Here is a 55,799-nt window from a genome sequence, read left to right on the forward strand (position 1 = left end):
TCACCCGGTTGACCTCGGCAAAAAAATCCAGCGGAAAGTGGGCGGACAACGAGGATCCGACCTTTTCTCCTGATGGCCGACACGTCATGTATGTTTCCAACCGAACCGGAAAAAATCAGCTCTATATGGTCAGCCCCGATGGCTCTAATGAACGGCGGGTCACGGTCGATAGCAAGGCCTATTTCAAGCCCAAATGGTCGGGCTATTTAGATGAATGATAAACAAATCCCTGCCTGATCTTAGCTCCTATTCCCCAGAAGAGTGGGCGGAAGCCTGCCGTTTGCTCCCGGCCGTAAAACGCTACAAGGAATGGTCAGATCGCGAATCAAACTCTGCTGAGTATTCATTTGTACTGCGGCAAATGCGCCATCAGGCATGGCTGCGCGCTGCCATGGCCACCTTTTTTGATCGCTCGACAACATCTGACATTTGCTATGAGTGGAGCCGAGAGGCGGAAGAGCTTCTCCGGCTCGGTTGGGAGCACTGTGGTCTAAGTGCGCTACCCGTTTGCCTATTATCCGTGGGAAAGCTTGGCTCCCAAGAGTTGAACCTGAGTTCAGATGTTGATTTGATCGTCGTATCCGAAGTGGGTATCAATACCGAGATTGATCGTGCAATAAAGAGATTTCGTGCTCTTTTAGCCGATGCGACGGACCTCGGCATCGTGTTACGTTTGGATTTTGATTTACGTCCCGGTGGCCGCTTTGGCCCTCTCATCTCCACTCTTCCCCAGCTGGAGGATTACTACTGGTCACAAGGAGAGACTTGGGAGCGCCTTGCTCTTGTACGCGGCCGCTGCCTATTTGGACCCGGACCTTTGCAAACAGCTGTAAGTGAGGTTTTGACAAAATTCACCTACCGTCGATTTCTCGACTACACCTTGTTGGATGATCTCAAGCAGCTACGCTCAAGAATCCATCAACACTATCAACTCGATACTCAGCACGAGTTTCACCTCAAAGCTGGGGTTGGTGGGATTCGCGATGTGGAACTTTTCGTCCATGCCCTGCAGGTTCTCCATGGTGGGAAGGATCGACAATTGCGAACCCATTCGACGCAAAAAGCACTGCTCTTACTTCAAGATCGGGGGATATTGCCGGATGAGGAGGTCAGCCTCCTAGAGACAACCTACTGGTTGTTTCGTCACCTGGAGCACCTGGTTCAACTTGCTGAAGATCGGCAGACTCACGTTTTGAGCTTCGACTCCCTGCCTCGGGGCCACCGCATTTGCGACAAGTTGACCGTTGAGCACTTAAGTCAACGCGTGGATCACATTGTTAGCTCTCTTCTTGGCCCGGCCACATCGCATGAAGACACTCTGCCAAGTACCCTAGAGGGCCAACAGGCCTGGCTCAGCGACTTGGGGTTTTCCGAGGAAACGACTTCCCAGATTTGGCCGGAGCTCATGTCTCAAACAGCCAAGTCCGCCCGCCGAGAGAAAGACGAGAAGGCCCGCCGGCAGTTTCTATTTGATTTCATCACCGAAACAAGCAAGTCCGGACTGGATAAGAGCCTGGGCATTTCCCTTCTGGCCAAATTCACTCAATCGATTCGCGCCAAGGCTACCTTTTTCAGCCTTTTCGCCCGAGAACCACGCATTGTTCGGGATCTGGCTCGGCTTTTTTCCTCTTCTCCTTATTTGGGGTCGATCCTCGCCTCTCGTCCTGAGCTTATTGATAGCTTTGTTTTTAAATTTCACGAAAGCTTTTCGTCAGACCTGGAGACTTGTCTTGAGCAAATGGCTGAGTACCGTCTATTGACCGAGATCATCTCGGCCAATCAATTTCTCTATGACAAAAATGCCACAAAACTCAGTCAAAATTTGAGCAACTGTGCCGACCACCTAACTTCCGAACTCTTGAATATTTTAGATGGTCGCCCCCTTGATCAGTCACTACAAATTATCGCTATGGGAAAATGGGGTGGTCATGAGTTGGGCTTCCGCAGTGATTTGGATTTGGTTTTCGTCTCTCATGGCCCTCCCACTGCAGATGACCATCGCCTGGCGAAAAGATTTATCCATCGCCTGACTGATGTTCACAAGGGGGGGCGCATTTATAATATCGACCTGAGATTGCGCCCCTCCGGAGCCGCCGGCCCCCTGATTGTCAGCCTTGATGGCCTTCGGGAATTTCTCACCCAACGAGCTCTGGGATGGGAAAGACAAGCTTATTTGCGTGCGAGACCACTATCTCAGCTGCCATTCAATATAGGCGATGTCGTGGTGAATCGAGGGCTTTCGGAAGAGGACTTGGCGGAACTCGCAGATATTCGCCGCAAACTGATTCGCCCTCTGCCGTCCAATCTGGAAGAGCATGTGGACCTAAAATATCAACTCGGTGGCCTGGTTGATATCGAACTCGGCCTGCAGACCATTATTCTCTACCATAAAATCCTGGGCGGTGGTCCTTCGCTTGAGCAAATGATCAAGTCCGTCTCAGCAACTCAGCCAGAAAACGCCCAGTCCTATGACCTGCTTTACCACAACTACATGGACCTTCGTGGAGCCGAGCAGATGTTACAACTCGCCTCCAATCATTCCGGAAGCGAAATCCTCTACTCAAGTCAAGAAGGCGAGAGGCTGGCCCAGCTCCTCTCCGCTAAACCCATACAGTTGGCGAAGCGTCTGGCCCAGCTAATGAGGCAAAGTGCTGAAATCCTTAAAGATCTTGACCCTGTGAGAGCCTCAAGCTAGCCTGAGTCGTGGACGCAAGGAAGGTTTCCATGAAGTCATTCACTTTAAGATCTCTGTCCGGCATCTGTTTTTTACTTCTTTTTTTCTCAGCTTCCGTATTTGCGGAAGATAAGGGTGGCGATAACCCAGCAGCAGCTGGCAAAAAAACACTCCGTCCGACGACAACTGAGGAAAAGACCCCTGTTGTCCCTCATGGGTCCTCTGATGATGGGCTAGATGGTGATGAGGAAGAGGCCGATGGCAAGGGTGATTCCCAGCAGATACGGCGCCCCCGCAGATGGAGACGCATTGTTGCCGTGCTTGAAACCAGCATGGGAAATATTAAAATCCGCCTTTACCACAAAAAGACTCCGAAGACGGTTCGAAATTTCATTGGTCTGGCAGAAGGCACAAGACAGTTTCGCGATTTAAAGACCAAGAAAATGGTGACCCGTCCTTTTTATGATGACCTAACCTTTCATCGTGTCATCCCGAACTATATTGTTCAGACCGGAGATCCTTTGGGTAACGGTCGTGGTGGCCCCGGCTACAGCACTGAAGATGAATTCAATCCCTTTCTTAAGCATGATCGGCCAGGAATTGTTTCGATGGCGAACTCGGGTCCCAATACCAATGGCAGCCAGTTTTTTATCACCCTAAGGGCAATCCCCGATCTCGATTTCAATAGCCCCCGCAATATTATGGCAAGAAGGGGCAATACTGTGTTTGGCGAGGTCATTGAAGGCATGGATGTCGTTAAGGCAATTTCGGGAGTCCGGCGAGATCCATTTGACAAACCAATTGACCCCGTCGTCCTCAAGAGAGTGGTCATCGTTCGCGATTAAAAAAGCCACTCTGACAGGAGTGGCTTTTTGAGGCTCTCTAAATTTTCAAGACGACAGACGGATTAGCGACAGAATTCGCCCTGGTTTTTGACCATGCGATTTGCTTCCTTAAGCATCTCGTTGCGGTCAGCGAATTCCAACCCCTGCTGGCGCAGGATGTTGATAAATGCCTCTTGCATCGGATTGTCTACAGAAGAGCGGCTTGCAGCCTCACCAAATTCGCGGGCCCGCACAGTGAATCCACTGAGAGCGGCCACATCACCTTCGCGCAAAGACTCCTCAAGAACTTCGCGCAAACGAGCACTACCAAAGCTCATCATGCGAGCCAGCTGACTCAAAAGAGGGGCCACAGAAGGATCCTTCAGCGGGTCGCGAGTCTTTGCATCAGAAGCGACCTCATTGTATCGGCTCATGGCGATGTTAAAGAGCTTTGCTCCTTCTCGGTACATTTCCTCAGCCTTAGTCAATAACTCTCCGTCCACGCCATCTTTTGCACCCAACTGGCGGGCCAATTCTAGAGACTCACGAGCTTGTTTGACTTCACGAAACATGGCGGTAACGGTTCGGCCCGAATAGGTCTCTCGCGTTTGCGCAATTTCTGACTGGGGCTTTTTTGCCTTCGTCGCCTCAGCCACCGCATCTTCAACGATGGCGCGGTTAACGGACAGGCGGAGGCCCTGGTTTGTCTGCATATTTAGAGGAATCTCAAGATCCATTCCCTCAGCCTTATAGATACCTTTTACTTCGGCTGCCAGGGGCTCAAATTTAACGCCATTCCCTTTTAGGACTTTGCCTGCCTTGCTACCAGGAGCCGTTTCTGGAGCCTTTTCCCGAAAACGCTCGGCAAGGGGCTTTTCCGTACGGGCACGGTCCTTCGCTGCTTCCTCTTTCCCTTTAAATTTAGCTTGCGCCGGTACAGCCATAAAGGCGGCGACGACTGCCAACAAGAGCTTGCTTTTCATATTAGAGAATCCTCACTGCTACATGTTTAAAAAATCTTCAATCTGCCAATTAAGGTCCCTCAATCTTAAGAAAGGGACGGTCTACCTCGATCTCAATGTTCGGTCGCTAACCTTTGCAACCCGAGTGCCATTAATGATTGTTAAACCTCACGTCTGAGATAATCCGCCGGTAGTTAGCTAACTCCTTAGTAATTCCAGTCATTTTTCGGAATACGGCCAATGCAACCTGGCGCTGATCTTCTGTAAGATTCTCCCAGGCCGGGACGCCAAGGGCCTTCACTTCATCCTCATAGGCCAACCACTGTGTAGAGCCTACACTCATTTCTGGATAGCGACTGGCGATTTCCTGGAGTCTGTCCTTTCGTTTTTCCCACTCATGAAAGGGGAAGGCCTGAAAGTCCGGGTCAGGGAAATCAATTTGGGCATCCATCCTCTGCAGAGCCTTTTGCATATCCGGATCGGCAGGAAGGCCCATCTTCAGCTTTAAGGCCTCCATATTGAGGTGTAGCCAGCTTTCAGCGACGGGGACGTGTTTGTCTATGATTTTTCCATCTTCATCTACCCGATAGCGAAGAAGCATATCCAGGCTGGAGAGAATCCAATTGCGGTTTTTGTTAAAAACATTTTCGGCTTTTTTTAGCTTTTCCTCGGAGTTGTATCTTTCGTCACGAGCAAACATCTCCAGGAAAATGGGTTTTAGGAGGTCATTGAGATAGGTTTCAAACTCAAGTCTGACCGCACTAATCACCGGCAAGTATTTGTGGCGACTTCCTGAGCACTCTTTGATTTCCTCTTTTTTGAAATACCTCGGCGGGTACATGTGGCCCTCCCCCCTAGGGAGTTGATCGCTGTAGGTGAGATCCATTCCCTCACTCAAATAGTCCTGAACATAGGCATGAGCATAGGAACAGTCTTTCAAGCCGAGCTTAGTATTGAGGTTCTTTTTGTATCCGTAAATGGCCGGCAGAAACTCCTCACGGAGCATTTTGCGATAAGACGTATCTGCCGAATCCAGCACGTAGTTAAAATCCCGGCCGACGTAGTTGGACCACCAATACTCAAAGCCTGACCCCTCGCCACTCCAATCGTCAAAAAGCTCCGGATAGAGATTCTCGATCACCATATCGATCATCCGGCTGTACTCCTTGCCATTGTATTTCACCCAATGGGCATATGGATCAACTGGCATTGGGATATACACCTCAGGCGCAGAGTGATAGCTTTGGTCCCAACACAATCTATTGTCATCCTCATCCGGTGGTATCAATCGCGGCGGGGTGAAATCCATTTCAAAGCCAAAGGCATCCTTCACACTTGATTTTGGGCGCTCGCCCCAAACGACTTTCCAGCCGCGATCTGACTTGTCTGCCTTTACTCCCGGGAGAATCCGCTTGTACCATGGCTGGCGACTGTTGAGGTCGAGTCCACAGGCCATAGAGGCCAGTAGACTCGTCGCAATGTTCGGTGTTTCCACGTGCTCAACTCGTTTGGGGAAAAGCTCAGGGTCAATCTTTTGTCCGACAATAAGAGCCGAAACCTCTTCAAGGTATGTCTTTGAGTAGACCTGACTCCCCGGTTTTTGACTGCCAAATCGGCGGCGAATTTCAGAAAAGTAACAGAATGGTGGCGTTCTGAGATTCTCCGATCTCTCTTGAAGCTTGTAGATATATTCTTGCAGGAGGCTTTTCGCGGCATCCTGCTCCGCCGCAGTCCCTTCAGCGATGGTCTTTTTAACTGCATCTTCATCCAAAGACAGCTCTTGCTTCAATTGATCTGAGACACTGCGAATTCCTCCCTCGTGTTGCTTGATACAGTAGTCCCGATAATGTTTGTCCAAATCCCAGGCATGGTTGATGGCCTTCTTGATATCCTTAATATCCTTCGACAAAAGGCCCTTATGAATGAAATCCAGGTGCCCGATGATTGAGTTTCTTTCGGCCTCCATCCTTTGGCCCCACTGAGCCCCATCTTCGTTGTCCTTGGGTCTGGAAAACTGCCGAATGGCCGCTGGTCCGTGCTCTCCCTGAAGGTATTTGAGCCACACTCCCACAGAAGTGGCCTGCATTCTCACATTTAACTCCTGAGCAGAGCGCATCTCCTCCATTGTACGGGAGCCATCATCCGCTATGTATTGGTCATCATGGTGATTGGATACTATTCCATTGAGTCCCGCATAGGGATTCTTATCACTAAACAAGACACTCGACTTTTTGCGAACGCGCTCAACAAAATCCTGATAAAACAAATAGGTCCCCGTGTACTTGTCGACTAACTTCATCGTGTGTTTGGTCCAATTGGCATAAGCCGCATTGACCTCTTCGATCATCATATCCCGCCAGTCCTTTTGATCGTCTGCGTATTCGTCCAAGGTCTCAAGGATGGTGCCGTCATAACACTTGAGGCCTTGGCCAGTTTCGATAAGCCTTTTCATGGCTTTTTGATTTGCAGCTGCTCGCTGCAAAAGGTTGCCACACTTGTCAATCGGCTTATCACTTTCAATCTTCCAGCCATTGTTGCGAAAAGCGTCGAAATCCTTTAACAGCCGCTCTTCGGAATCGTCCGCCTCTCCAGACAAATCCCAACTCTTGTATGGCTTGACCACCAGAGCATTCACTATCTTGTGCCAATACAAAAACATGACAAAAGATCCAATGCGTAAACCCCAGCCCACTATTTGAGTGGGAACGCTGGGAATCGCGGCCGAACCAACACCAATCACTCTACTTACTTTAAGGCCGGTGATGACCACTCGACCAGCAATAGTGCCACCTCTTGAAGCTACATATTTTAGAGCCGCATGTTTGGTCTTGTTGGCCAGAGCAGCTGTTGCAATCTTGGCACCCCGCCAGCCTTGACTAATGGCCTTGCCGGCAATCGCCGAAGCTCCGGCCGCCATCATCAATGTCATTGCATCGCCCATATACTTGTAGGCCATCTTGCCCCTGATCCATCTCTCGTAGGCGATATCACAACTCTGCCTGGCGAACTCCGCTTCCGCTTGGTCCTTAAAATTATCCGGGTTATCAAAATAGCCGAGATAACAATTTTTTGCCGACGTCCAACCGTCCGCAATAAAGGAGGACATGAGGGAACCGGCTGCCAATCCCATGTAATTCATGAACGGCCGAGCAAGCATTTGACCGGCGTAGTTTACTCCAACACGCTTTAGGCCAATCTCCATTGCTCTGGTGGAAATCCGTGAACCGAGAATAAACGTATAGAAGTGAAAAAGTTCCTCGAAGTTAAGGACCGTCTTTTTGTCAAAATACATGCCCAGCATATTTTGGATCCCCTGGGGATTGGACATAGGATCGATAAACTGAGTACCCAATGCCATAATGTTGTTTGCGATGTAGAACATCGCTGCCTCAGCTGGAAGCGACTTCGCCGATTCCTTGGCCGCATTGGCGAGTTCACTTGGCCGGAATTGCATCAGCTTGTCATCGTTGGGCATATGCAGATCAGCCTTGAGGGGGTTCTCAGGATCTGCGGGGTTTTTAAACTCCCAGCGCAGAAATCGATCGACCTTACCCGTCTCTGGGTTTAGCTCCATCACTTCATAAGGTTTGGATTTCAACATTTCGACGGGCTGAATGCCTTCGGCCATGGCTTCGCGAAACATATTGTGAACTGAGTTTTGGTAAAAATCTCCATAATAGCCACGCCAATTAGGGTTGCGCGAATACTTGGCGACCCTATTAAACTCTTTCCACATTTCCTTGGAAGCGAGATCCTTTGTCTCCAACTGATAATAATCGTGCAATGTTCTCAATGCCTGATTGATGGCTTCTTTGGGTACCGATCCGGATTCAAACTGAGTACGATCGACTCCGGCAACTCGCAGAGCTTCGATCATTCGCTCGACGGAGAGCACAGAAACCCCGTCAAGATTTGCGGGCTGAAACTGAAACTCCTGCATAAAAGTGGCATGACTTTCGGCAATAAAGCGGGGCTCTTGGTAAGTTGGTTTCTGTTCACCACCTGGACGGTCCGGACGCAACTTATTCAGGGTCGGGGGCACCAACTCCTCAGCTTCCGGGCCAGCCGCCCAGGACGCAGACATGCCTGGGCCAGATATGGCTAAGACCAAGGTCAACAGCAAAGGTATCGCGCGACGAAGTTTCATCATCAGCTAATGATTGCAAGGACATAGCCTAGGACTCGGCCTCTTGGAAGCGAAAAGTTTCCTGTTTTTAAGGTGTTACAAAGTGGTCAGGGGCCTTTTTTTGTCTCTCAGGCCAGGCGCTCCCAAGATTGTCACCGACTTGTCAAATCTCTTGCCGATTCTATTCGGTCAGGATGAGAAGATCCAAACGCTGATTCTTGGACCGATTTTTGGTGTCCGATGATGCAAACAATGGTCGCGAAGCCCCGTAACTCACAGCCGATAGGCTGCTCTCCTTGAATTCGTGCCTTCGAACCAGGTAGCGGACAAATGTTGAGGCGCGGGCGGCGGCAAACTCCCAGTGGCTTGGGTAGCTTGTATTTGCCAGTCGTCCGCTGTCCATGTGGCTTTCCACCACCACCTGTTTTCCCAAAGACTTAAGGAAATCACAGATGGTATCAATAGCTTCAAGATAGTCCGGACGGAACTTTACCGAGTCCTCGGCGTAGACAAGTGGCGCCGCTAAAGTGATCCGCACACCATTTTCGATGGCCACCACATCCTGGATAAGTTTTTGTCCCTTGCCCCCCATGAGCTTTTCTTCGACGAAAATCTCAGCCTTTTCCAGCGTGGCCCGCGTCTCCTCTTCACCAATCTGGTAGGTGCGAATGGGAGGCTGAATCGGACTGTTTTCACGAACCCCCTGGTTCACTTCATCCCCAGATCCGCCAGCGGCCCCAAAACGTATCAGGTACTTTTGGATGGACTCTTGAAAGCCCTTGCTCTTTTCTATATTGATATCGCTCGTCGCATAAAGAACCGTAAAAAACGCAAACATCAACGTAATAAAATCCGCATAGGAAACAAGCCATCGCTCCGTGCTATCCTCATGTTCTGCTGGCTTGGGTTTTCGCCTCATGGATGTGTGACCTTTTCCCCTGGCTTAAGCGCATAGGCGCGGATCTTTTCTTCGATAATATACGGATTGAGACCGGTCAAAATGGCCACGGCTCCATCCACAATCATTTGTTTGGTCTCCGTCTGAATGTGGATCTTGCGCTTGATCTTGTTGGCAATAGGCAGGAATACCAGGTTAGCTGATCCTACACCATAGATGGTCGCCACGAATGCAACCGCTATGCCCTGCCCCAGGGCTGAGGTGTCGGTGAGATTTGCCATAACGTGAATCAGTCCAAGGACCGCACCAATAATGCCAATCGTGGGGGCAAAACCTCCCGCGTCTGTCCAAATCTTGGCACCAGCCAGCCGACGAGATTCATCCAAGTCCATTTCTTTTTCAAAAATATCCTTTAGGACAGACGGGTCTGTGCCGTCGATCATAAAACGAAAAACGTTTTTCATATAATCGCTGGTGAAATTGCTTAGCCGAGCCTCAACTGCTAGAATCGACTCCCGACGGGCCAACTGGGCGGAAAGAATGATTTCATCTGCGATGGTCTTCATTCGTGCTTCATCGTCAGCCTTGAAGGCGTCCGCCAACAGACGAATTCCCATTCTGAAGTCTTCCATCGTGTTCGCAACCATGGTGGCACCAAAGGTTCCACCAAACACGATAAAGGCTGCTGCCAGTTGAATCAGGGCTATAACATGCCCGCCCTCAATGGCATTTCCAAACAAAATTCCGCCAATGCCGACGAGAAGACCAAGAATCGTAAGTAAATCCATGATGTCAGTCCTGTGGTGGTGGATGTGCCCCAAACTCAGTTGCTGCACTAAACGATCGCCTATAATCCAGTATTCGAATTTGCAGTTCGTTGATAGTCTCTTTTACAGGAAGCTTTTCCCCTCCGCGAAATGTGATGACCGTGTCAGGAGAGGACTCAAGATACATGATCAAATCGGGATTCACGAATAGGGGAATTCCACTGAGCCTGTGAACAATAATCATATTTACATTTTGTCACAGGCTCATTGAAATGGCATCAACAGGATTGGGCAAGACCAGGCTGGAGTCCTGGTCAAAAGTGACTGAGGTTTCTTTCTCTCGCAAAGTTCAAGTCGTTAGTCGTGATTCTTAAACGACCGGCAAGAAAGTGAGCCAGCTCCCTGAAGAAGTGAACAGCAATGGGAGGATTTGTAGCCAACAACTGTTGAAGCTTATCGTATGGAATCTCCACCAGGTCTGTCTTTTCAATGGCAACGGCAGAGGCTGAGCGAACTTCTGAATCCAAAAATGGCATCTCGCCAAAATGGCTACCCGTACCCAATGTGGCTACCTCAACGGTGTCTCCTGACTGGGTTTTTTGGGTAATGCGAACAGAGCCGAACTTAATGAAATACGCGGCCCTTGCCTGATCACCCTGGCCGAAGATTTCATCCGTTGGATTGTAGGTATTGACCGTCGCAATCTCGCTGATCGCCGCAATTTGCTCTGCATTGAGACCCTTAAAGAGATAAACGTTTTGTAAAACATTCTTGTCGGCCATGATGACTTCCTCTCTGATGGAAAACGATAAGGGGAGGATATCATTAATCAAATTTCAGGTCCAAAGATGGAAAAGTGTCCTTTAAAATCTAGGACTTTAGGTATATAAGGCTGGCTTTGAGACCTCGCGGCAACAGGGGGAAACTAGACCATGAAAGCACTGGTAACCGGAGCAACGGGCTTTGTTGGCTCCTGGCTCACGCGTGAACTTTGCCAACGAGGCTTCGATGTCCGCATCATCTGTAGAAATCCACATTCTGTAGCCGACTGGGCAGATTTTCCGGTCGAGATTGTCGCCGGAGATGTTACTCAACCCGACAGCCTGGCTTCGGCCTGTCAAGGTGTTCACAGCGTCTTCCACTTAGCCGGAGTCGTGGGCTACTCTCGGGCCATGCGCGCGGTCATGGAGAAGGTCAATGTCGAGGGCACCAGGAACATGGTGCAGGCAGCACTGGACCAAAATGTACAGAGATTTATCCACATGAGCTCAGTTGTCGCGGTTGGTGCCAGTTTTGATGGAAAACCTCTTAATGAAGACTCTCCTTTTAACGTTGGCCACTTGAATCTTGGCTACTTTGAAACCAAACGTAAGGCTGAGGAATTGGTACGTTTGGCCGTCAACGAAAATGGCTTGAATGCTGTGATGTTAAATCCATCAACAATTTATGGGCCCGGTGATGCAAAAAAAGGCAGTCGTAACACCCAAGTGAAGGTGGCAAAAGGTAAGTTTCCCTTCTACACTTCCGGAGGCGTTAGCATCATATCGGTCGAAGAGATTGTGAGCGGTGTTTTGGCCGCTTGGGAAAAGGGCCGCACCGGTGAGCGATATATCCTTTCAGGAGAGAACATCACCATCAAGGAGCTCTTTCAGATTATTGCCTCTGAGGCCGGCGTGAAACCTCCGGGCGTGTATCTACCCAATCCGGTTGTACACGCTCTTGGAAAGCTCGGCGATGCCCTCGAAGCCATAGGAAAAAAGGGGCCTATCAACACCGAAAACGCCTGGACAAGCACACTCTTCCACTGGTTCGATTCAAGCAAAGCAAAGAGGGAACTTGGGCTTAATCCTAAGCCGGCACGGGAGGCAGTTGCAGCCAGTGTTCGCTGGATGAAAGAAAATCATGTCATTTGATCGCACAAAAACAATCATTGCCTTTACCGCCTTTCCCGCTCTCAGCCTCTTGCTCCTCGGAATTGGGTTCTCACTGGTCGTATTAACATTGCCTGATGTCAAGCAGCTCAAGTCTTGCATGACGACGACAATGAACAGGGTCGAGCTCTGCACCAAAAAGGAAACCTATGTTCCTCTTAACAAGATTTCCCCGTATTTGATTGATGCGGTCATCGTCTCAGAAGATGCTTCCTTTCGGCAACACGATGGATTTGATTGGTTTGAGATTAGGCAGAGCTTTTCCACTAATCTCAAGCGCGGAAAGTTGGCTCGTGGAGGGTCCACCATCACCCAGCAACTGGCAAAAAACGCTTTTCTGGACGGCTCGAAGAGTTTGCTACGTAAGGTGCGGGAGGCTCTGCTAACCCGGGAGATCGAGTCTCTGCTGACTAAAGATGAAATCCTTGAACGCTACCTCAATGTTGTGGAGCTGGGACCTAATATTTTTGGCGTCAAAAAGGCTGCCTCGTACTACTTCAACAAGAGTCCGGCCGATCTAAATATTTTGGAGTCGGCCTATATTGCCTTTTTGCTGCCCAACCCCTCTGTTCATCACACCTATTTTGAAAAGAAGGCCCTGACCGAATACGCGCGACAACGGGTTTTAGGAATCTGCCTGAGACTGTTTCGCTTCGGGAAAATTGAAAAAGACGACCTGGAGATAGCAAATTTTCGCGTGTTGGAGTTCCCGTGGGAGGGCTTATCCTGGACAAGAACTGAGTTAATGGATGCCGTTGATGAGCTGTTAATCGATGAGGCTGGCTCCTCGGACTCCAGCTTTCCCGCTTTCGAACAGGATCTTCCTGAATCCGATCCCGACCTCCCAACCCTCGGCCAACCCGGCAGGGATGACGACGGCCCCTGGGATAGTATCCCTGACCAGGAACAAATCGATGATGCTGGTGGCGAGCCTTCAGACGAAGATGCGGACACTTTGCCTCAAGAAGAGTCCGCGCCCAATCAAAGTGATGACGGGCTAGAGCCCGAGGCCCATATTGACCCAGAACCAACAGAAGAGTAGCTCCCCCTTAGTAGTAAATTCGCCTTTCCATTCGGCTCGTCGCCCAATTGGCCAGGAGAAATCCAAGGGCAAATAAAACTCCGACGTTTAAAAACAAGGTCGAACCCACATCACCCTGAAGAAGAGATCTCGCCGCCATTACGGCGTGAGTCAGAGGCAGTAGGTAGGCGGCCTGCTGAATGAGGTCTGGTAAATGGTGAAGGGGAAAATAGGTGCCACTAAACAGAGACATTGGAATAATGAATCCAGACTGGGCATAGACAAACCAATCGTAGTTTTTAGCGTAAGAAGCCATGAGGAGCCCAAAGGCAGATGATACCCAACACAACATGCCCAGAACCAACAGCGTGGGAAAAATGAGCCAGGTGTCCACCAATCCCTGTGTCAAACCAACAACAGCAACAGCGACGACACTAAAGAAGCCCTTTGACGCCGCCCAAAGTATTTCCCCGAGAACAATTTCCGACGCCTCCACGGGGCTTAAGAGAATCGTGTTGTACGTTTTTTGTCGAGCCAACTTGGTAAATCCACCATACGAACCCTCAAAGAAGGCCACGAACATCCCAGAAGTCGCCATCAGTGCGGGAAAGAAGAATTGGGAGTATGGAACACCTTCTATTTCGCCGACAAAATACCCGACGCCATAACCAATGGCCAAAAGATAGAGAAGAGGTTCAAACACCACCCAAAAAACAGAAATAACAAGGGTGTGGCGAAAATAGAGAAAGTTTCTCAGCCAAACTGCCCAGACCCCACGTCCCCAACTAGGGAAACTAAAGATGTCTCCAAAAAAACGCTGAACCGCTGTCATCGCTCTCCTTTAGGGGCGAAGCTCATACCCTGCCAAGCGAAGAAATACGTCATCCAGGGATGCTTTGCGCACTAGAATGCTATCACTATCAATGTCATCAAGGGCCCGACGACCATCCTGGCCAGACTTGACGAAAATCCGCACCCGATTGTTCATAATTTGGTATTCGAATTTCTCTTTGATTCGTCGAATGTAATACTCCATCTCGTCGAGTTTCAGACGAAACTCAACGACCTCGTCACCAATGTGCTGATTGATGAGTTCACGAGGGCTGCCTTCGCATAAGATCTTACCCTTATCAATGAGCACAATACGATCGCAGATGCGTTCGGCCTCTTCCATATAATGAGTCGTTAGGACCAAAGATTTGCCCTGCTTTTTTAGGTCGGCCATCGCCTCCCAGATCCAAAACCGCGCCTGTGGGTCAAGGCCCGTCGTGGGCTCATCCAAAAATAAAACCTGAGGGTCACTGAGAAGTGCCCTCGCAATAGTGAGGCGTCGTTTCATTCCACCACTGAGAGTGTCCACCTGACGACCGTCATATTCCTCCAGATGCATAAATCTCAAAAGCTCACGGGCCTGGGTTCGGGCCTTCTTTTGAGGAATGTTAAAGTACCTGGAATAAATCAGCAGATTGTCCAAAACACTAAAATCTGGATCTAATCCGTCTTCCTGGGGAACAACGCCAATCTTGGCCTTAATCTTTCGCGCATTGGTTTTAACGTTGAGGCCAAGGACAAAAAGCTCTCCACTTGTAACGGGTGAGCTACAGTACATCATCCTCATCGCACTGGTTTTTCCGGCCCCATTTGGGCCTAGAATGCCAAAGCACTCGCCCTCATTGATTTGCAAATTTAGTCCATCTACCACTGGCTTATGGTTGTACTCTTTGACCAAATTGCGGGCTTCAATCACAACAGACATTGATCTATGCTACCCCAAGCCATGTGATTCACCAACTGCCGGCTTTCTCCCCCGACCAACAGTCCAGCACCACTTTCCGTGACCAATTGTTTTGACCTAAGACCGGTTTTATTAGCCGTGACCGCCCATCAAAAAGGGCTCGTGGGAGGTGTCCGCCTGCATTAGATGCTGAATGCTGACAAAATAGGTTTGAGCGCGACCGTAGATTTCATCAACGCTGGTGGAGGAAAACAAATCTCGACGAAATTGGGCTGAGTTTGGATACCCGGCAGAAAACCATGCAGAAAATTTTTTCAGCTGAATAAGTACGATTCGGTCGGATGAATACTTTTGCAGGTAGAACTTTAGACGATCCAAGACCCACAAGAAGTCTTTTATCACTTCGATTTGTTCTCCCCTAAAAAGAGCCAAGGACTGACGAAAAATCCAAGGATTTTTTAGACATCCCCGGCCAATCATGACTGCTCGACATCCGGAACTTTGCAGGCGTTGAACTGCCTGTTGACTTGAGCGGATATCCCCGTTGCCAATGATGGGCATTTTGGTTTTGGCCTGCACTTCAGATATATAATCCCAATCTGCAAGTCCCGAGTATCCGGCCGCCCGCGTTCGACCGTGCACAGCCACCCAGGTTACACCTTCTTCCTGAGCAATTCGCACAACATCATGGGTATTTTTTGAAGACTCATCCCAGCCGGTGCGAATCTTGATTGTCAGAGGTATTGAGATCGCCCTCTTTACTGTCCTCAACACTATTGCCAGTTGGGTCAGGTCCTTTAGCACCGCCGATCCAGCCCCCTTCTTTACCACTTTGGGGACCGGGCACCCGAAATTGAGGTCCACAAAGTCAGCACCCGTGCCCTCGACTTCTTTTGCTGCCGCAGCCAGGCTGTCCAAGTTGTCGCCAAAGAGTTGGATGCCTACCGGGCGCTGATCCTCGGCAAAGGCCATTAAATTTCGCGTTTTCTGAGAGTCGTAGAACAGGCCGTTGGCAGAGACCAACTCGCTGACAACCACCCCACAATTGAGTTCGCGCATAAATGAACGAAAGGCACAATCCGAAATTCCCGCCATGGGGGCAAGAACAAATGGGTTTTGATCCAGATACTGTAGAAGGGCTTTTTCGGTCATCCTTAGGCCTCTTGAAAGATGGTGGCTCGGGACGGAATTGAACCGCCGACACAAGGATTTTCAGTCCTCTGCTCTACCGACTGAGCTACCGAGCCATGGCCTTTAAGTAGCAGAAAATAAAAGGAAAGGTATTCTTAAGCCCACGCGCCGGGGGCTGTCAAACGGAACTCCCATTTCTTTGATGTTGCGGCGCGCCTCACGCTCGCTCAAGCGCCTGTTCCAAGTCCCCAGTCAGGTCCTGAAGCGTCTCAATTCCAACACTTAGGCGAACAAGTCCGTCATCAATCCCGAGGCTTTTACGGATCTCCGGCGGTACACTTGCATGGGTCATAATTGCAGGGTGCTCAATGAGGCTCTCCACTCCCCCCAAGCTCTCGGCAAGAGCAAAAATGCGAACCGATTCTAAAAACCGGCGGGCAGACTCCAGTCCTCCCTTAAGGTAGACCGTCACCATGCCACCAAACCCGGACATTTGAGACTTTGCCAGGTCGTGCTGGGGATGGCTCTCGAGACCTGGATACAAGACTTTTTCCACCTTTGGGTGAGCCTCCAACATTTTGGCAACTGCCATGGCATTTTCTTGATGGGCCCGCATACGGACGGCTAATGTTTTAAGACTCCGCATCGACAAAAAAGAATCAAAGGCCGATGCCACAGGCCCCATGGAATTACTGAGAAAGGCAATCTTCTCTGCCAACTCATCAGAGGAGGTCACAACCACCCCACCCACCACATCGCTGTGGCCATTGATGTATTTGGTGGTTGAATGAACAACTATATCAGCTCCCAATGCCAACGGGTTCTGAAAATAGGGACTCATAAAAGTGTTGTCGACGGCGGTGATAATTCCCTTGTTGCGACAGAAATCTGCAATCGTCTTAATGTCGACAAGTTTGAGCATGGGGTTGGTTGGTGTTTCGAGCCAAACCATCTTGGTGTTGGGCCGAATGGCTGTTTCCAGGGTCTCCGGACGGGTTAGGTCCACATAGCTGAATTCAATCCCAAACTGACTGATCACTTTGTCGAAGAGACGAAAGCTTCCTCCGTACATATCGTCACCTGCAACCACATGATCACCCGCCTTTAGCAGATGCATAACAACGGTTGAAGCCGCGCACCCGGAAGCAAAAGCGAAGCCATGTTTGCCACCTTCAAGTGAAGCAATACAATGCTCGTAGGCTTTGCGCGTGGGATTCGATGTTCGACTGTACTCATAGCCTTTATGCTTGCCTGGGGACTCCTGCACATAAGTCGATGTCAGGTACACGGGAGTCATGATAGCGCCCGTTGTTGGGTCCGGATCCTGTCCGGCGTGAATGGCTTTGGTTTCAAATCCCTGCTTCATGGTTCAAAGTCCTTTCTCTGGTGCCGTTTCAGAAGGTCCTTCCTCAAAGTGAAGGGCTTTGAGAACCAAGTTGATTCGCTCAATTGGATCTGATGAGTATTCAATGCCGCTTTCCTGCATCATGGCCTTGACAGTTTTTTCGCAAGGCACACTTTTCAGCATCTCCTCTACCAGGGATTCCAAACGGCCGATTCGCAGCTCTTCAGCATTCATAAAAGTCCCCCTATTCACTTTTCTGTTTTAACCATGGTTGCTGGCATTTTGCCAGCGGACATCCGCGTCTGACTCGTTGCCCGAAATCAAGTCAATGACCAGAGAAGGGTGCCTCCGCCCACCAGAAACAGGTAGTAGCTAAAGATCTCCAGTCGCCCTTTGCTGATAAAGCGTAGAACCAGATGCAACCCCAAAAGACCGGACACAAAGGCCATCCCAAAACCTATTGCCAATGGACCCCAAACGTCGCTCGCCACAGGCCCCAGGTCTTTAAGCTCGAGAATCGCCGCACCCAGAATAGCCGGGACAGCCAACATAAAGCTAAATCCCGCTGCCACGTTCCCCTTAAGCCCAGCCAAAATTCCAGAGGCAATTGTAGACCCTGACCGACTAATTCCGGGGGCAATGGCCATCCCTTGGAAAACTCCGACCGTAATCGCCTGAGCCCACGTCATAGTTGAAACTTCGTCCATGTGTGTGAGGCTATCGGCCTGAACACGATATTGTTTGCGTCGAGTCAAAAGGAGAAGGCCTGCGGTACACAACAGAAAAAACCCCACCGCTGGGAGGTTGGAAAACAGAGCCTCAAACTGGCTTTTCAGGCTTAAGCCGATCAGTGCCGTGGGGATAGTGCCGACCACCACCAACAGGCACACGCGAAGTGAAGTGTTCATCTTTCTTTCTGCAACTCCCTTGAGAGCATTGGTGCCGATATCCCAAAATAGTTTTCGATAAATTATTAGTACCGAAAACAGGGTTCCCAAATGGGCTGCAACATCAAAGGCCAAATCGTGCTCTTGAATGCCCAGGAGTTTTTGCAATAAAACCAAGTGGCCAGAACTGGAGACCGGCAGAAACTCAGTAAGTCCTTGAAGAATTCCCAATATGATGGCGTCCAACCAGCTCACCCTTGCCCTCCGATGTAAAAAACGCGTCGCCTAAAACAATATTTTGACCGGCCTGAAGAGTCAAAGTTCTCATTCCCCCCGAAAGCGGACCTTGCCATTTGATTTCCACCCTCCCCACTGGCAAGGCCCCCGTACGCAAAGGGGTGAACCCGTGGGAGCGACCGTTGATCTCCACCTCAATCCACTTACTCGTTTGAATAAATAATTCTCCCCACCTCTGTTCTCTCGCTTCCACCGCTGGTATTTGGCTAAGAGTCAAAGCTAGTAGAGCGACCCATAAACTGGCCAACCTGGAATACCCGAACCCGGAAAGGCTGTCAGAGGATGGATATTGACTCAGTGATTGGGTCTGCACTCGCCGCTGCCCTAGTAGACGTCCAACTCTTGAGCCAAGAGAATTCTGTGCCCATGTTCGTTCTCGAAACGAGAACCAACTTCTTCTCGCTGGATCAGGCCGGCACCACTGCTGGACAGCTCGGCGCAGATCGACTGCCCACCATCGAGAGCCAATCATTTCTCGCAACAGAACGCCGAGGGAATATAGGTCACTACTCGCCGTTGCCCACCCCCCGGCAACGACCTCTGGCGCAACGTAAGGGTAAGTCCCCACGCGCTCGATGACATTGGCCAATCCATAGTCAATCAGCCTTATTCGGCCGTTAACATCGATGAGGATGTTGCCAGGACTCAGGTCCCCATGGCACAGGCCAGAGGCAGAGAGGCTTTGCAGCCCAATTTGGATCTGCCGGACGATTTCTCCCGCCTCGCCGAGCTCAATGGGCCCAGAGCTCAGCAAATCTCGCAGCGAAACTGAATCTGTGAACTCAAATGTAAGAAGCGGGGTCTGTTGCCAAAAGTCCCAGGCAAGAAGGGGCGCCACGTGTACGCATTGCACCGCGCGTAAACTCCCCAATTGTTGTCTCGTATTCTGGTCCGAATTCCGAGACTTGAGAATTTTGAGTACCACCAGATCCTGAAAGAAGCCGTCTTTGTCGGTTCTTAAGGCTTTGAAAACCCTCGAATTTGTGCCCTCGCCAATGAGATCCAGCAACTCATAGTTAAATGCTTGTCCAATTAATTCCCTCTCCATAAATGTCGATGGTTCAATAAGCCTGCCAACTCGAAGGGATTGGATTGATAAAATCATCTGACAGGGATCGTGGCGAATATCGTGGAGACTCCTCGATCGGAATGACATAGTTACGACGGTCAATTTCACGGGCAACCGCCGCTGAACAATCTGCAGGGAGGCTTTTTAGGTCGCGGGCACGCATCAGTCTCTTAAGCGGTGTCAACCGCAGAGACTGCTGACTGCAATCATAGCCCTTGCCGCGCCCGATTTCATAACAGGCCACCGCCAGGCGGTTAAGTCTCATTTCCCTCTGACAAACCAGACTCAAAACCTCTGAGTCATCAGCTACGCTGAATGCACCGGAGATACTCAGAAAAAGAAGAGTAAAAACAACGCCCATCCCTCACTCCAACCGTGAAAACAAATCTTCAAGGAAGGGACCCAGAAGAAGCATTAGGTAGGCCGGAAATTGAAACAGCAGAACCGGGATGAGAGCTACAAAAGGCAAGGTTTGCAGCTGCAGTTCAACTTGATCCTGAGAAACCTGAATGAGTTCCTCCTCAAGACATTTGACATCTTCCAGGATGGCCTCGCCATTGAGGCCACGATGAACCACCTCAATCACCATTTGTCGCCAGACTGTCCAAAATTCGTGGTTCTTAAGCTGCTTCACCCCCCTCGCCGCTCTACCGGCAAGCCAAAATTCAACCAAAAGTGACATCTCGTCCGTGGGATTTTCATCCAAAAAGGAGGTCAAAATTGACCGAACGGACTTTCCGTTCTCCAATCCCAATCGCAAATCCAATAGCAATTTCAAAGGGGGGGCTAAACCTTCCACCTAATCCCTCTTCCTAGCCGCATCAACAAACCAAGGCCCAACAAAAAGAGTACTGCGGAACCCGCCAACCAAAACAACCCTGGCTTTGAACCGTCTCGAACTAAAACAAAAACCAGCATCGCAAGATACAGGCCTGTCAAAATCCAGGCCTGTATCCTCATTTGAAACAAAACTTGTCCGGACCTACGTCGGAATCCGACCTCAACGGACAACTTACGTCGCAGGTTTTTTAATCTGCGGATCGAGTGATGTGATTCGTGTATGGCTATTTGCAATTCGCGTATCACTTCCGACATTTTTCCCCCATTCTGATTGCTATTGGTGTGTTGCAAAAAAACAACAGACGCGCGAATCTGGGCGATCTTTGCGCGCGCGAACCCCTCTTCTTCCTGCTCCAAAACCTCCAGTGCAGATCGCAATGATGAACCCGCTCTCATGCGCGCGAGCAGGCGATCCAAATATGTCACCCACTGCTCCCGAAAGCCGCTCTCTCTCTGTAAAACAAGCGATTCGCAACAAACATGAAAACCACCAATCAAAAGCCAAACACATATCCATCTCCACATCTCCGACGTCATTGGCGCGATCGTAATTGCGAAAATAACGGCAAAAAGTGCGGTGCCAATTTTTGTCAGTTTTGATTGTTGGACGATTTGAACTTGATCCCAATATTCCAATATCCGAAATGCGATCAACATTACGGACAATGCTTGTATGAAGTGAAAAACAAGGTTTATGAAATTCATCGCAAAAGATATTTGCAAAAAAAAAGCTCAAGCTCTTTTTTTTTATTGACGATAGATGTCACGTATGTAGACTTTTAAGTGTTACCAACAAAGGTATACAACAAAGTAAACTCATCCTAGGAGGAGACGAATGGCAAAGAAGAGAAAAAAGGCAGCTAAGAAGACTGCTAAGAAAGCGACTAAGAAACGTCGTAAAGCTACTCGTAAAAAAGCAGCTAAGAAAACAACTAAGAAGAAGAGAAAAGCCACTCGCAAGAAGGCAGCTGCTAAGCCTGCTAAGAAGCGTCGTAGAAAGGCCGCTAAGAAAGCTACTGCTAAAAAAGCGACCAAGAAGCGTCGTAAGAAGTAATAGATCCGATTGTGATATCGAAGCCCTTGGGTGCACCCAGGGGCTTTTTTTTGCCCAAAATGTCTGACTGAAGTCCTGCTAAATCTGATTTTCCGCAAAAATTGAGGACAATAAATTAGAAAAAGTAGGTGTATCCCAGTGAGCCAGTCGGCCCGAGAACAAAGTCCTCTACATCCACCAAAAGGTTAAATTCGGCATACAGAGTGGATCCAGCCCACTCCCCGCTCAACTGCAAGTACTGCATGCCAAGCGATGGAAACACCAACAACTCAGAAAATCTCCCTTCACGCTTTTCCTTTCCACTTAGGAAGCGCTTCGCCAAAAAGCCTGGAGTTGTTCCGTCAATGGCGCCATCTCCTTCGCCTGTGGTGTACCAGCGGGCCACTCCAGCTGATATGTATGGAAGAAACCACTTTCCTGGAATAAATTTGCGCAGCTGCAAGGCAAACGTCTGGAAGCCTGAGCCCAGTCCGACACCTGCCTGTAAACTGATATCGGAGGCGAAATTAAGCTCCAGGTGAGTTCCCATCACCCCCCAAGGACCAGCACCGGCGAGACCCAGGCCCACCTTGCGCTTACGGCGAAACTCCAAACCATCAGAGGCAGCAGCGGCTGAATATGTCGACTGATTTACAGCCACACCATTATCCTCCACCAAAACGGCGGCACCAACAGAACCCCCAGAAACAACCCCGCTAAGCAGTAGTGATAAGCATAGAATTCGCTTCACCCTGTCCCCCGTTTAAAACAGTTTCGCCTTGATTCCTTCTTCCTGAAGGAACTTCTTGATCGCCTTTTTGTCCAAATCATCCAGTCGCCATATAAGATCTTTCATCAGCTTCAGGGTTTTTTCCCCGTCACTTGTACGCAGCTGCTGGGTGAAATAAGCCATGTCGTCCGACAAGGTCACCAGATTCTTGACCAACTTTTCCGCATCCTTGTTGCGCGTTGCCTTATCGAGCATTTTCAGCGTGGCATTGAGGTTGGTGACCAATCGATTCATCATTTCAATTGTCTCAATAACCGACCCTTCATTTTTTTCGACAAATTCGATGACCTTTCCCGCCAGTCCGTAACTCTGGGAAATAAGCTGGTCAATTCTCGGTGGGTCCTCGCCGCGCACCAGATCCCCCGGCTGCAGTTCTGATTTGTCGCTAGACCCCGGAGTGATTTCAATAAATTTTTCGCCAATCACTCCCGCCAGATTGATAAAGAATTTGGAGTCCTCACGAACGGTTTTCCATGCGCCCGGATCTACGGTGATTTTAACCTTTAGTTTTACTTCCTCGCCATCTGGCATTTTAAGGTCTGGATCAAAATCAATAGACTTCACCTTTCCAACTTTGATGCCCATGACACGCACCGGAGATCCAACTTCAATCCCGCCCGCAAAATTATAGGCAATGGTCAACTGATTCGATGAGGCAAAGGGGTTAAAGGCACCGAGAAAATAAGCGAAGGCAACGACCATCGCTATGGCAACCAAAAAAAGAATTCCTACTTTGGTTTCAGCTTTCATTCCCACCTTCCCTAATAAAAATGAGTGAACAACCAAGAGAGCACAAAATCAATGATAATAATGGACACTGAGGTCGACACCACACTATTGGTGGTCGCCAACCCCACACCCTCAGCGCCCGCCCGACAACGAAAACCGTAAAAGCAGCTAAATAGTGGGATTACAGCACCAAAGCAGGCGCCCTTGATCGATGAAAACACCAAATCTTGGAATTCAACAAATGTGCGCATGGAGACCAAAAAACTCCCAGTCGAGTAACCCAGCGATATCTGACTGACCATCATGGCACAGTAAAGACAGACCAGGTTGGCAACAATGCTGAGAAGAAACCCACCCAGCACACAGGCCACAAAGCGCGGCACAACCAGAAATCTCACCGGGTCCATCCCCAGCATGCGAAGGGCATCGATTTGTTCCGTCACCTGCATACTGCCCACTTCAGCGGCCAGACCGGCACCCACACGGGAAGTGACTAATAATGCCGATACCACGGCACCTAGCTCACGAAGAATCAGTAAGGATGCAAATCCCGGCACAAGAGCATCGTTTTTGATCACCATCTTCATGTGAAATGACGCCTCAATGATGGTCACTACCGCCGCAAAACTCACACAAAAGACCACAATGGGCGCACTCTCATAGGCAACAAAGACGAATTGACGCAGGATATCTTTTGGCCGGTACGGCGGCGAGATCGTGCGCACCAGAGTGTGAGCCAACAGAGTTAAAAACTCCATTGTTCCCATAAATCCCCTGTTCACTAATACCGCCATTTAGCTTCCCACCATAAGTTCTAGGGCCACTTCTCCCAAATAGCTGGTAAGCCAATCCATCATGACAATTCCAACCATGGTTGCCACCGCAGTATTGACCACGGAGCGGCCCACGCCTTTCGCCCCGCCCGTCGTGGTGTATCCCTTGTAGGTGCAGATCGAAGCCAGCACGAGTGCAAAGGCAAAGCACTTCACCAGGCCACTAAGAATGGACGGCAAAGAGACGATGGTGGGAATATGGCGCAAATACTCTTCCGGATTAATTCCAGAAAACATCATTCCCATTAGGAGGCCTCCGGCCACTGACATCACCAAACCCACGGCGAGAAGAAAAAAACTGGAAACGACGATGCCAATGTAGCGTGGGAAAATAATTTCGCGCAGCGGGTTGGCCCCTAGACAGCGAATAGCATCAATTTGCTCGGTGACCCGCATGGTGCCAAGCTCTGCCGAAGTGAAGGCTCCAACTTTTCCACTCAGCATGAAGGCAATGAGAAGAGGTCCCACCTCACGGATGGTTCCACTTGTGGCCAACCCACCCAAAAATCCCAGGGCACCAAATTCCTTCACCTGCAAAGTAAATTGAACAGTCATGATGGCGCCGACAAAAAAACCCGCCAAGGCCGTAGTGCTAAAGCTTTGCTGAGTCACCTTCCAAATCTGTTCCGCAATGATATCATAGCGCCATGAGCTACCAATGCCCGCCCGAAAAACGTCGCGAAGAAACAAGATTCCTCCGCCGATATCGTCAATGACCCGCATCAGCTTGTGCAAGCTCTAGCGCCTCCTGTAGGAAGTCCCTTACCAATGGATGATCTGACTTCTTGAGCTCATCCGGCGTTCCCTGAGTCACAATTTTTCCTTGATCCAAAACAATGATCTTATCCGCGATTGCCAGGGCACAATGCATATCATGACTAACGACCAACGAAGTAGTGTGCAGAGTGCGACTCAAATTTTGAATAAGGTTGTTAATTGTGTTGGTGGTGACCGGATCAAGCCCCGTGGTTGGCTCGTCAAACAATAGAATCTGAGGATCAATGGCCACTGTTCTTGCCAAGCTGACTCGCTTTTGCATTCCGTAGCTCAGACTGGGCGGCATACGGTCTTCCACGTCCGGTAGGTTGACCAAGGACAATACCCTTTTGACCCGTTTGTGGATTTCGTCTTCGGGTAGGCTGTAGTGACGTCGCAAACCAAAGGCAACATTCTCAAACACGCTCAGGGAATCAAACAGTGCCGGATGTTGAAAGACCATGCCACACTTTTTGCGCACAGGTAGGTATTCCTCCTCGCTCAAATGCGTGACCTCATCGTCGTCGATAAAGATTTCACCCGAGGTCGGCCGTAAAAGTCCGACAATATTCTTCAGCAACACCGACTTTCCAGTTCCTGAAGTTCCCAATATGAACAAAATTTCCCCAGCTTCAACTTCAAAGCTGATGCCATTGAGAACAGTTCGCTCGCCGAACCTTTTGACCACATTTTGAAAACGAATCATGGGGATGCCGTCAGGGGTCCTTGTAGTTTGCCGTTAATAAACTGGTGTACTCTTTTGTCTTGGTGGGCTTTAGTTTCGCTCACCGAACCCGTAATAATCAAGCCTCCGTCAACCACCATGCCAATTCGGTCGGCCATTTGATAGGCGCGGTTCATATCATTCGTAATGGCGATCACCGTCGAGTTTTTTTCTTTTTGTAAACGAATAATCAATTCGATGATGCGCTTACTGGTGATCGGATCGAGGCCAGCCGTTGGGTCGTCATAAAAGATGATTTCCGGGTCCAGGGCCAACGCTCGGGCTATTCCTAGGCGCTTTTGCATCCCTCCGCTGATCTCGTCAGGGAAGAGGTTTTTGGCGTGAGGAATGCCGACTTCTTCGAGGAAATAGTCTATCCGTTGCTGAATCTCCTTGTCCGCCATGTGAGAAACCTCTTTAAGCGGAAAGGCAATATTGTCCGCGCAGGTTAAGGAATCAAACAGAGCATTTTTTTGGAACAACATTCCCATCCGATGCATGATCTCGGTGCGCTCATCAAAGCTGGCGGTGTAGAGGTTTTTGCCCTCAACAATGACTTCACCAGCTGTGGGTTCAAGAATCCCAGCCATCATTTTCAGCAACACCGATTTGCCCTGGCCGCTTGGGCCCACCAGAACAAACACCTCGCCTTTGGCCAGGGACAATTGAATCCCCGAAAGAAGGTTTTCTCCCGCAAACGAAATTCCCAAATCTTTGAGCTCGATGAGTGATGACACTTTGCCGCAAAAGCTTGAAATTAAAGCTTCTCTCTCCCCCGTTTCCCTGATTGTGGCACTCTCCCTGGTACCATGCAAACTTCCGTCTAGGTGCGACCGCCCACACGCATCATTTCATAGGCCGCAAAGTCGACCTATATATATAGATTGATTGCACATCCGGGCCTCTCTGCTATAAACCCTTTCTAAACACTCGAATTTCTTAAAAATCATTGCTGAAAAGATGGGTTTTGCACCGGAAAGGGCACTGATATGGCACACCAAAGAAAAAAGATCACTGTTGTGGGAGCTGGTTTTGTTGGCTCGACTTGCGCTCATTGGGCCGCGACTAAAGAACTGGGAGATGTGGTTTTAGTCGACATCAATGATGGCGCGGCAAAAGGGAAGGCTCTCGACTTATTTGAAGCCTCGCCCGTTGAAGGATTTGACTCCAAGGTTACTGGAACTGGGGATTACAAAGACACCGCTGGTTCAGATGTGGTCATCATCACGGCAGGACTACCCCGTAAACCCGGCATGAGCCGCGATGATTTGTTGGCCACCAATGCCAAAATCATGAAGTCCGTTTGTGAGGGTATCAAAGAGTACTCTCCCAATGCTGTCGTGATTGTTGTTAGTAACCCGCTGGATGCCATGGCTAAAGTCGCCATGGACACCTTGGGATTTCCTCGCGAGCGCGTGATCGGCATGGCCGGTGTATTGGATAGCGCCCGTATGCGATCTTTTATAGCCGAGGAACTTAATGTCAGCGTTAAGGATGTTCAGGCATTTGTTCTGGGCGGCCACGGAGATACGATGGTTCCCATGCCTCGCCACTGTTCTGTGGGCGGAATTCCCCTGACTGAAATTCTTCCCAAAGATCGCGTTGACGCCATCTCTGATCGCACTCGCAAGGGCGGAGCAGAAATTGTTGGCTTGCTCAAAACTGGTTCAGCTTACTACGCACCCTCTGCTAGTGCCGTGGAAATGGCCGAAGCTATTCTCAAAGATCAAAAGCGCATTCTCCCCTGTGCAGCTTACCTGCAGGGCGAATATGGCATGAAGGACCTCTTCATTGGCGTATTGTGCAAGCTGGGTGGAAATGGCCTTGAAAAGGTCATGGAAATTGAGCTGAATCAAGAGGAGCGCGCAGGACTGGAAAATTCAGCCAAAGCCGTGCGCGAGCTGGTTGAGGCCATGAGCAAGATTGAATACTGATTGATCGACGGATTGCCTGAAGGAGAACAGGAATGAATATACATGAGTACCAGGCCAAAGAAGTGTTGCGGGCCTATGGCGTCGCCACTCTCAAAGGAACGATGGCGACCAACACTGAGGATGCTGTCAAAGCGGCTAAAGATATGGGCGGAAGTATTTGGGTGGTCAAGGCCCAGATCCATGCTGGCGGAAGGGGAAAAGGCGGCGGTGTTAAACTGGCCAAATCCCTGGACGAGGTTAAAGATCTGTCTGGAAACATCCTGGGCATGAACCTGGTGACCCATCAAACCGGTCCGGAAGGAAAAACCGTTAAGCGGATTTTTATTGAGCAGGGCTGCAATATTCAAAAGGAATATTATGTTGCTGCCCTCCTCGATCGCGCCACGAGCCGAGTCACAATGATGGCGAGTGCCGAAGGCGGCATGGATATCGAAGAGGTTGCAGAGAAGACTCCCGAGAAAATCTTCCGCGTGGTGATTGACCCCGCGGTCGGCATGATGCCTTTTCAGGCTCGCCAATTGGCTTTTAGCATCGGCATGAAGGACAAGGTGGCTGGCAAGGCCGCCAAGGCCCTCCTTGGACTCTATCAGGCATTTGTTGCCAGTGACTGCTCTCTGGCTGAGATCAATCCTTTGGTTGAAACCAAGGAAGGCGAAGTGATCGCACTTGATGCCAAGATGAATTTTGATTCCAACTCACTCTATCGCCAACCTCAAATCATGGAATACCGTGATCTGGATGAAGAGGAACCCTCTGAGATTGAGGCCAGCAAGTATGATCTGGCCTTTATCAAGCTCGATGGCGACATCGGCTGCTTGGTCAACGGTGCTGGATTGGCGATGGCCACCATGGACATCATTAAGCTTCACGGTGGAAGCCCAGCCAACTTCCTGGATGTGGGCGGCGGCGCCAACAAGGAAAAAGTCACCAATGCATTTAAGCTTATTCTCACCGACCCCAATGTGAAGGGGATTTTGGTCAATATCTTCGGCGGCATCATGAAGTGTGACATCATCGCCGAGGGCGTGATTGCGGCAACTAAGGAGCTCGGCTTGAAAGTTCCCCTGGTTGTTCGCCTCCAGGGCACCAATGTCGACATTGGTAAAAAATTGTTGGCTGATAGCGGGCTGAACATTATCCCGGCAGACGATCTTTCCGATGCTGCTCAAAAAATTGTCTCTGCTGTGAAAGGGGGCCGGTAATGGCAATTATGGTGAACAAAGATACAAAGGTCATTTGCCAGGGCTTCACCGGAGCTCAGGGCACTTTTCATTCCGAGCAGGCCATTGCCTATGGAACCAAAATGGTAGGCGGAGTGACTCCTGGCAAGGGCGGCACCACCCATCTTGGCCTGCCGGTTTTTAATACGGTTGTTGAGGCAAAGGAAAAGACCGGCGCCAACGCCGCTGCCATTTACGTGCCTCCACCATTTGCAGCCGATGCAATTATGGAAGCGGTAGACGCCGAATTGGATTTGGCGGTTTGTATCACCGAGGGGATTCCGGTTCTCGACATGGTGAAGGTCAAACGCTACATGGAAGGCAAGAAAACACGCCTGGTGGGACCCAACTGTCCTGGAGTCATCACGCCCGGGCAATGTAAGATTGGGATTATGCCCGGACACATTCATAAGCCTGGCAATATTGGAGTGCTTTCCCGCTCGGGAACTCTCACCTACGAGGCCGTTTGGCAGTTGTCCCAACTGGGCCTCGGCCAAAGCAGTTGTGTGGGAATTGGTGGTGACCCGGTGAACGGCACCAACTTTATTGATGTGCTGGAAATGTTTAATGCTGATTCGGACACTCAGGCTGTGATCATGATTGGTGAAATTGGCGGAACGGCTGAGGAAGAAGCCGCTGAGTACATCAAGCGCGAGTTTAAGAAGCCCGTGACCTGTTTCATTGCCGGTGCCACTGCCCCGAAGGGTAAGCGCATGGGCCATGCAGGCGCCATTATTAGCGGCGGCAAAGGAACTGCTGAAGCTAAGTTTGAGGCTCTTGGTTCCGCTGGCTGCCACATTGCCCGTAGCCCCGCTGAACTCGGAATCACACTGAAGAATAGCTTGAAATAAATTCCTTTGACCCATTGTGGGGCTCTTTTTATAAGGAGCCCGTTGCTAAATTGAGGAGAACAAAATGGCGAAAGAACTGACTTTTAGTATTATTAAGCCCAATGCGGTCAAAAAGAATGTCATTGGCCCAATTATTCACAAGTTCGAAGAGAATGGACTTAAGATTGCCGCTGCGAAAATGGTGACTCTTGAGCGCTCCAAATGTGAACAGTTTTATGCTGAACACAAAGAGCGTCCCTTTTTCGGTGAGCTGGTTGATTTCATGACTTCAGGACCCATTGTTTTGATGGCACTTTGCGGTGACAATGCTATTGAGAAGAATCGGGAAGTCATGGGTGCTACTGATCCGGCTAAAGCCGCACCAGGCACCATCCGCGCCCTGTTTGGGGACAATGTTGGCGAAAACGCTGTTCACGGTAGTGACAGCCCGGCAAGCGCTGAGCGCGAGCTGGCGCTCTTTTTTGAGAAGAGCGAGTTCGTTAACGCCTAGTATTTTGCAACCTTCACATGATTGATGGTGGTGAGCCGGAGTCGGTTAGTCCTCTCCGGCTCATTTTTTTTTGGGAAAATTTTTTCTGTTCCCAGCCCTGTCTCCCTTTCAATACCTGGTTTTTTTTCCCCGCCGGCAAGCTACCTGGACTCTTCCTAGGCAGACGATAGATTGGCGGCACATAGGTTTCATTCTAAAAACTTGGGGGGATATTATGATCAAGAACTTGATCACGCTTTGCGCATTGGCCCTTGTGGCCACCGTTACCGTTCCATCTTTTGCCGATGTGGCCCGGCCTCGTCCGCCACGTCCTGATTTGGATTACCGCGTGGATCGCCTGGAGCGCGAGTCTGCAGAAATTAGAAGAACTCTTCAGCAAATTCTCTATCGCCTGGACGAGTTGGAGAACCATGGCCCCGTACCGCCACCCGTGCCTGGCAACGAACTTGTTCATAGCTGCTTGGTTGTTGACAGTGGGTATAACAAGACCTTTTTGGGTCAGGCCAAGAGCCAGCTGGATGCAGAATATGAGGCTCGTCAGTCTTGTCAAAAGAGCGTGAGCGCCAGCTATTGTGCCGGAAACGCCATGCTCAAGTGTGACACCAACAAGGATGCCTACCAGGTGGAAAAGTATGTGTGTGTCCTGACTGATTCGGGCTACAACAAGACATTTCGCGGGGAAGGTTTAACTTCGGTGGCCGCCGAAGCCAATGCCAAGATTAATTGTCAGAAGTCGGTAAGCGCTTCCTATTGTGGAAAAGTTGAGCCCCGCTGCGAACCGGTTTACTACTAAGACTCAACTTGTTTGATGATCTTAGACCTCGGCGGGGGCTTAAAGAGGCCCCCGTCTTGTCACTGGACGGCTTGAAGCTCTGTGCGTAGGGCGCGCACCGTTTGCCTCAGATCTTGCAGGGCCCTGAGAACACTCTCTTTATCGTGGTAATCGACACGAAAGACCTTTTCTGAGGAGTCTACCACCACGTCTGAAGTCCTTTTCGAAAATTCGCGGACTGTTATCCACTCGTTCTGACCAAAGACTGCTTTTGAATCAAATCCGTACCAGTCACTAGATTTGCGACAGAAAAGAAGTATGGGGCCAGCCTTGTACATCAGAGACATAGCTCGATCAAAACCCCGCTTGCCGACAACGGATCGTTTATGGTCAAAGTTGGCAATCTTCTCAAATGCCCGCCGAGAAGTGTTCCAAACTTCTGTGGCAGAAGTGCAGACCATGGCGTCGGTCATCTGGTAGCCCCACGTGACGAAATCCTGTATGGGCTGCTGGTCTTCGTACAGGTTGGCCAGCGGCGCTAGGAATTGATCCATTTGGCTTTTGATGTTTTCTTCATAGCTCTCAATGGCCCGATCCAAATCCCTGAGCACATCGAGCTTGCCGATGGTTAGGCCCTTTAGATCTGTTTCTGCCTGGTAAACCAGCGTGCCGAGAATGAGAAACTGCAGCAGCTCCGCACTTTCCTCATTAGCCCCGACCTTGTGACTAATCTCGTGGGCCAAGAGTGCTGCCAATTGAGCCGGAGCACTACCCGTTGTGAGCTTTTGACTGAGACGTTGTTCACTGAGGCAAACCTGATTCGGGCCCACGCCGTAAATGCTGGCGTCGACTTCACGTCCTTGGGAGTCCAGGCAGGCACGAGCTTTACTGTAGACATAGCGAACTTCTTTGTATGCAGTAAAAATCGTTCGACCTGTCCGGGAAAACAGGGTGTCCCGAAGAAGGCGAATTCTTTTTTGATAATCTTCTACCTGTCCGCTTTCGCCTTGAACACTCATGAAATTCAAATTGATTTCCGTACGATTAAGAATAAGGGGGAGTTCCCGATGAGCAGCCTCAACATGGTAGCGAAGCTCTTCGGCCGAAATGCCCTGGGATCCGGAGATCAAATTGCCTCCGCCACTATCCACGCCACCGATGGTTCGCAGGACCTTTCCTTTTTCCGCCGTCTGGATGAGAGTCATGATCTTGCCCATGCCGCTATCTTTTTTGGGAGCGACCCGCGTTTCCGCCGTCGCAGTTGGCGAAAAAAAGACGGCCGCTGCCACAAAAAGGCAGGCAAGTAGCTGATAGGATGGAAAAAACTGGGTCTTTGCTTTCATTTCAAATCTCCTTGTAGGGTTGAGCAAACACCAGGCCATCTTAGGCGCATTGCGTTAATAAGATAGGATTTGTTAATTAATTTTTGACGTTTAAATTAACATTTTTGTTAAGTTCATGTATCCTATTGAAATGTCAGTATTTTCTTCTCTTGATTACAAGACCATTGTCCGTGAATTCATCCAAAAGCAGCCTAAAAAGGGTCGTGGGATGAGTCGCCGAATCGCTCATCATCTCCGTATCCATCCTGCCATGGTCAGCCAGATCTTCTCCGGTGATCGCGATCTCACGCCCGAGCAGGCAATTGAACTGGCTAGCTTTATGGGATTGGCAGAGTTGGAAAGCGACTATTTCCTTCTATTGGTGCAGTTTTCCCGAGCTGGCACCCACCGACTTAAGGAAAACCTGAGGAAGCAAATCAAAGCCTTGCAGGAAAATGCCCAGGACCTGAGAAACCGCCTACCAAAGGATGTGGAGCTCACAGAGGAGGACAAGGCTCAGTTCTACTCGGCCTGGCACTTCAGCGGTGTTCGTCTCGCCTCTTCCCTCCAGCGCCTGACCAACCCTCAGGAAATCGCCGACCAGCTGGGAATCTCTGTGTCCCTCGCGGCCCGCACCCTGGAGTTTCTTCTTACAACTGGCCTCTGCCTACGAGTCGAGGATGGGGGCCTGGAGCTTGGGCCCTCTAGAACCCACCTTGAATCCTCCTCCCCTCTGATTCAGCATCATCATCGCAACTGGAGACTCAAGGCATTCCAGGGAATGGAGTCGGAAGACAATCGAAACCTCTTCTACTCAGGGCCCATGTCAATGTCCCACGAAGCATATGACACCGTTCGTGAGTTGCTTGTCGAACTTCTGTCACAGGTAAGAAATCAGGCGGAGAAGTCCCAGGCAGAGACTCTGGCCTGCCTCAACCTGGACCTGTTCAGGTTTGGTAAAAGCTGAAGCCCCGCGCCAACAGCAAGGACCTTGCCCCCCAAGGTTTTGCTGTTCCTCCTGATTTTTGCTACCTTCGTTCTATGTTGAAAATCTTCGCCATCATATTGATAGCGGCTCTCGGCTCCAGCGGAATAATTGCCTGTACGCCCACCAAGGCCAGCGATTCTCGCCGGGCCGAACTTCATCTCCAATTGGGAACGGCCTATCTCGCCAAAGGTAACTATCCGGCTGCCATGCATGAGTTGCGAGTAGCCGAGAAGTTGGATTCCCGAAACCCAACAATTCACAACAATCTCGGCTTGGCTTATTTTGTCCGGCAGACTTACCCTGAGGCCGAAAGGCATTTGCAGACTGCTTTGGCGCTCAATCCCAGATACACAGATGCACGAAACAATTTGGGCCGCCTATATATTGAAATGAATCTCTTCGATAAGGCCATTGCCAATTTGGAAATAGCCAATAAGGATCTGACCTACCCATATCCTGACAAGACCCTCACCAATCTTGGTATCGCCTATTTTAAGAAAGGCGATTATAAAACTGCCCGTACTCATTTAAAAAAATCCTTGGGAATCAAAAGGCATAATTGTCTCACCTATCACTACTATGGACGTTGCCTTTACGAACTCAATGATTACAGTCTAGCTGCCCAAAGCTTTGACCAGGCCATCTCCCTTTGCAAGGGCTCCAATTTTGATGAACCTCATTACTACGGCGCCCTTAGCTATTTTAAAATGGGTGATAATCCTCGGGCCATTGCCCGGCTGGAGGAGTTATTGGCTCAGTTTCCAGATGGGAAATATATTGGGCAGACGAAATCCATGCTTAAGATGATAAAATAGGAATCAGAATGAAACGGACGGGTGAACGGCTTAAAGCGAGCCGGGAAGAACAAAAATTAACGATCAGCGAGGTGTCGCTGTCGACCAAAATTAATCCTCGGGTCCTTCAGGCAATGGAGGCTGGTCAGCTCGACAAACTTCCCGCAACTTCATTCCTTAAAGGGTTTATTCGTAGTTATGCCGCATTTCTGAAACTAAATGGCGACGAACTGCTGGACCTTTTTTCGGAAGAGCTTGACGAAAAAAAAGCGCAGGAGGAGGTTCTTGCCGACCCGACAGAAGAGACGCCTTTACCTTGGTATCAGTCTGTTCCCCTATTGAAAGACTCGTCGATGACTTCCAAGTCATTGGCCGCTGGGGGAGTCGTTTTACTTATCGTGATTATTCTTGGCATTAAGAATCTGGTTGATAAGTACGAGCGAGAGGGCGACGTTGCTGCCCCTCCAGAAAATATTGAAAGCCTAATCCATGAAGGCGATGGAACTCCAAGCTCTGGAGACAAACTTAAAACGGCAAACAAGGAACCTATCCCACCATCTCCAAAACCGGAATCAAAACCTCAGCCCGCTGTAAACCCAAAACCTGAAGCAAAGCCCGAAACAACAGCTGAAGCCAAGCCTCGGCCGGCACAACCCTCTGAAGTTAAAGTTTCGGAAGAGTCCAAATCAGCTGAAGAGCTGGTGCCAAGGCCCGAGACAAAGCCTGAACCGAAGCCAGTTGCCGAAGTTAAGGAAGAAGATACCGCTCCTGCCTCGCCTCAGGAAATTATCATTGAGGCACTTGATCAGGTCGAGGTGACCTTTCGTATTGACGGCGGTAAATTAGAGAAGATGCTTCTAAAGCCTGATCAGATCCATACGTTTAAAGGTCGCGCCTCGGTGGCCATTGATCTAAGCGATGGCGGTGCAGTCAATGTTATTCACAATGGTGTGGATCGCGGAGTTCCAGGAGATCTGGGTAAACCCAAAAAAGTCAAATATCCATAAACTGAGGTTGCCTTGACTCAGTTCGCCTGGCTGTGGATTGCCACTCTTATTTTAAAACTACTACTGTCGGGCATTCTTCCTCTGGCTCCGGACGAGGCCTACTATTGGGTTTGGAGTCACCATTTCCAGCTGAGCTATTATGATCATCCTCCCTTTGTGGCTTGGCTGTTTGCTATTGCCCAGCCAATGGAGTCGATATTTTCCATAGTTCGCTGGCCAGCGGTTCTCCTGGGTCATCTGGCGTTTTGGTTTTGGCTGCCACTCTTCAGAAATATTCTATCGGGTCGGCAGCTCCTGGTGTGGGCTGCGCTTTGGTTAACCAGCCCGCTGACTGGCCCCGGGTCAATGGTGGTGACACCTGATCTTCCCCTTTTGTTCTTTTGGCCCCTTGCCCTTTGGGCGCTTCTGCGAACCTTGGAGACCAGATCCATCGCCTGGGCTTCTCTCTTAGGACTTGCTCTCGGACTAGGCTTTTGTTCCAAGTACCACATGGGGCTGTTCGGAATACTGGCGATTGCCTGGCTGACCTGGGAGAGAAAATTTTCACGCGATCTCGTTGTTCCGATCCTGGCCTGTGTCGTTTTCTTCTTTATTTTTTCTTCCCCGGTTTGGATTTGGAATGCGCAAAATGACTTTGTCTCCTTCAAGTTTCAGATGAATCACGGCTTGGGGGGAGAATCATGGAAGCCTTTTTGGACTTGGTCTTACGTTCTCGGCCAAATATTGCTCCTGTTTCCTTTGGTGTCGTGGGCGGCCGCAAATGGACTTCGCAAAGAGCCTCTGCCTCTTTGGCTAAAGGTCTTCGCCATAGGTCCTCTGCTATTCTTTTTTGCTACCTCTTTCAAAGGCAAGGTCGAAGCAAATTGGCCGATTGTCGCTTACCCGTTTGTTTTCGCTATCGCCAGCCGGCAACTCGCTCGATGGCAGGTTTGGTCGACCAGCGCCGTATGGATGGGAATCTTTGTAATCTTGGCTGCCGACCTCAGCCTGGGGGTATTGCCGGAGACCAATAATCCGCTAAAAACCAAAGAGATTAGGGAATTTTCTCGCCTGGGCGAAATCACAAGGGACTCCCGCCCCCTTTACGCCCACTCCTATCAAATGGCTTCAAAGATGAGCTTTGATCTAAAGGAGCCCATTTATAAACTCCAGGGCAATGGGCGTCGGGATTTTTTCGACACCCTAGACGCGAGTCGACCTCGAGACTCTTTGTTTTACTTTTTGACCTATGAAAGACACGGCCTACCCCATGGATATGACGGCTACCAAATCGTTACCAGGCAATCTCTCGGATCAGGTTATGAACTCCTGGAAGTGAGGATGGAACAGTGAAGAAGTGGCTTTTCCTGTCTTGTGCAGTGTTGGCCTTTATTACCTACGGACTTATCATCAGTCAGTGGAGTCTGCGCATCGTGCCCGCAGAGCTCTCTCCCGGTAATCCCGAAGGATTTTATGATTATCGTGGGGTAACTAACATTCATAGCAATCTAAGTACAGGAAGCCGTGACCTTGCAGAGGTGATACGCGTGGCGCAGGATTCGGGCTTGGACTTTGTCTTTTTCTCGGATCTTAACACCAGTGAAAAACCTCAATTTCTCGAAGGTTATCACGGTAATCTGCTCGTTTTTATTGACGGAGAATACAGCTACTTGAATTCGCGCGTTCTCAATTATGACTCCTCCGACCCCAGTGATTTAAGTAGCCCTGGGAGGTCGCAATTGTTTTTGGCCGACCAGCTGACCCAAAGCAGCCGAGATTCCTCACTGGGCATTTTTGTTCTTGCCCATCCCTTTAAGCCCAACTTTAGGTGGGAGGGGGAGATTCCTCTCGGATTTGACGGTATTGAAATCATCAACCTTAAGAGTATCTGGCAGCAGTCTTGGCTTGAAACCCGCGCCTCTTTTCTGTGGACGCTGTTCCTATATCCTTTTAACAATCGCCTGGCCCTTATTCGCTTGTTTCAGATTCCAGATGCCGAGCTGGAACTTTGGGACAAACTAAATCAACGAAAAAAGGTCATTGGCTTTGCCGGAACCGACGCCGAGGCCAGAGTTCGGATTTCCCCTGAACGCTTTATTGAATTCCCATCTTACCTCACCTTATTTAGCCTTGTTCGCAATCATGTCTTGTTGCCTTCAGAGTTGACAGGTAATGCCGATGATGATCGGCAGAAACTGGCCGGCGCTATTCGCCGTGGCCAGTTCTACATGAGCCTTGATTCACTCGCTGATCCAAGGGGATTTATTGCCAAAATCGACAACGACAAGACCACTCCGGTCCTAATGGGTGGCTCCATTGACTGGTCGCCCGGACTAAGATTAACAACCGTTCTCCCGCAAAAACCAAACGTCCCGTTTGATGTTATTTATTACCGAAATGGAGAGAAGGTGCTCGTTTCAAACTCCCGCGAAACAAGCCTGGAGATCCCATCGCCCGGAGTCTATCGCGTTATGGTTCGGGTTATTCCCACTTTGCCACTTCCCGATGGAAAAAAGTGGATCCCATGGATCTTTACCAACCCATTTTACATCAACGCCCCTGGGGAATCCGAATAACCATGCCTTGCCGAGGCTCCAGTTGGCAGGCAAGGCGTTCATGTTCGGAATAGCCACGCTCTTCGGCCCTCTCCATCTCTACCTCTGTTCTTGGTGGCTGACCATCAGGCGCCTCCTCCACCACCACCCGGCAAGTGGTGCAACTCCCCATCCCATCACAGGAATGTGACAGATCAATTTTGTTGCCAAGCGCCACATCCAAGACGGTGGAAAAGCCTTTAATTTCAACAACCTTTCCCCCTGGCAGGAAGGTGATGGAGGCTGTTGTTTTTGCGGAGGGTCTTTTGCTGAACATGGTTGAATCGATGTTATTTCTTCGTTAAAAAAAAATCATGCGGTTTATTGCTTTTGATCTAGAAACAACAGGGACCCTGCCTGGGGTTGATCGTATCGTTGAAATCGGTGCGGTTCGCTTCGTGGATGGAAATGTAGACGCAGTATTTTCGACCTTGGTCGACCCACGTATTCCCATTCCGCCAGATGCCTCTCGGGTAAACAAGATCACCGACGACATGGTTCGCGGCAGACCGACAATTGATCGGTTGCTGGAGCCATTTGCTGACTTCTGTGGGGATGACGTCATCGTCGCTCATAACGCCATTTTTGATGCCCAGTTTTTGACATCAGATATTAAAAAATATGAATCGCGGGCACCCAAGGGCATCGTCATCGACACTTACACGATGGCAAAGAAGGTTTATCCTGGCTTGGCTAACTATCGATTAGGAACTCTGGTTCAACACCTCAGCATCGAATCCACAGACTTTCACCGCGCCGAGGAAGACGCCACCTATTGTGGTCGCTTGTTTATAGATATGGTCAAAAAAATAGCGGGGGCACCAAACTTGATGCCCCCAGTTGAGAACCTGATCAATCTCACAGGCCGAGCTGAGCTTTCTTTCCCACAGATTGAGCCACAGCCCAAACAGCTAGATTTGCTCGACGGATTATTGTGATTTTGAAATCAGTTGGACCTTAAGACCTGACCGCTCTTGAGCCACCAATAGATCTTGTTGCTCTTTTGAGGAGCTCGTTAGATCTTCCACCAAGCGACCAATCACCCGCTCTTGGCGACGAATTTCCTCGTCAATATTGAGGCTTCGTCCTTCCTCCCACTCTACGTCCAGTTCGGCCAGATTGTTTTCGTCCGCTTTCGCCCCCTCCGATAGTCCAGTCAGCAACAAGGCAAATGCGATCAATATCTTTTGGGCCCTTCTCATGGTTCCCCTCCCGGTTACCTTTTGATGTGACCCAGGAAGAGACGATTGAGGCTAACTCTGTGAATCTTTTTCAGCTCTTTTTCGCTCAAAGCTAATACAAGGCCTTATGAGCGATGGGAAGCCGTCTTCCGCGACCAAAGGCGTGGTCTGACACCTTCAATATAGGTGGCGCCTGCCAGCGCTTGAACTCCGTGGACATAAGAGATTTCAAAACTCTTTTTTCGACAGGTCCGTTTGGTGACTTCGCACCAACTACAAGTTTAGCCACGGCCGGATCGAGAAGATCATAGGGCGGCAAACTGTCCTCATCTTTCTGATTCGGTCGTAATTCCGCCGATGGCGGGCGCTCAATAATTTCCTTAGGAATCAACTCTCCCTGAGAGTTGTAGTGCCTGGCCAATGAGTATACCTGGGATTTCAGCAAATCCCCTATGACACAAAGACCTCCGCACAGGTCTCCATACAAAGTGCTGTAGCCCATCGCCAACTCACTTTTGTTACTTGTATTCAGGAGAAGGCTTCCTTCCCGATTCGCATAAGCCATTAGCAGCAGTCCGCGCAGGCGGGCTTGGATATTTTCGTGCATGACTCCGAATTCGGTTTTCCCAAAGCTTTCTTCCAAACTTGCGGCAAGGTGTTCATAGGCCCTATCAATGGGGATCTCAAACCACAACACCCCCAGATTGGTCGCCAGTTGGCGCGACCAATCAAGACTTTTTGGACTATTAAATGGTCCCGGCAGACCAATGCAAGTAACTTGATGAGGACCAAGCGCATCTGCTGCCAAACAGGCAACCACTGCTGAATCGATTCCCCCACTAAGGCCGAGGTGGACTCTCTTTAAACCCGTTTTGTCCACAAAATCCCGAATACCCAGAGTCAATGCCTGACGGATCTGTTCCTCGGCGAGGGGCGAAGTGTCGCGAAAGCCACCCTCTCCCGTTTTCAAGTCGATGACATTAAGATCTTCATTAAAGTGAATCGACTGAGCAACAATCTTTCCCGTCTTATCTGTCGCAAAACTCCCACCATCAAAAATCAATTCATCCTGGGCACCCACCATGTTGACATAGACGACCGGACACCTAAAGTTCCTGGCGGTTTCTTTGACAACTCTTCGGCGATTCTTTGCCTTCGACTCCGTAAATGGTGAAGCACTAAGGTTGATCACCAAATCAAACTTACCTTTGAGCTTCCTCAGCGGATTGTGGTCGTAATTGCTTTTTCCATTCGCGTCCGGCCAGGCCCAAATATCCTCGCAGATCGTGACCAATATTTTTTTACCTAGAATCGTAAAGTGGTTTTTTTCAATTTGCCCTGGCTCTATATGGCGGGCTTCGTCGAAAACATCATAGGTCGGCAGAAGTTGTTTGGGAAAAATCTTGAGTGGCTTCCCTTTTTGCAACAGGACGGCAGAGTTATGATAGGGCTTGCCCTTTGCCTTCGGGTTTTTAGTGATTGCTCCAACCACCACAGCAATTCCCGCGGGAATCTTCTGAGCAAGTTTTTTGAGCTCCCTCTCCTGACTGGTAACAATTGCCGGCCGCTCAAGTAGGTCAAACGGATGATAACCAAATAAACTGGCCTCTGGAAAAACCACCAAATCACAGCGACGATCCAAGGCCTTGCAACAATACTCGACAATCTTGTCCCTATTGCCGGCAAAGTCGCCTAGTATGGAATTGATCTGTGCAAGTGCGACGCGCATAAACTCAGTCCTACCCCACTGGGTATATTACACCCGCCTGGATAGAACAAGTTTTGGCTCGCACCTCAACCCATTACAGCTGCGGCGACTTCTCCGATTCCCTCTCCGGAAAGACAATCTTGGATTTATTGAGCCACTTTTCAATGGGCACTCTTCCGCTGAATCCATCATTATAGCTGTGCCAATAGTCGATTCCTCCTTCGGGATACTTCCAGCAGAAGTAACCGTCGCCACAATCGAAATCCACGAGCCATAGGCCCTTGGGTACCGCACCTAGCTTTTTGACTTTTTCATGCCAGCCTTGAATGAGTCCGTTGATCTCCTCTTCCATAGGAACAACCTGCTCGCTCTGTGGGTTCAAGGCCTCAAGCCTGCCCATCAAAGCCTCTACTCTTTGACTGTAATCCTGTGTGATTCTCCGAATGACCGGCAGCAATCCCTCTGCCTGGGCCAACGAAAAAATGCCCTCGCGATTAATCGCGATTATCCCCGTATCGAGCATCCCCTTCCCCCTCACGGCCTTTTTCAGCGGTTCCGTCTGAAGTTGCAATCCTCCCCTGGCCGTTGAAAATTTTCTCCCCCGATCCCCGAGGGGAGGCTCAATAAGTATATAATTCTGGCCGAATTTTGGCGTCTTTGTGCGTCATTCCCAGGATTTGCTGATTTGCAGCGCTTGGCCGCCGAGAAGGACAAAGAGGGCGATGAGGATACCTGCAATGATGAGCATGCGAAGGAAATTACCAATAGTCATTTCTTCCTCTTCCATCACCTGCTCACCGCTTGCTGGCTTACGGGTGATCTTCATTCGATCTTTACGAGTTTCCCGAGCATTTTCCTTTCGCTTTACATTGATCGGGGTCTTTTCTTCCTTTTCCTTTTCCTTGTCCTCAGAAAAGTAGAATCCCCTTTCGAATTTACTCTGCTTTTTGGCTGCCCGTTGGTTTGCATTGTTAAGTGCCGATGCCGGAAGGGAGGATTCAGAACTTCCTGTATAGATACTATCATCTTTTCCCCGACTGCCCCGGCCCCTACCACTTTTGCTCGAATTACTGTCCCACTGCCCATCGCGACCCATACCACCTCGGCCTCTACTTCGACCGCCAACACGGGTGTAAGCTCCTCGTCCCGAGTTTGCACCGCCGCTTAACCCCCCTTCACTCCCTTGAGTGGGCCCGGTCGGCCCGCCGCCGCCGCCACCACCGCCGCCGCCACCACCACCTCCACTGCCGGGTGGCGCCTGATAAGGCACACCGGCTGTGAACGTGAAGCTCGCGTAGAGCTGGCTGCAAGTACCACTATCCCCCTCGGAACCACCAACTCCGGGTAGCTCACCCGTTTCCATTAGGCATGAGAGGTAGCTTCCAAAATAGGAAGTGGCCCACGTGGCAAAGGCGCCGTGAAACTGGTAAAGCAAACCAAGAGCCACGGATACGACGACAACTAAGATCAAAATGTACTCGACCAAACCCTGCCCAGCCTGAGAACGCAAAAGTCCATCCGCCATCCCTTGGGATAGCCTTTTTCGTGAACAAGATTTTTCAGCCCAAACATCCATAAGTTTTGCTATGCTATTTGTTATGACTCATCGGCTTATTTTGAGATTCTCGTTAGCCCTGTGTTTGATAGGCCCCGCTGCTTATGGTGCTGGATCTCCAAAATCTGGTGAAAAACCAAGTCCTTCGGTGAGCCCGACCTCAAAACGGGAAGAGGCGGCCCGTCGGGCCTTTAGGGCTAAAAAATTCGACAAGGTGGCAAATTTACTGCTGAGCTACTCAAATGATATTAGTAAGCCCGCCCGGCTGATGCTTGCGGAGTCCCTGCACAATTTGAAAAAGTATGATGATGAAATTCGCGTCCTTGAGCTCAATCTTAAAGATGATTCTGATGACTACCTCACCTATGCGCGCATGGCAAAGGCGTACATTGAACTCAAAAAAAACGACGATGCCATCAATAGCTTTCGTCAGGCAATTCGCAAAAATCGCAAGTACCTTCCGGCCTATGAGGACTTGCTTTATTTGTTCGAAACTACAAACAACTACTACGAGGCTCGCCTGATCTTAAAAGATATGGTCAAAGTTTTTGGCGCCCGCAAGGAGTATCTGCATAAAATGTGTCGCATTGACTCTCTGGATGGTTACATCGACAGCGCCATAAAAGTTTGTCTAGAAGCGATTTTTACAGACACGGCCTACCCTGACTCCTATGTCTATTTGGCGAACAACTACCGAGACTCGGGAAAGCAAACAAAGGCCCAAAAAGCCTACTCCGATGCTGCCAAGAAGTTTCCGGACTCTGAGTTTGTGCAGAGTGCTGCGGGAAGATTTTTTTCTGAAAAAGAAAATCACCATGCGGCATTTCGATACTTTCGAAAGGCATCGAAGGCTGACCCAAAATCTGTGCGCGCCCTTCTTGGACTGGCCCAAAGTGCCCTGGAGATCGGTGAATACAAGGTCTCTCTCGACACTTTTATTTCAGCCTGCAATCTGGACAAGTCCATCGCTCCCGAATTCCGCCAGGCGGCAACCCAACTGAGGGTTAAACAGATCTATAAGTGGAGCGGCGACTTTGAGGCCAAATCGAATTTATGCCGCCTTAACAACCCTTAGTGTCTAGTTGTTTGACAGCGTTTCACGATGAAACGTCAAATGTTCTAAATTTTAGACACCCGAAAGAGATTTCTTGAGCGTTTTCCAACCTATGCTAGAATTAGATATAGCGTTTCTCACGTCATCTTACCGCTAACCTGCGGGCCGTATTTTCGCATATCGACTTTCATATTCAAAATCAACGCTTAGACCTTTGGGAAGGTGTTATCCAAGGGCTTATGTAGCGGACGTCTTGGTCCGATACATTTATCAGAAGGGGAGTGCTATGAAAAAAGTGAAGCACATCGCAAAAAAGTTGTGGAACGACGAATCCGGCCAGGGAGCTACTGAGTATATCCTTTTGCTCGTGGTTGTTGTGGCATTGGTGATGATTTTCCGTCCGCAGATCGAGCAGATTGTAAACGACAAGCTCGGACAACTGTCATCTGCAATCGGCGGTTTCAACCCCAACTGATTTGACCCATGGGTCTGATCGGAAAGTGGATTCTCGGAGGCTTCACGGAAGGGAAGCCTCGTCTGCGTTTAAGGGGTTAGCTCCAAGAGAGGGGGTTTAATCAATGACGGTTGAGTTGGTTCTCCTAATGAGCCTTTATGCCTTTATTGTCATGGGCGTCTTCCTTGGCGATGTCGGACCTATTGAAACTTTCAAACGCTCCGCGCCCCGGTTGGGTGCGAGAGTGGAGCGAAACGTCTCCACTGGATGGGGGTTTCGTAAGGCCACCGACGGCGACAAAGTCAACTGGGTAAAACCCGGAGGAGGGGGTCCTTAAGTGGTTCAGACGATGGTATCACTGGGTCTTCCCACTTTTATCCTCCTCGCCGGCATGGTTGATGATCTGCGTTCGCGCAAGGTTCACAACTGGCTCACTGTCGGGTTGGCGGTTCTTGCCCTTTTGGTGGTTGGAATTGTGTTCAAGCTTCCTGGGATTCAACAAGGAGCGCTCGGCGCAAGCTTGGCATTGGCTCTTTGTTTACCCTTGTTTTTGGCCGGAATCATGGGAGGCGGAGACCTAAAGCTCTTTACCGCCTTTGGCTTGGCTACCGATTGGAACACCGTATTTTGGGTCCTTATTTTCTCTTTTATTTGGGGAGCCCTACTCGGAATCTTTCGCGCTGTACTTTCCGGGAAAGGACGCGTGCTAGTTAAAAATACCCTAGCACTCCTTTCCCGGAACGTAGATCGCTCAACCTTGGAGCTACAGAAAGTTCCTTATACGGTCGCGCTCTTTTTTGGGTGGCTGACTCAGATGTCCCTGGTCCACGGCGGGGGCCTGCCATGGTGAGAAAGACGCTGAACCAGTCGGGACAGATGGTGGTCGAGATGCTCCTGCTCATGACTGTGCTCTTTGGAGTTACGTTTGCAATTTCGGCCTATTTTAAAAATGACGAGGTTTTTTCCAAGCTCATTTCGGGCCCATGGCAAAACCTCTCTGGCATGATTCAAAACGGTGTTTGGGCACCTCCGGCAACAGCGATGAAAAACCATCCCAATCACCACAGTCGACATGTTTCGATAAAAGGAGCAAGTGCTCAATGAACCAGTTAAGGCGCAAGATTCAAAAGTCTGAAAAAGGAATCATTACCGTTGATTTCCTATTCGCCTTTACTTTGGTCATGGGTTTTGGTGCCCTTATGTTTTCTCTGGCACTAACCTTAACCGTGGTTGAAGTCACCCAGTACATTACATTTGCATCTGCACGGACTTATTATGCTTCTCATATTGCGCCCCCGGCCCAGGAAGCTTTGGCTGCACAGAAGTATGCGGAGCTAACCACCAACAATACATTTGGCCCACTCTTTACTAATGGCTGGTTCTCCATCGAAAACCCGCCAAATATCGGCGATCTGTCTCAACTGTTTCCCGACTACCAGCCTACAAATGCTGGGGATCCAAATTTGTTTTGGGGCGTTGGTACGACATTCGTGGCGCGAATGCTGGACTTCCGCATCCCCTTCTATGGCTCAACGACATCTGAAGGGGACGGCTCGGGCGACGGCTTCACAACATTTGTCGGCTCTTACCTCGGGCGCGAAGTCACCACCAATGAGTGCATTAACTTTTCACGTGATCGCTGGAAGGCCGTACGAACACTTCCTGGCGGCGGCGTCGGCTACGGTACAAATACCTCTGACGCTGGCTATGTCACCTTTACGGATAATGGGTGTTGAGATGACAAAACAAACCCGTAAATCCAAAGCACTCAGGAACCAAAGAGGAATGGCAACAATAGAAGCCCTTCCCCTGATAGTAATTTTTGTTGTTTTGATGAGCTATGGCCTGGGGATGTATGGTGTGATTCACACCGCCGTCCTTCAATCCATTGCCGCCCGGACCTATGCCTTTGAAACCTTTCGCAATCGCACGGACTTAAGTATGTTCCGGGAAAACTTGAGTGGACTCTCCGACCCCCAACACACCAGACACTTTAAGATTCGCTTTCACGCTGTGTTGTCGGATGATCCACAAAGTTCTGCAGAGTTCTATGCAACCGAGCGCCCCCTGGCCGTAGGTCGGCAGGTGGCGGGAGCTGGGCGAACTTTCCAGAACCATAATTTAAATATTTTTAATCTCGCTCCGAGAAATGAAGTGGTGGAGGTTAGTCCCGTCTGGATCATGGTCGGGTACGGCATCTGCCTGGACATGAACTGTGGAGATTAGAAATTAAAAGGAGCTTAGTGTAATGAATCAGAACGAAACCAGAACACTATGGATCAGCGTGGCCGCGGCCCTTTTCGCTGTCTTTCTCCTTTATAGTTACACTCAGGAAAAGAGTGCGGAGCTTACTAAGAAGTTTGGAACCAAAAAGCGGGTTGTGGTCGCCAACCAGGACATCAATGAAATGGCGACTATCGATGATACCATGCTTCAGGTGGTGGAGCGTCCTGTAGACTTTATTGAACCTACCGCCATTGATAAGCCGGAGTATGCCGTCGGAAAAGTGGCACTGGCGCCGATCAAAAAGGACGAACAGCTGCTCGAAAGTAAAATTATGGAGCCCGGTCCGGTGACCGGCCTTTCCTTGCAAGTGGCCCCCAGCAAGCGCGCAGTCACAATTCCCGTGGACGAGATGCGTGGAGTTGGTAAGCTACTAAAGCCCGGCGACCGCATTGATGTCGTCGCCGCACTCGACGTAGGAAAGGGACCCGCTCAGAAGCGCGAAGTAAAGACCATCATGCAAGATGTGGTCATCCTCGCCACCGGCCTCAAGATTGTTAATGAGCTCCCGCGGCTTTATGAAAAACTTGGTCGGGACGAATACATCAAGAACATTCGCGGCGATACGACCTTTACCAATATTACCGTTGAAGCATCTCCCGGTGAAGCACAGGACCTCATTTATATTCTGTCTACGTCTCCCGGGTCTTTGTTCTTAACGCTAAGGCATCCCAGTGACCACACTAAGAAGCGTATTGCCTCTTCGACAATTGAATCTGTTCTTGGGAAGGTAACATCTCCCCTTCTAACCCAACAAGTTCGTGAACCTGCTGCTGCACCACCGCCTGCTCCGCCTAAGCAGAAGAAAAGCAAGGGTCCGTGGAAGGACCTGTAAGGAAAGTCGTGTATGATTTTATCTATGGTCGGTTGGACATTTAGAATTAAAGAGCCCAAGGTCTCACTGGTCTTGGTCCTTAGCTACGTGATCTTTGGGATCGGTCTGATGCTCCCGCAGCCAAGTGCGGAGGCGCAGGCCGCCAAGAAGAGCAATCACCCCGTAAAATATCTTTCACTTTCAGTGGGCGTTTATCACGACGAACCTATCCCGGGAGCCGCCTCGGCAGTAAAACAGGGTGGAACCTACAAGGGCAAAATCAAACTCCAGTACAACCCTGAAACCAAGGTTCTTCGGTTTTACCCAAAACAAAAAGGTTCCGCGACGGTCATCATTCAGGACCCGGCCACGGGACGAATCAATTATGAATTTCGAGTAGACGTCAAAAAGACAGATCTCTATAAGATCGCTCGCGAAATCCGCAATCTCCTTGGAGACATTGAGGGAATCACTATTAAGATCATTAACAGCAAGGTCATTGTTGACGGACAAATCCTTCTCCCTCGGGACATGGCCCGTATCCACTCCGTTGTAAAGCAATACGGAGGGGCTGCCGACACCCTGGTTGTCCTAAGCCCGGTTGCACAAAGAAAAATCGCCGAGCTGATCGAACGCGACGTCAACAACCCTGAAATCACCGTTCGCGCAGTGAATGGTAAGTTCATCCTTGAGGGCTTTGCCAACGACAAGGCAGAGAAGGATCGAGCTGAGATTATTGCTAAGACTTATGTCCCCGACGTGGTGGTTGACACGGCAGAGGCTGACAAGAAGATCCTGCCACGAAAAGTGGATGTGGTGATTAACCTGATCAAAATCAAGCCAGCTCCCGCCCAAGAGCCAAGAAAGATTGTCCAACTTGTTGTTCATTACGTTGAGCTACAGAAGGACTATACAAAGGGATTTAGATTTCAATGGACGCCCGATATTGGCGATGGTTCCAGCTTGCAGTTCTCTACGGGAGGCCGATCTCCAGGTGGCGTTGTAGCTACAATTACGGGTACGATTTCCAACCTTCTCCCTAAACTCAATTGGGCGAAGGAGCATGGTCATGCTAGAGTTTTGCAGAGTTCAAGTCTGATTGTTCAGGACGGCAATCCAGGGATCATCAATTCAATTTCCCGCCTCCCCTACCAAATCGTGAACGCCGAGGGACAGCCCTCTACGAATTTTGAGGAAACTGGTATTCGCACCAATATTTCTCCGCAGATCTTAGGTGCCCGATCTGACAGTGTTCAGTTGAAAATGAATTTTGCCGTCAAGAGCCTGGTCTCTTACACGGACGCTGGCCCTTTGACTAGTTCACGTGAGATTCAGACAGTTATTGTGGTCCGAAGCGGTGCGAGCGCCGCTGTGGGTGGTCTAATCACCAACGATAGTGGAACAAACTACAACAAGCTCCCTCCTAATGCGAGTCGCAATCCCATTATCTCCTTGTACGCGTCAAAGGACTTCAGACGGAACCAAAGTCAGTTTGTTGTCTTTGTCACGCCGATCATCAAGAGCTCTGCCAGTGCGGGATCAGAGAAGATCAAGAGGAAGTTCCGACTTAACGACTAAGGTGCAGTAACCAACCCTTAGTCTGGCCTGCAAACCGTCATCAGGACTTGGATCAGGATGAAATGTTTCCGATAGGATTTCGGGGGTCGAACATTGGCTGTTAATCAGGCTTGTCATTTAATTTGTGTCATGGGCGGCAAGGGCGGCGTGGGAAAAAGTGTATTTGCCGCAAACTTCGCCTTTACTCTCATGTTTGAAATGAGAGCCAAGACTCTGCTTATAGATTTGGACGCAAAAAGCTGTGGTGACCAAAACGTCATCACCGGGATTCGCCCGCAGAAAACCGCCATCGATATCGCAAATTTTGCCAGTACCATAAATGCCAACACATTGAATACTCTGGTTTCCCCCCACCCAACAGGGTTGCACTTTATTGGAGCGGTCCAAACTCCGGACCAAACCCTGGATGTACCCCCCGATCTTTTTCGTAAACAATTGTTCGCCATTAGCCAGCACTATAAGTTTATTGTCGTTGATATTGGCTGCGACATGACCCCCCTGCAAATGGGAATGATCGAAGATTCTAGTGCCGTAATCATTGTCACCACTCCGGAGGTTTTGGCGGTAAATCAAACCCGTAAGGCCATGAACGACCTTATGGCGGCTACGGTGCCGGCAGATCTATTTCAAATTGTTCTGAATAAAGTCTCTCGCACAGGCCTTGATCCACGGGCTATATCTCAAGGATTACGTCGACCAATCGTCGGTAGCATTCCTCAAGACGAGACGACGGCTTATGGGGCCCTACAGAGGTCAACCCCTTTCGTATTGACCGCGCAAAATACGCCCCTTGCGGCTGCCTACCATGAGATTTCACGCAAGCTCACGGGTGGTATCCTGCAAAAACTCAAGGCACTTACGAGGCCGCAAAATCTTCAAGCCGCCATGGCCCCAGCTCCAGGCGCGGCCGCACAGCTTCAGTCAGGCCCCTCTTCAATGGTCCAACGGGGTGCCAAAGGCCCCAAGCAGCTTGACCCCCTGACTCTACTCAAAATGCAGATCCACACCGAGCTCATTAAGGAGATGGATCTAAAGAAGGATTTGACAGGAACCAAGGGTGATCCGGCCAAGGAAAAGGAACTGAGAACGAAGACCACTAGGGTCATTACCCAGCTGGTGGATAAACTCGGTCATGGACTTCCCCGCGATCAAAGATCCCGAATCATCAAAGAAGTTCTGGATGAGGCCCTCGGCCTTGGACCTCTTGAGGATCTTCTGGCCGATCCTGGTGTAACAGAGATCATGGTCAATGGCTGCGACAAGATTTACGTTGAAAAGGGCGGAAAGCTTACGCTCAGCACAGTGACCTTTACCTCCAATCTTCAGCTTCGCAACGTTATCGAGCGAATCGTCACCCCACTGGGCCGACGCATTGACGAGAAGACCCCCTATTGCGATGCGCGCCTGGCCGATGGAAGCCGGGTGAATGCCGTTATTGAGCCCTTGGCCATTGATGGACCGGCCCTTACAATCCGGAAATTCCCCAGTGATCGCATTACCTCTGATGACTATGTCAATCGCTTCAACTCACTCACTCAGCCCATGGTGGACTTCCTTAAAATCTGCGTTGAACAGGGCCTTAATATCATTATCTCAGGTGGTACTGGATCTGGTAAGACAACTTTGCTGAACGTCTTGTCTACGTTTATTCCCACCAACGAACGCATTATCACAGTAGAGGACGCTGCCGAACTCCAGCTTAAGCAAGAACATGTTGTCCGCCTTGAGACCAGGCCTGCCAACATGGAGGGAACTGGCGAAATCACCATTCGCGATCTAGTGCGCAACTCGCTGCGGATGCGCCCAGACCGAATTGTGGTTGGTGAGTGTCGAGATGGTGCCGCATTAGATATGCTGGCGGCCATGAATACAGGTCATGATGGTTCAATGACCACCGTTCACGCCAACAATCCCCGGGAAGGCATTTCTCGTCTGGAAACCCTTTGTCTAATGGCCGGAATGGATCTGCCCGTAAGAGCAATTCGCGAACAAATTGCCGGTGCCGTTAACATGATTGTACAGATCTCGCGCCTGAGTGACGGCAGCCGCAGAGTCACTAGCATTACGGAAGTTGTCGGCATGCAGGGCGAGACGGTAACTCTTCAGGAAATCTTTCGCTTCAAGGAAGAGGGCTTCGATAAAAACCGTAAAATTGTTGGTACCTTCCAGGCCATGGGCCTAATACCCACATTTATTGAGAAATTCGAAGCTCGGGGTGTTACCATTCCAAGAAATCTCTTTACCACCAGCGCCGCCGACTCAGCTTCCCGCCAGACCCCAAAACCTGCTGGCTTGGCGCGCCCACGAATCGGAGCACCATCCGGGACTCCTCGCATCACCCGTCCCAATCCGGTCAAGAAAACCGGTAGCGGAGGTGACAACACGTGAGCGTAATCTTTGGCAACGACATTATCGTAGTATTTCTTTTTGGAGCTGCGGTTTTTGTGTTTTCGTATCTTATGTCTGATCGCCTTCTCGCTAAGCTTCATGATCGGAGCATGGGAAACCGAGAAGAAGTGCTCCGCCTTATGGACATGATGTTTGTCGAGGCCGACAAGCGCAAGGTGACGATCCTTATGTTTATGTTGAGTTTCGGCTTGGGAGCCTTAGTGTTTTTGGTTTTCTGGCCAAGTCTCTTACCAGGAATTATTTTCGGTGGTGCCGTCACAGTTGCCGGATGGTCGATTCCTAAAAACGTTATGAAGGCCCTGTGGGAAAAGCGATGCAACCGCTTTGTTGATCAAATGGTCGATGGCCTTACCATCATGTCCAATGGTGTGAAAAGCGGCCTCGGTCTTGCCCAGTCGATGGAGCGCGTGGTTTCCAATATGGCCGGTCCCATTGCTCAGGAGTTCTCTCTTGTTCTCAACAAGATCCGACTGGGAATGTCGATTGAAGACGCTCTCAATGAATTAGGTGATCGAATTCCCCGACAGGATGTGCAAATGTTTGTTACGGCAGTGAACATTCTCAAGGAGACTGGTGGCAATTTAGCCGAAACTTTTTCCACGATTGTGACCACCATACGCGAGCGACAAAAAGTTGAAAAGAAAATCCAGGCAATGACCGCCCAGGGCCTGATGCAGGCTGTGATTATTACCTTGGTCCCGTTTGTGCTCTTAATCATTTTTCTCGTCATCGATCCGAATTATGTGAAGCCCTTGTTTTCCACGCCTTTGGGCCTGGTTGCACTGGCCATCATGCTTACTCTGCAAGTAATCGGTGGAGTGATGATGAAAAAGATTGTTACTATTAAGGTATGAGGTACGTGTGAGGAGATCTATGATGAAAGCCTTAATAACAGCGGCGTTGAGCCTTATTGTGGCCGCCACGGCCGGAGCAGTGGTTGACATGAAGAATGCCAACTACGCAAACACCTGGACAGACCTGATTGTTCCAGGTTCCGGCTATGACCTTAGGGTTCAGCGAACTTATAACAGCCGATCCTTGTTTAATGGGGTCTTTGGCTTTGGCTGGTGTTCTGATTTTGAAACCACTTTGGAAGTAACTGCCGAGGGAAATCTCCGTGTCACAGAGTGCGGAGGCGGCTTGGAAGTTGTATATACGACCAAAAATTTTAAGCCCGGAAGCGTGGACAAAACGGTCGATACCATTATTGCAGAGGTGCAAAAACGCAATAGGGACCTTAAACCTCAGTATTTTAAAGACCTTAAAAAGGAGCTGTCCGAAAACGCCTTTTTGCGCGATGAATTTACCCGACAGCTCAAGCTTAAAGGCAACGTAGTCTCTGGTCAGGCCTACCACGCGAACGGCCGAGAAACTGAAAACGTTATGTTTAAGGATGGAAAATACAAACGCTCTCTTGAGGACGGCACATTTCAACTGTTTGATTCCACCGGACACCTTGTAACGATGTATGATCGAAACGGCAACCACCTTAAGCTTGAGTGGAAGGGATCCCAACTGTTGAGTGTTGTGGATAACAACGGCCGAAAGCTGTCGTTCTCCTATTTGGCCAACAAGCGACTCAAACAAATTGCCGGACCAAATGGCATCCTGGTCAAGTATTCGTTTTCGGGAGAGGATCTAAAAGAGGTCCACAACGCCTGGAAAAATGTTTTTAAGTATGACTACGATGATGTTCATAACCTGGTGAAAATCCATTATCCAGATAAAACATTTAAGGAACTGACTTACAACAAGGACCGTGACTGGGTAACGAGCTTCAAGAATCGTAAGGGCTGTGTGGAAGCCTACGTTTACGATGTGGATAATGAAAATCCCAAGGATCACTACTGGTCAACTGTCGAAAAGACCTGCGGCAAAAAGGTGACTAATAAGAGTACCTATGAGTTTTTCCATCGCAAGCGTAAAGACGGACTTGGAAAGTACTTGTATCGCGTGCGAACCGATAACAATGGAAGTATTTCCGACATCGTCTATCACGAGACATTCGGCAAACCCATTTCTGTGTTGCGAAACAAGTTTAAAGTCACCTATGGCTATTACCCAAATGGGTTGGTGAAAGAAAAGCGGGAAAACCTGCGCAACCTTGAATTCAGATATGAGAACAAATGCCAGAAGGTTTCGGAGGTGCGGATTGAGTATTTTCAGCCCGAAGTTCCAAAACAGAAGGCGGGAGACAACAAAGCTGGCCGCAAAGTATCCAGCTTCAAAAAGAAGCTAGTAAAAAAAGTGCGTACTACTTTTAAATATGACTCTCCCAAGTGCAACCTGGTCTACGCCAAGAATACCGATGGACAAACAGCTAAAATCCAGTACGACACCCGGGGCCGGATGGCAGTTATTGAGGACCAATCAAAAAAAGTGGTCAAAATTCAGTACGAAGAACGCTTCGGCAAGCCGGCAAAGGTGGAACGACCTGGTCTGGGTACGATACATGTGACTTATAAATCTGATGGAGAGATCGCCAAGGTTCAGAGCAAAGAAGGGCCGACGGTGGCTGTCCAGGTGGCGAGCATCTTTAATAACCTGTTGGATATCATTGCCCCAGCCACCTCAGAAACGAATCTTTAGGACGGAGTCGTAAATGAAGAAGACCATTCATATCGCTTTTTTTACCTTAATCATTGCCCTGATCCCCGGAGCCTGTCTTACCGCCCTCGCGGAGTCGGACCCCAAATCCTATGTGGAAGAGCCCCTGGGATCGATTGAAGAACAGCTGGCGGGCCGTGATAAGAATGAGTGCGGAGAATGCTCGAAGCACTTCCGCGATGACCAGCTTGGCCGTGGGGATAACCCTCGGCAGGTCACAGACCGCGTAGCACGAGCCCTAAGCGGCGAGGCTACTGGCGGGGACACCGGCACCAAATCCACCAAATAGGGGCTCCCTGGAGCCCTTGGGCCCCCATTCAACTGTCTAGATTCGAGACACCCAGGTGACCATCTTCCGTTACCCCCCTTTTTTTTGACCAGAAAATGGCCGTTTGGGTCCGCTGGGCTCTTATAACTTATTGAAATTACAATGGTTTACGGCCCACGGGCAAACGTCATATTCTGGCACATCTCTCGCTTCTCCTTAAACTAGGGAGCCATACTGATTGGCCCCATTGTAGGAGGATTAGATATGACATCCTTAAGAATTACGATGATTGCTCTGGCTTTAATGGTGAGCCCACTGGCTTTTGCGTACGGTAATTCCAGTATGACAACGGTTAATTGTCAGAACGCGGGCGTGTACGCTGGTGAGGACAATACCCGCCATGACGATGCTCCAGCCAAGCAGGTTCGACGCGTGACCTTGTCCCTTAAGGGTCAGGCTAAAAAAGCTGAAAAACTGCGGGCGCCCGCTCAACAAACTCGCTAATTGGTATTGAAAATTCAAGTATTAGGGATCTTTCTTCTGAGTGGATGGTCCCTTTTCATTTTTTCGATCCCAAAAGCGATCCACCTGACTATGGGATTCAGACCGTAACTTCTCTTTGGCCTTTTCGGCCTGCTCCTGAATGTACTGCTTACTTCTCTGTAGGTGAATGCCCAGTTGCCGCTGGCCGGGAACCTCTTGGGTCTTAATTTTTGATTCAACTATTCCTTTGAGTTTTGTCCAACTGTCTCTCACAAAAGCAGCTCCGCCCTCACCGACTTGCTGAAGGGGCTCTACGATGGGGCTATTCACAATAAAGGTCATCACATGTGCCTCAATCGTTCGCTTGCCAATCTGGGTTTGCATGACCGCAGCCAGAAGAAAAGTTATTACGATTGTCTTGATAAAAAATAGTAAATCGCCCATCACACCATCCTCAGTTGACCGCTAAACGAACTGCCTGCTCCAAATCCTTGGCTTTAAAAGGCTTCACTAAAAAACTACAGCACCCCGCCTCCAACGCCTTGAGCATCATGTGCTCCTGGTCAGCTGTGGAGCAGGCAATGATTTTGATATCCGGATTCCCTTGTAAAATTTCTTGAGTGGCATCGATTCCGCTCTTTTTCGGCATAACGATATCCATAATCACCACGTCTGGATTTAACTCCAAGACCACGGAAACGGCTTCTTCACCATCCTCAGCTTCGCCAACCACCTCAATATCGGTGGTGAGAAAAATATTCCTCATGACTTCACGGATAAACGGGGCGTCATCCACAATGACCAGTTTTATTCCCATGGAATCCATTATAGTAGTTTTGCAGTTTCATCCCAAATAGAATGTTGAGTTCATGGACTCCGGATCGTCTGCTGCCAAAGTCATTACCTTCATTACAGCCTTCACCGGCTGGAAGGCCTATGCCGCCATCCTTGGCGTTCTGACTGTTTGTGGTCTAGGTGTCCCAATCCCCGAGGACGTCTCCTTGATTGCGGCGGGCATTCTCGCCTCAATGAACAATATTTCACTCACGGGTGCTCTTCTTGCCGGGTTTGTTGGCGTCATGATCGGGGATACCATATTGTATGTGGCCGGACGAAAGTTTGGACGCCGGGTTTTTACCCTACCTTTGTTTCGGCGGATTTTCACTCCTGAGCGCATTGCCTTGGCTGAAAAAAAGGTTCTTAGAAACTCCAAGTTCATTTGTTTCACTGCCCGCTTTTTACCGGGACTCCGTTCACCAATATTTCTCACTGCTGGCATTATGGGTGTACGCCCAATCGTGTTCTTTACTCTTGATGGCGGAGCCGCACTATTGAGCGTCCCCCTATGGGTGGTCGGTGGGTGGTGGTTTGGGAGCCATCTTGAAGACGCCTTGGCTTTTGCGAAAAAGATGCAGGTCTCTCTTCTTATCGGGTTGGCAGTCTTAATTACCAGCTATATTCTGGTAAAGCGGATCCGCAAGAAGCGGCGCAAAGCCGCACAAAAGGGTGAGTCTGCTGCTCCTTTATAAATAATCTATCCCTGGATTCGATCTGTTACTCCGCCCAGGTGTATCCCAACTTAAATATGGTAGTTCCGGTGTTAATATAAACGCCCGTCGGCTGATTGCCAGAGATCGGATCAGGCAGACTGGCTTGACCGTCAAAAAGAGACTTGTCCAAAGTATGGGAGAGCTGCCAATAGAACTGGTGTTTTCGATCCATCACAATCCGTGAACCCACGTAAATTCCCAAAGAATAGGTCTCTTGCTTGGAGCCCGAGCGTATATTAATGCCGGTTTTCCCTTCCTGCTGGTCGCCCCTGGGCAGCAGTTGAACTCCGGCCTCCCACAGGTGGGAAACACTCGTCGGTTGCTGAATACCCAAGGTTATTGATGGACCGGATGTCCTCACACGGATGCGATCAGGATCATTGGCTGGGACATTGATACGATACTCTCTGAATCCAACGCCGACAAAGAGCATGGGGGATTTGCGATCCAAACCAAAAGACTTGCGAAAAAAGAGGCTGCCAGCCCACCATTGATGATCTGCGGGAATTCTTCTAGTTCCGGCCGGATCACC

At 49.8% G+C, this 55,799-nt stretch carries 63 protein-coding genes and 1 tRNA gene (2 of these 64 only partly in view); 32 read left to right on the forward strand and 32 right to left on the reverse strand.

Annotated features, from left to right (window positions below):
• The 3 genes from tolB to H6624_13250 all read left to right on the forward strand — a co-directional run.
• Nucleotides 1-218 carry the final stretch of a Tol-Pal system beta propeller repeat protein TolB gene (gene tolB / locus H6624_13240; protein MCB9085307.1) on the forward strand. The gene continues 1,165 nt to the left of window position 1, outside the view, so only the last 218 of its 1,383 coding nucleotides appear in the window; its start codon lies off the left edge, out of view; it ends in the stop codon at nt 216-218.
• Nucleotides 215-2,695, forward strand: coding sequence for a glutamine-synthetase adenylyltransferase (locus H6624_13245; protein MCB9085308.1), 2,481 nt, complete (start codon nt 215-217; stop codon nt 2,693-2,695). The genes tolB and H6624_13245 overlap by 4 nt, the downstream gene beginning before the upstream one ends.
• A gap of 311 nt (nt 2,696-3,006) precedes the next feature.
• On the forward strand, nt 3,007-3,519 hold the full coding sequence (locus tag H6624_13250; GenBank protein MCB9085309.1) for a peptidylprolyl isomerase: 513 nt from the start codon (nt 3,007-3,009) through the stop codon (nt 3,517-3,519).
• 62 nt (nt 3,520-3,581) lie between these two features.
• On the opposite strand, the gene H6624_13255 is transcribed toward H6624_13250, so the two are convergent.
• From H6624_13255 to H6624_13280, 6 genes are all read right to left on the reverse strand, one after another.
• Entirely contained in the window at nt 3,582-4,481 is a 900-nt protein-coding gene (locus tag H6624_13255) for a hypothetical protein (protein MCB9085310.1), read from the reverse strand.
• Between the two features lie 130 nt (nt 4,482-4,611).
• The gene (locus tag H6624_13260; protein MCB9085311.1) at nt 4,612-8,610 is read right to left on the reverse strand and encodes a hypothetical protein; all 3,999 of its coding nucleotides are present in this window, start codon (nt 8,608-8,610) and stop codon (nt 4,612-4,614) included.
• A gap of 157 nt (nt 8,611-8,767) precedes the next feature.
• A complete protein-coding gene (locus tag H6624_13265; protein ID MCB9085312.1) occupies nt 8,768-9,505 on the reverse strand; it encodes an OmpA family protein in 738 nt (245 codons plus the stop codon).
• Nucleotides 9,502-10,272: a flagellar motor protein gene (locus H6624_13270; GenBank protein MCB9085313.1), complete on the reverse strand. Its 771-nt coding sequence runs from the start codon at nt 10,270-10,272 to the stop codon at nt 9,502-9,504. Before H6624_13270 ends, H6624_13265 begins: the two co-directional genes overlap by 4 nt.
• A gap of 4 nt (nt 10,273-10,276) precedes the next feature.
• Nucleotides 10,277-10,495, reverse strand: coding sequence for a flagellar FlbD family protein (locus tag H6624_13275; protein MCB9085314.1), 219 nt, complete (start codon nt 10,493-10,495; stop codon nt 10,277-10,279).
• Between the two features lie 70 nt (nt 10,496-10,565).
• Nucleotides 10,566-11,033 carry a cyclic nucleotide-binding domain-containing protein gene (locus H6624_13280; protein MCB9085315.1) on the reverse strand — a complete coding sequence of 156 codons (468 nt, stop codon included), beginning with the start codon at nt 11,031-11,033 and terminating at the stop codon, nt 10,566-10,568.
• A 150-nt stretch (nt 11,034-11,183) separates the two neighbouring features.
• Here H6624_13280 and H6624_13285 point away from each other — a divergent pair, with 150 nt between their 5' ends.
• Together H6624_13285 and H6624_13290 are read left to right on the forward strand one after the other, a co-directional pair.
• Nucleotides 11,184-12,164 (forward strand): NAD-dependent epimerase/dehydratase family protein, encoded by a 981-nt coding sequence (locus H6624_13285; GenBank protein ID MCB9085316.1) that lies wholly within the window; start codon nt 11,184-11,186, stop codon nt 12,162-12,164.
• Nucleotides 12,154-13,224: a transglycosylase domain-containing protein gene (locus H6624_13290; GenBank protein ID MCB9085317.1), complete on the forward strand. Its 1,071-nt coding sequence runs from the start codon at nt 12,154-12,156 to the stop codon at nt 13,222-13,224. The genes H6624_13285 and H6624_13290 overlap by 11 nt, the downstream gene beginning before the upstream one ends.
• A 7-nt stretch (nt 13,225-13,231) precedes the next feature.
• Here H6624_13290 and H6624_13295 read toward each other — a convergent pair whose 3' ends face one another.
• The 11 genes from H6624_13295 to H6624_13345 all read right to left on the reverse strand — a co-directional run bounded on the left by H6624_13295 (nt 13,232) and on the right by H6624_13345 (nt 21,164).
• Complete coding sequence (locus H6624_13295) at nt 13,232-14,035, reverse strand: ABC transporter permease (protein ID MCB9085318.1); 804 nt, start codon at nt 14,033-14,035, stop codon at nt 13,232-13,234.
• A gap of 9 nt (nt 14,036-14,044) precedes the next feature.
• Nucleotides 14,045-14,959 (reverse strand): ABC transporter ATP-binding protein, encoded by a 915-nt coding sequence (locus H6624_13300; GenBank protein MCB9085319.1) that lies wholly within the window; start codon nt 14,957-14,959, stop codon nt 14,045-14,047.
• 111 nt (nt 14,960-15,070) lie between these two features.
• Nucleotides 15,071-16,090, reverse strand: a complete 1,020-nt coding sequence (gene dusB, locus H6624_13305) for a tRNA dihydrouridine synthase DusB (GenBank protein MCB9085320.1) — start codon at nt 16,088-16,090, stop codon at nt 15,071-15,073.
• 19 nt (nt 16,091-16,109) lie between these two features.
• A tRNA-Phe gene (locus tag H6624_13310) sits at nt 16,110-16,185 on the reverse strand.
• A gap of 101 nt (nt 16,186-16,286) precedes the next feature.
• Nucleotides 16,287-17,435 (reverse strand): cystathionine gamma-synthase, encoded by a 1,149-nt coding sequence (locus H6624_13315; protein ID MCB9085321.1) that lies wholly within the window; start codon nt 17,433-17,435, stop codon nt 16,287-16,289.
• Between the two features lie 3 nt (nt 17,436-17,438).
• Complete coding sequence (locus H6624_13320) at nt 17,439-17,648, reverse strand: hypothetical protein (protein MCB9085322.1); 210 nt, start codon at nt 17,646-17,648, stop codon at nt 17,439-17,441.
• A gap of 86 nt (nt 17,649-17,734) precedes the next feature.
• The gene (locus tag H6624_13325; GenBank protein ID MCB9085323.1) at nt 17,735-18,556 is read right to left on the reverse strand and encodes an undecaprenyl-diphosphate phosphatase; all 822 of its coding nucleotides are present in this window, start codon (nt 18,554-18,556) and stop codon (nt 17,735-17,737) included.
• Nucleotides 18,507-19,646 (reverse strand): protein kinase, encoded by a 1,140-nt coding sequence (locus tag H6624_13330; GenBank protein ID MCB9085324.1) that lies wholly within the window; start codon nt 19,644-19,646, stop codon nt 18,507-18,509. The genes H6624_13325 and H6624_13330 overlap by 50 nt, the downstream gene beginning before the upstream one ends.
• A gap of 13 nt (nt 19,647-19,659) precedes the next feature.
• A complete protein-coding gene (locus H6624_13335; GenBank protein ID MCB9085325.1) occupies nt 19,660-20,028 on the reverse strand; it encodes a hypothetical protein in 369 nt (122 codons plus the stop codon).
• Between the two features lie 3 nt (nt 20,029-20,031).
• Entirely contained in the window at nt 20,032-20,466 is a 435-nt protein-coding gene (locus tag H6624_13340) for a hypothetical protein (protein MCB9085326.1), read from the reverse strand.
• Nucleotides 20,454-21,164 (reverse strand): hypothetical protein, encoded by a 711-nt coding sequence (locus H6624_13345; GenBank protein MCB9085327.1) that lies wholly within the window; start codon nt 21,162-21,164, stop codon nt 20,454-20,456. The genes H6624_13340 and H6624_13345 overlap by 13 nt, the downstream gene beginning before the upstream one ends.
• A gap of 178 nt (nt 21,165-21,342) precedes the next feature.
• On the opposite strand from H6624_13345, the gene H6624_13350 reads away from it, so the two are divergent.
• Nucleotides 21,343-21,561 carry a hypothetical protein gene (locus H6624_13350; protein ID MCB9085328.1) on the forward strand — a complete coding sequence of 73 codons (219 nt, stop codon included), beginning with the start codon at nt 21,343-21,345 and terminating at the stop codon, nt 21,559-21,561.
• A gap of 115 nt (nt 21,562-21,676) precedes the next feature.
• Here the strand turns inward: H6624_13350 and H6624_13355 are convergent, their stop codons facing one another.
• The 6 genes from H6624_13355 to H6624_13380 are packed head-to-tail and all read right to left on the reverse strand — an operon-like array spanning nt 21,677 to nt 26,109.
• Complete coding sequence (locus H6624_13355; protein ID MCB9085329.1) at nt 21,677-22,291, reverse strand: hypothetical protein; 615 nt, start codon at nt 22,289-22,291, stop codon at nt 21,677-21,679.
• 12 nt (nt 22,292-22,303) lie between these two features.
• A complete protein-coding gene (locus tag H6624_13360; GenBank protein ID MCB9085330.1) occupies nt 22,304-23,080 on the reverse strand; it encodes an MCE family protein in 777 nt (258 codons plus the stop codon).
• Nucleotides 23,081-23,091: 11 nt separating this feature from the next.
• A complete protein-coding gene (locus tag H6624_13365; protein MCB9085331.1) occupies nt 23,092-23,817 on the reverse strand; it encodes an ABC transporter permease in 726 nt (241 codons plus the stop codon).
• Between the two features lie 36 nt (nt 23,818-23,853).
• Nucleotides 23,854-24,615 carry an ABC transporter permease gene (locus tag H6624_13370; protein ID MCB9085332.1) on the reverse strand — a complete coding sequence of 254 codons (762 nt, stop codon included), beginning with the start codon at nt 24,613-24,615 and terminating at the stop codon, nt 23,854-23,856.
• On the reverse strand, nt 24,602-25,354 hold the full coding sequence (locus H6624_13375; GenBank protein ID MCB9085333.1) for an ABC transporter ATP-binding protein: 753 nt from the start codon (nt 25,352-25,354) through the stop codon (nt 24,602-24,604). Before H6624_13375 ends, H6624_13370 begins: the two co-directional genes overlap by 14 nt.
• On the reverse strand, nt 25,351-26,109 hold the full coding sequence (locus H6624_13380; GenBank protein ID MCB9085334.1) for an ATP-binding cassette domain-containing protein: 759 nt from the start codon (nt 26,107-26,109) through the stop codon (nt 25,351-25,353). The genes H6624_13375 and H6624_13380 overlap by 4 nt, the downstream gene beginning before the upstream one ends.
• Nucleotides 26,110-26,361: 252 nt before the next feature.
• On the opposite strand from H6624_13380, the gene mdh reads away from it, so the two are divergent.
• From mdh to H6624_13405, 5 genes are all read left to right on the forward strand, one after another.
• Nucleotides 26,362-27,306: a malate dehydrogenase gene (gene mdh / locus H6624_13385; GenBank protein ID MCB9085335.1), complete on the forward strand. Its 945-nt coding sequence runs from the start codon at nt 26,362-26,364 to the stop codon at nt 27,304-27,306.
• Between the two features lie 32 nt (nt 27,307-27,338).
• Nucleotides 27,339-28,508 (forward strand): ADP-forming succinate--CoA ligase subunit beta, encoded by a 1,170-nt coding sequence (gene sucC, locus H6624_13390; protein MCB9085336.1) that lies wholly within the window; start codon nt 27,339-27,341, stop codon nt 28,506-28,508.
• Nucleotides 28,508-29,377 (forward strand): succinate--CoA ligase subunit alpha, encoded by an 870-nt coding sequence (sucD, locus tag H6624_13395; GenBank protein MCB9085337.1) that lies wholly within the window; start codon nt 28,508-28,510, stop codon nt 29,375-29,377. The genes sucC and sucD overlap by 1 nt, the downstream gene beginning before the upstream one ends.
• 64 nt (nt 29,378-29,441) lie before the next feature.
• Complete coding sequence (ndk, locus tag H6624_13400) at nt 29,442-29,867, forward strand: nucleoside-diphosphate kinase (protein MCB9085338.1); 426 nt, start codon at nt 29,442-29,444, stop codon at nt 29,865-29,867.
• 214 nt (nt 29,868-30,081) lie between these two features.
• Complete coding sequence (locus H6624_13405; protein MCB9085339.1) at nt 30,082-30,660, forward strand: hypothetical protein; 579 nt, start codon at nt 30,082-30,084, stop codon at nt 30,658-30,660.
• A gap of 59 nt (nt 30,661-30,719) precedes the next feature.
• On the opposite strand, the gene H6624_13410 is transcribed toward H6624_13405, so the two are convergent.
• Nucleotides 30,720-31,982, reverse strand: a complete 1,263-nt coding sequence (locus H6624_13410) for a hypothetical protein (GenBank protein ID MCB9085340.1) — start codon at nt 31,980-31,982, stop codon at nt 30,720-30,722.
• 130 nt (nt 31,983-32,112) lie between these two features.
• On the opposite strand from H6624_13410, the gene H6624_13415 reads away from it, so the two are divergent.
• The 5 genes from H6624_13415 to H6624_13435 all read left to right on the forward strand — a co-directional run bounded on the left by H6624_13415 (nt 32,113) and on the right by H6624_13435 (nt 37,305).
• Nucleotides 32,113-32,928, forward strand: a complete 816-nt coding sequence (locus H6624_13415) for a TIGR02147 family protein (protein MCB9085341.1) — start codon at nt 32,113-32,115, stop codon at nt 32,926-32,928.
• A 74-nt stretch (nt 32,929-33,002) separates the two neighbouring features.
• Nucleotides 33,003-33,764, forward strand: coding sequence for a tetratricopeptide repeat protein (locus H6624_13420; GenBank protein MCB9085342.1), 762 nt, complete (start codon nt 33,003-33,005; stop codon nt 33,762-33,764).
• Between the two features lie 8 nt (nt 33,765-33,772).
• Nucleotides 33,773-34,750 (forward strand): helix-turn-helix domain-containing protein, encoded by a 978-nt coding sequence (locus H6624_13425; protein ID MCB9085343.1) that lies wholly within the window; start codon nt 33,773-33,775, stop codon nt 34,748-34,750.
• 12 nt (nt 34,751-34,762) lie between these two features.
• The gene (locus H6624_13430) at nt 34,763-36,082 is read left to right on the forward strand and encodes a glycosyltransferase family 39 protein (protein MCB9085344.1); all 1,320 of its coding nucleotides are present in this window, start codon (nt 34,763-34,765) and stop codon (nt 36,080-36,082) included.
• Nucleotides 36,079-37,305 carry a PHP domain-containing protein gene (locus tag H6624_13435; GenBank protein ID MCB9085345.1) on the forward strand — a complete coding sequence of 409 codons (1,227 nt, stop codon included), beginning with the start codon at nt 36,079-36,081 and terminating at the stop codon, nt 37,303-37,305. Before H6624_13430 ends, H6624_13435 begins: the two co-directional genes overlap by 4 nt.
• Here the strand turns inward: H6624_13435 and H6624_13440 are convergent.
• Entirely contained in the window at nt 37,280-37,600 is a 321-nt protein-coding gene (locus H6624_13440; GenBank protein MCB9085346.1) for a (2Fe-2S)-binding protein, read from the reverse strand. The genes H6624_13435 and H6624_13440 overlap by 26 nt on opposite strands.
• Before the next feature lie 37 nt (nt 37,601-37,637).
• Here H6624_13440 and H6624_13445 point away from each other — a divergent pair, with 37 nt between their 5' ends.
• Nucleotides 37,638-38,261: a 3'-5' exonuclease gene (locus H6624_13445; GenBank protein ID MCB9085347.1), complete on the forward strand. Its 624-nt coding sequence runs from the start codon at nt 37,638-37,640 to the stop codon at nt 38,259-38,261.
• On the opposite strand, the gene H6624_13450 is transcribed toward H6624_13445, so the two are convergent.
• The 4 genes from H6624_13450 to H6624_13465 form a co-directional block, all read right to left on the reverse strand.
• A complete protein-coding gene (locus H6624_13450) occupies nt 38,253-38,525 on the reverse strand; it encodes a hypothetical protein (protein ID MCB9085348.1) in 273 nt (90 codons plus the stop codon). The genes H6624_13445 and H6624_13450 overlap by 9 nt on opposite strands.
• A 91-nt stretch (nt 38,526-38,616) precedes the next feature.
• Nucleotides 38,617-40,233 carry an NAD+ synthase gene (locus H6624_13455; GenBank protein MCB9085349.1) on the reverse strand — a complete coding sequence of 539 codons (1,617 nt, stop codon included), beginning with the start codon at nt 40,231-40,233 and terminating at the stop codon, nt 38,617-38,619.
• A gap of 73 nt (nt 40,234-40,306) precedes the next feature.
• On the reverse strand, nt 40,307-40,735 hold the full coding sequence (locus tag H6624_13460; protein ID MCB9085350.1) for a DUF2203 domain-containing protein: 429 nt from the start codon (nt 40,733-40,735) through the stop codon (nt 40,307-40,309).
• 141 nt (nt 40,736-40,876) lie between these two features.
• Entirely contained in the window at nt 40,877-41,722 is an 846-nt protein-coding gene (locus tag H6624_13465; protein ID MCB9085351.1) for a hypothetical protein, read from the reverse strand.
• Between the two features lie 76 nt (nt 41,723-41,798).
• On the opposite strand from H6624_13465, the gene H6624_13470 reads away from it, so the two are divergent.
• From H6624_13470 to H6624_13535, 14 genes are all read left to right on the forward strand, one after another.
• Entirely contained in the window at nt 41,799-42,842 is a 1,044-nt protein-coding gene (locus H6624_13470) for a tetratricopeptide repeat protein (GenBank protein ID MCB9085352.1), read from the forward strand.
• Nucleotides 42,843-43,107: 265 nt separating this feature from the next.
• The gene (locus tag H6624_13475) at nt 43,108-43,296 is read left to right on the forward strand and encodes a hypothetical protein (GenBank protein MCB9085353.1); all 189 of its coding nucleotides are present in this window, start codon (nt 43,108-43,110) and stop codon (nt 43,294-43,296) included.
• Between the two features lie 103 nt (nt 43,297-43,399).
• Nucleotides 43,400-43,612, forward strand: coding sequence for a hypothetical protein (locus H6624_13480; GenBank protein ID MCB9085354.1), 213 nt, complete (start codon nt 43,400-43,402; stop codon nt 43,610-43,612).
• Nucleotides 43,613-44,125 carry a prepilin peptidase gene (locus H6624_13485; GenBank protein ID MCB9085355.1) on the forward strand — a complete coding sequence of 171 codons (513 nt, stop codon included), beginning with the start codon at nt 43,613-43,615 and terminating at the stop codon, nt 44,123-44,125. It abuts the gene before it with no gap.
• Nucleotides 44,119-44,379, forward strand: a complete 261-nt coding sequence (locus tag H6624_13490) for a hypothetical protein (protein MCB9085356.1) — start codon at nt 44,119-44,121, stop codon at nt 44,377-44,379. The genes H6624_13485 and H6624_13490 overlap by 7 nt, the downstream gene beginning before the upstream one ends.
• The gene (locus tag H6624_13495) at nt 44,376-45,011 is read left to right on the forward strand and encodes a hypothetical protein (GenBank protein ID MCB9085357.1); all 636 of its coding nucleotides are present in this window, start codon (nt 44,376-44,378) and stop codon (nt 45,009-45,011) included. The genes H6624_13490 and H6624_13495 overlap by 4 nt, the downstream gene beginning before the upstream one ends.
• A 49-nt stretch (nt 45,012-45,060) precedes the next feature.
• The gene (locus tag H6624_13500; protein MCB9085358.1) at nt 45,061-45,501 is read left to right on the forward strand and encodes a hypothetical protein; all 441 of its coding nucleotides are present in this window, start codon (nt 45,061-45,063) and stop codon (nt 45,499-45,501) included.
• Between the two features lie 22 nt (nt 45,502-45,523).
• The gene (gene cpaB / locus H6624_13505; GenBank protein ID MCB9085359.1) at nt 45,524-46,393 is read left to right on the forward strand and encodes a Flp pilus assembly protein CpaB; all 870 of its coding nucleotides are present in this window, start codon (nt 45,524-45,526) and stop codon (nt 46,391-46,393) included.
• Between the two features lie 12 nt (nt 46,394-46,405).
• Nucleotides 46,406-47,950: a pilus assembly protein gene (locus H6624_13510; protein ID MCB9085360.1), complete on the forward strand. Its 1,545-nt coding sequence runs from the start codon at nt 46,406-46,408 to the stop codon at nt 47,948-47,950.
• Nucleotides 47,951-48,079: 129 nt separating this feature from the next.
• Nucleotides 48,080-50,338, forward strand: a complete 2,259-nt coding sequence (gene tadA, locus H6624_13515; protein ID MCB9085361.1) for a Flp pilus assembly complex ATPase component TadA — start codon at nt 48,080-48,082, stop codon at nt 50,336-50,338.
• Between the two features lie 71 nt (nt 50,339-50,409).
• Nucleotides 50,410-51,213 (forward strand): type II secretion system F family protein, encoded by an 804-nt coding sequence (locus H6624_13520; GenBank protein MCB9085362.1) that lies wholly within the window; start codon nt 50,410-50,412, stop codon nt 51,211-51,213.
• A gap of 19 nt (nt 51,214-51,232) precedes the next feature.
• Complete coding sequence (locus H6624_13525; protein MCB9085363.1) at nt 51,233-52,948, forward strand: cell wall-associated protein wapA; 1,716 nt, start codon at nt 51,233-51,235, stop codon at nt 52,946-52,948.
• A gap of 13 nt (nt 52,949-52,961) precedes the next feature.
• Nucleotides 52,962-53,255, forward strand: a complete 294-nt coding sequence (locus H6624_13530) for a hypothetical protein (protein ID MCB9085364.1) — start codon at nt 52,962-52,964, stop codon at nt 53,253-53,255.
• Between the two features lie 243 nt (nt 53,256-53,498).
• The gene (locus tag H6624_13535) at nt 53,499-53,738 is read left to right on the forward strand and encodes a hypothetical protein (GenBank protein ID MCB9085365.1); all 240 of its coding nucleotides are present in this window, start codon (nt 53,499-53,501) and stop codon (nt 53,736-53,738) included.
• Between the two features lie 21 nt (nt 53,739-53,759).
• Here H6624_13535 and H6624_13540 read toward each other — a convergent pair whose 3' ends face one another.
• Both H6624_13540 and H6624_13545 read right to left on the reverse strand, forming a co-directional pair.
• Entirely contained in the window at nt 53,760-54,161 is a 402-nt protein-coding gene (locus H6624_13540) for a hypothetical protein (GenBank protein ID MCB9085366.1), read from the reverse strand.
• A gap of 10 nt (nt 54,162-54,171) precedes the next feature.
• Nucleotides 54,172-54,534 carry a response regulator gene (locus tag H6624_13545; protein MCB9085367.1) on the reverse strand — a complete coding sequence of 121 codons (363 nt, stop codon included), beginning with the start codon at nt 54,532-54,534 and terminating at the stop codon, nt 54,172-54,174.
• Nucleotides 54,535-54,586: 52 nt separating this feature from the next.
• Between H6624_13545 and H6624_13550 the strand changes: the two genes are divergently transcribed.
• Nucleotides 54,587-55,246 (forward strand): DedA family protein, encoded by a 660-nt coding sequence (locus H6624_13550; GenBank protein ID MCB9085368.1) that lies wholly within the window; start codon nt 54,587-54,589, stop codon nt 55,244-55,246.
• A 25-nt stretch (nt 55,247-55,271) separates the two neighbouring features.
• Here H6624_13550 and H6624_13555 read toward each other — a convergent pair whose 3' ends face one another.
• Nucleotides 55,272-55,799, reverse strand: partial view of a hypothetical protein gene (locus tag H6624_13555; GenBank protein MCB9085369.1) — the end only. Its footprint extends 612 nt past the window's final position; 528 of the gene's 1,140 nt are visible here — the last part of the coding sequence; its start codon lies beyond the right edge, outside the window; the stop codon is at nt 55,272-55,274.

The organism is Pseudobdellovibrionaceae bacterium, assembly GCA_020635075.1.
GTDB lineage: Bacteria > Bdellovibrionota > Bdellovibrionia > Bdellovibrionales > UBA1609 > JADZEO01.

What these genes read in the sequence shown, in the direction of transcription:
- H6624_13245 (MCB9085308.1), top strand. Translation starts at nt 215, where the DNA reads ATGATAAACAAATCCCTGCCTGATCTTAGCTCCTATTCCCCAGAAGAG.
- H6624_13250 (MCB9085309.1), top strand. Translation starts at nt 3,007, where the DNA reads ATGGGAAATATTAAAATCCGCCTTTACCACAAAAAGACTCCGAAGACG.
- H6624_13255 (MCB9085310.1), bottom strand. Translation starts at nt 4,481, where the DNA reads ATGAAAAGCAAGCTCTTGTTGGCAGTCGTCGCCGCCTTTATGGCTGTA.
- H6624_13260 (MCB9085311.1), bottom strand. Translation starts at nt 8,610, where the DNA reads ATGATGAAACTTCGTCGCGCGATACCTTTGCTGTTGACCTTGGTCTTA.
- H6624_13265 (MCB9085312.1), bottom strand. Translation starts at nt 9,505, where the DNA reads ATGAGGCGAAAACCCAAGCCAGCAGAACATGAGGATAGCACGGAGCGA.
- H6624_13270 (MCB9085313.1), bottom strand. Translation starts at nt 10,272, where the DNA reads ATGGATTTACTTACGATTCTTGGTCTTCTCGTCGGCATTGGCGGAATT.
- H6624_13275 (MCB9085314.1), bottom strand. Translation starts at nt 10,495, where the DNA reads ATGATTATTGTTCACAGGCTCAGTGGAATTCCCCTATTCGTGAATCCC.
- H6624_13280 (MCB9085315.1), bottom strand. Translation starts at nt 11,033, where the DNA reads ATGGCCGACAAGAATGTTTTACAAAACGTTTATCTCTTTAAGGGTCTC.
- H6624_13285 (MCB9085316.1), top strand. Translation starts at nt 11,184, where the DNA reads ATGAAAGCACTGGTAACCGGAGCAACGGGCTTTGTTGGCTCCTGGCTC.
- H6624_13290 (MCB9085317.1), top strand. Translation starts at nt 12,154, where the DNA reads ATGTCATTTGATCGCACAAAAACAATCATTGCCTTTACCGCCTTTCCC.
- H6624_13295 (MCB9085318.1), bottom strand. Translation starts at nt 14,035, where the DNA reads ATGACAGCGGTTCAGCGTTTTTTTGGAGACATCTTTAGTTTCCCTAGT.
- H6624_13300 (MCB9085319.1), bottom strand. Translation starts at nt 14,959, where the DNA reads ATGTCTGTTGTGATTGAAGCCCGCAATTTGGTCAAAGAGTACAACCAT.
- dusB (MCB9085320.1), bottom strand. Translation starts at nt 16,090, where the DNA reads ATGACCGAAAAAGCCCTTCTACAGTATCTGGATCAAAACCCATTTGTT.
- H6624_13315 (MCB9085321.1), bottom strand. Translation starts at nt 17,435, where the DNA reads ATGAAGCAGGGATTTGAAACCAAAGCCATTCACGCCGGACAGGATCCG.
- H6624_13320 (MCB9085322.1), bottom strand. Translation starts at nt 17,648, where the DNA reads ATGAATGCTGAAGAGCTGCGAATCGGCCGTTTGGAATCCCTGGTAGAG.
- H6624_13330 (MCB9085324.1), bottom strand. Translation starts at nt 19,646, where the DNA reads ATGGAGAGGGAATTAATTGGACAAGCATTTAACTATGAGTTGCTGGAT.
- H6624_13335 (MCB9085325.1), bottom strand. Translation starts at nt 20,028, where the DNA reads ATGGGCGTTGTTTTTACTCTTCTTTTTCTGAGTATCTCCGGTGCATTC.
- H6624_13345 (MCB9085327.1), bottom strand. Translation starts at nt 21,164, where the DNA reads ATGTTGATCGCATTTCGGATATTGGAATATTGGGATCAAGTTCAAATC.
- H6624_13350 (MCB9085328.1), top strand. Translation starts at nt 21,343, where the DNA reads ATGGCAAAGAAGAGAAAAAAGGCAGCTAAGAAGACTGCTAAGAAAGCG.
- H6624_13360 (MCB9085330.1), bottom strand. Translation starts at nt 23,080, where the DNA reads ATGAAAGCTGAAACCAAAGTAGGAATTCTTTTTTTGGTTGCCATAGCG.
- H6624_13365 (MCB9085331.1), bottom strand. Translation starts at nt 23,817, where the DNA reads ATGGAGTTTTTAACTCTGTTGGCTCACACTCTGGTGCGCACGATCTCG.
- H6624_13370 (MCB9085332.1), bottom strand. Translation starts at nt 24,615, where the DNA reads ATGCGGGTCATTGACGATATCGGCGGAGGAATCTTGTTTCTTCGCGAC.
- H6624_13375 (MCB9085333.1), bottom strand. Translation starts at nt 25,354, where the DNA reads ATGATTCGTTTTCAAAATGTGGTCAAAAGGTTCGGCGAGCGAACTGTT.
- mdh (MCB9085335.1), top strand. Translation starts at nt 26,362, where the DNA reads ATGGCACACCAAAGAAAAAAGATCACTGTTGTGGGAGCTGGTTTTGTT.
- sucC (MCB9085336.1), top strand. Translation starts at nt 27,339, where the DNA reads ATGAATATACATGAGTACCAGGCCAAAGAAGTGTTGCGGGCCTATGGC.
- sucD (MCB9085337.1), top strand. Translation starts at nt 28,508, where the DNA reads ATGGCAATTATGGTGAACAAAGATACAAAGGTCATTTGCCAGGGCTTC.
- ndk (MCB9085338.1), top strand. Translation starts at nt 29,442, where the DNA reads ATGGCGAAAGAACTGACTTTTAGTATTATTAAGCCCAATGCGGTCAAA.
- H6624_13405 (MCB9085339.1), top strand. Translation starts at nt 30,082, where the DNA reads ATGATCAAGAACTTGATCACGCTTTGCGCATTGGCCCTTGTGGCCACC.
- H6624_13410 (MCB9085340.1), bottom strand. Translation starts at nt 31,982, where the DNA reads ATGAAAGCAAAGACCCAGTTTTTTCCATCCTATCAGCTACTTGCCTGC.
- H6624_13415 (MCB9085341.1), top strand. Translation starts at nt 32,113, where the DNA reads ATGTCAGTATTTTCTTCTCTTGATTACAAGACCATTGTCCGTGAATTC.
- H6624_13420 (MCB9085342.1), top strand. Translation starts at nt 33,003, where the DNA reads ATGTTGAAAATCTTCGCCATCATATTGATAGCGGCTCTCGGCTCCAGC.
- H6624_13425 (MCB9085343.1), top strand. Translation starts at nt 33,773, where the DNA reads ATGAAACGGACGGGTGAACGGCTTAAAGCGAGCCGGGAAGAACAAAAA.
- H6624_13440 (MCB9085346.1), bottom strand. Translation starts at nt 37,600, where the DNA reads ATGTTCAGCAAAAGACCCTCCGCAAAAACAACAGCCTCCATCACCTTC.
- H6624_13445 (MCB9085347.1), top strand. Translation starts at nt 37,638, where the DNA reads ATGCGGTTTATTGCTTTTGATCTAGAAACAACAGGGACCCTGCCTGGG.
- H6624_13450 (MCB9085348.1), bottom strand. Translation starts at nt 38,525, where the DNA reads ATGAGAAGGGCCCAAAAGATATTGATCGCATTTGCCTTGTTGCTGACT.
- H6624_13455 (MCB9085349.1), bottom strand. Translation starts at nt 40,233, where the DNA reads ATGCGCGTCGCACTTGCACAGATCAATTCCATACTAGGCGACTTTGCC.
- H6624_13460 (MCB9085350.1), bottom strand. Translation starts at nt 40,735, where the DNA reads ATGCTCGATACGGGGATAATCGCGATTAATCGCGAGGGCATTTTTTCG.
- H6624_13470 (MCB9085352.1), top strand. Translation starts at nt 41,799, where the DNA reads ATGCTATTTGTTATGACTCATCGGCTTATTTTGAGATTCTCGTTAGCC.
- H6624_13475 (MCB9085353.1), top strand. Translation starts at nt 43,108, where the DNA reads ATGAAAAAAGTGAAGCACATCGCAAAAAAGTTGTGGAACGACGAATCC.
- H6624_13480 (MCB9085354.1), top strand. Translation starts at nt 43,400, where the DNA reads ATGACGGTTGAGTTGGTTCTCCTAATGAGCCTTTATGCCTTTATTGTC.
- H6624_13490 (MCB9085356.1), top strand. Translation starts at nt 44,119, where the DNA reads ATGGTGAGAAAGACGCTGAACCAGTCGGGACAGATGGTGGTCGAGATG.
- H6624_13495 (MCB9085357.1), top strand. Translation starts at nt 44,376, where the DNA reads ATGAACCAGTTAAGGCGCAAGATTCAAAAGTCTGAAAAAGGAATCATT.
- H6624_13500 (MCB9085358.1), top strand. Translation starts at nt 45,061, where the DNA reads ATGGCAACAATAGAAGCCCTTCCCCTGATAGTAATTTTTGTTGTTTTG.
- cpaB (MCB9085359.1), top strand. Translation starts at nt 45,524, where the DNA reads ATGAATCAGAACGAAACCAGAACACTATGGATCAGCGTGGCCGCGGCC.
- H6624_13510 (MCB9085360.1), top strand. Translation starts at nt 46,406, where the DNA reads ATGATTTTATCTATGGTCGGTTGGACATTTAGAATTAAAGAGCCCAAG.
- tadA (MCB9085361.1), top strand. Translation starts at nt 48,080, where the DNA reads ATGGGCGGCAAGGGCGGCGTGGGAAAAAGTGTATTTGCCGCAAACTTC.
- H6624_13520 (MCB9085362.1), top strand. Translation starts at nt 50,410, where the DNA reads ATGTCTGATCGCCTTCTCGCTAAGCTTCATGATCGGAGCATGGGAAAC.
- H6624_13525 (MCB9085363.1), top strand. Translation starts at nt 51,233, where the DNA reads ATGATGAAAGCCTTAATAACAGCGGCGTTGAGCCTTATTGTGGCCGCC.
- H6624_13530 (MCB9085364.1), top strand. Translation starts at nt 52,962, where the DNA reads ATGAAGAAGACCATTCATATCGCTTTTTTTACCTTAATCATTGCCCTG.
- H6624_13535 (MCB9085365.1), top strand. Translation starts at nt 53,499, where the DNA reads ATGACATCCTTAAGAATTACGATGATTGCTCTGGCTTTAATGGTGAGC.
- H6624_13540 (MCB9085366.1), bottom strand. Translation starts at nt 54,161, where the DNA reads ATGGGCGATTTACTATTTTTTATCAAGACAATCGTAATAACTTTTCTT.
- H6624_13545 (MCB9085367.1), bottom strand. Translation starts at nt 54,534, where the DNA reads ATGGGAATAAAACTGGTCATTGTGGATGACGCCCCGTTTATCCGTGAA.
- H6624_13550 (MCB9085368.1), top strand. Translation starts at nt 54,587, where the DNA reads ATGGACTCCGGATCGTCTGCTGCCAAAGTCATTACCTTCATTACAGCC.